General features: G+C 65.7%; 41 protein-coding genes (1 of these 41 running past the window's edge). 18 read left to right on the top strand and 23 right to left on the bottom strand.

The genetic code is table 11. The annotated features are described in order from the left end of the window. Positions 1-186, bottom strand: the 5' end (the start) of a protein-coding gene (locus ACODSP_RS20060; RefSeq protein ID WP_488967319.1) for a DUF969 domain-containing protein. Its footprint begins 486 nt before the window's first position; the window shows 186 of its 672 coding nt (coding positions 1-186); the start codon lies at positions 184-186; the stop codon falls past the left edge of the window. A gap of 392 nt (positions 187-578) precedes the next feature. Between ACODSP_RS20060 and ACODSP_RS20055 the strand changes: the two genes are divergently transcribed. The 3 genes from ACODSP_RS20055 to ACODSP_RS20045 all read left to right on the top strand — a co-directional run bounded on the left by ACODSP_RS20055 (position 579) and on the right by ACODSP_RS20045 (position 2331). Then, positions 579-1037, top strand: a complete 459-nt coding sequence (locus ACODSP_RS20055) for a DUF4112 domain-containing protein (protein ID WP_488967318.1) — start codon at positions 579-581, stop codon at positions 1035-1037. Between the two features lie 42 nt (positions 1038-1079). Beyond that, positions 1080-1592, top strand: coding sequence for a tellurite resistance TerB family protein (locus ACODSP_RS20050; protein ID WP_488967317.1), 513 nt, complete (start codon positions 1080-1082; stop codon positions 1590-1592). Positions 1593-1914: 322 nt separating this feature from the next. Continuing rightward, positions 1915-2331 (top strand): organic hydroperoxide resistance protein, encoded by a 417-nt coding sequence (locus tag ACODSP_RS20045; protein ID WP_488967316.1) that lies wholly within the window; start codon positions 1915-1917, stop codon positions 2329-2331. Between the two features lie 125 nt (positions 2332-2456). Here the strand turns inward: ACODSP_RS20045 and ACODSP_RS20040 are convergent, their stop codons facing one another. The 3 genes from ACODSP_RS20040 to ACODSP_RS20030 form a co-directional block, all read right to left on the bottom strand. Next, a complete protein-coding gene (locus ACODSP_RS20040; protein ID WP_488967315.1) occupies positions 2457-2942 on the bottom strand; it encodes a YkgB family protein in 486 nt (161 codons plus the stop codon). Between the two features lie 238 nt (positions 2943-3180). After that, positions 3181-4077, bottom strand: coding sequence for an aromatic amino acid exporter YddG (gene yddG / locus ACODSP_RS20035; RefSeq protein ID WP_488967314.1), 897 nt, complete (start codon positions 4075-4077; stop codon positions 3181-3183). Beyond that, a complete protein-coding gene (locus ACODSP_RS20030) occupies positions 4074-4544 on the bottom strand; it encodes an Lrp/AsnC family transcriptional regulator (RefSeq protein WP_054170449.1) in 471 nt (156 codons plus the stop codon). The genes yddG and ACODSP_RS20030 overlap by 4 nt, the downstream gene beginning before the upstream one ends. A gap of 65 nt (positions 4545-4609) precedes the next feature. On the opposite strand from ACODSP_RS20030, the gene ACODSP_RS20025 reads away from it, so the two are divergent. Next, a complete protein-coding gene (locus tag ACODSP_RS20025) occupies positions 4610-5227 on the top strand; it encodes a LysE/ArgO family amino acid transporter (protein ID WP_488967313.1) in 618 nt (205 codons plus the stop codon). 242 nt (positions 5228-5469) lie between these two features. Here ACODSP_RS20025 and ACODSP_RS20020 read toward each other — a convergent pair whose 3' ends face one another. The 3 genes from ACODSP_RS20020 to ACODSP_RS20010 form a co-directional block, all read right to left on the bottom strand. After that, positions 5470-8823, bottom strand: a complete 3354-nt coding sequence (locus tag ACODSP_RS20020) for a DEAD/DEAH box helicase (RefSeq protein ID WP_488967312.1) — start codon at positions 8821-8823, stop codon at positions 5470-5472. A 69-nt stretch (positions 8824-8892) separates the two neighbouring features. Then, positions 8893-10473 carry an MBL fold metallo-hydrolase gene (locus tag ACODSP_RS20015; RefSeq protein ID WP_488967311.1) on the bottom strand — a complete coding sequence of 527 codons (1581 nt, stop codon included), beginning with the start codon at positions 10471-10473 and terminating at the stop codon, positions 8893-8895. After that, entirely contained in the window at positions 10473-11981 is a 1509-nt protein-coding gene (locus ACODSP_RS20010; RefSeq protein WP_488967310.1) for a thymidine phosphorylase family protein, read from the bottom strand. Before ACODSP_RS20010 ends, ACODSP_RS20015 begins: the two co-directional genes overlap by 1 nt. Positions 11982-12311: 330 nt before the next feature. Here ACODSP_RS20010 and ACODSP_RS20005 point away from each other — a divergent pair, with 330 nt between their 5' ends. Beyond that, positions 12312-15404: a ligand-binding sensor domain-containing diguanylate cyclase gene (locus ACODSP_RS20005; protein ID WP_488967309.1), complete on the top strand. Its 3093-nt coding sequence runs from the start codon at positions 12312-12314 to the stop codon at positions 15402-15404. A gap of 163 nt (positions 15405-15567) precedes the next feature. On the opposite strand, the gene ACODSP_RS20000 is transcribed toward ACODSP_RS20005, so the two are convergent. Together ACODSP_RS20000 and ACODSP_RS19995 are read right to left on the bottom strand one after the other, a co-directional pair. Continuing rightward, positions 15568-17946 carry a YbcC family protein gene (locus ACODSP_RS20000; protein ID WP_488967308.1) on the bottom strand — a complete coding sequence of 793 codons (2379 nt, stop codon included), beginning with the start codon at positions 17944-17946 and terminating at the stop codon, positions 15568-15570. Positions 17947-18120: 174 nt separating this feature from the next. Continuing rightward, on the bottom strand, positions 18121-19638 hold the full coding sequence (locus ACODSP_RS19995; RefSeq protein ID WP_488967307.1) for a proton-conducting transporter transmembrane domain-containing protein: 1518 nt from the start codon (positions 19636-19638) through the stop codon (positions 18121-18123). A 108-nt stretch (positions 19639-19746) separates the two neighbouring features. Here ACODSP_RS19995 and ACODSP_RS19990 point away from each other — a divergent pair, with 108 nt between their 5' ends. Next, entirely contained in the window at positions 19747-20625 is an 879-nt protein-coding gene (locus ACODSP_RS19990) for a LysR family transcriptional regulator (protein WP_488967306.1), read from the top strand. Here ACODSP_RS19990 and ACODSP_RS19985 read toward each other — a convergent pair. Genes ACODSP_RS19985 through ACODSP_RS19970 form a run of 4 tightly spaced genes read right to left on the bottom strand, consistent with a single transcriptional unit; the run spans position 20622 to position 24353 of the window. Then, positions 20622-21770, bottom strand: coding sequence for an ABC transporter permease (locus tag ACODSP_RS19985; protein WP_488967305.1), 1149 nt, complete (start codon positions 21768-21770; stop codon positions 20622-20624). The two genes, ACODSP_RS19990 and ACODSP_RS19985, sit on opposite strands and share 4 nt — an antisense overlap. After that, a complete protein-coding gene (locus ACODSP_RS19980) occupies positions 21767-22735 on the bottom strand; it encodes an ABC transporter ATP-binding protein (RefSeq protein ID WP_488967304.1) in 969 nt (322 codons plus the stop codon). Before ACODSP_RS19980 ends, ACODSP_RS19985 begins: the two co-directional genes overlap by 4 nt. Continuing rightward, entirely contained in the window at positions 22732-23682 is a 951-nt protein-coding gene (locus tag ACODSP_RS19975; protein ID WP_488967303.1) for an HlyD family secretion protein, read from the bottom strand. Before ACODSP_RS19975 ends, ACODSP_RS19980 begins: the two co-directional genes overlap by 4 nt. Further along, positions 23679-24353, bottom strand: coding sequence for a TetR/AcrR family transcriptional regulator (locus tag ACODSP_RS19970; protein WP_488967302.1), 675 nt, complete (start codon positions 24351-24353; stop codon positions 23679-23681). The genes ACODSP_RS19975 and ACODSP_RS19970 overlap by 4 nt, the downstream gene beginning before the upstream one ends. A 279-nt stretch (positions 24354-24632) precedes the next feature. On the opposite strand from ACODSP_RS19970, the gene ACODSP_RS19965 reads away from it, so the two are divergent. The 3 genes from ACODSP_RS19965 (at position 24633) to ACODSP_RS19955 (ending at position 29527) form a co-directional block, all read left to right on the top strand. Beyond that, on the top strand, positions 24633-25988 hold the full coding sequence (locus ACODSP_RS19965; RefSeq protein WP_488967301.1) for a protoglobin domain-containing protein: 1356 nt from the start codon (positions 24633-24635) through the stop codon (positions 25986-25988). A 136-nt stretch (positions 25989-26124) separates the two neighbouring features. Continuing rightward, positions 26125-27087, top strand: a complete 963-nt coding sequence (locus ACODSP_RS19960; protein ID WP_488967300.1) for an ABC transporter substrate-binding protein — start codon at positions 26125-26127, stop codon at positions 27085-27087. Between the two features lie 10 nt (positions 27088-27097). Beyond that, positions 27098-29527, top strand: a complete 2430-nt coding sequence (locus tag ACODSP_RS19955) for a GGDEF domain-containing phosphodiesterase (protein ID WP_488967299.1) — start codon at positions 27098-27100, stop codon at positions 29525-29527. 7 nt (positions 29528-29534) lie between these two features. On the opposite strand, the gene ACODSP_RS19950 is transcribed toward ACODSP_RS19955, so the two are convergent. The 9 genes from ACODSP_RS19950 to ACODSP_RS19910 all read right to left on the bottom strand — a co-directional run bounded on the left by ACODSP_RS19950 (position 29535) and on the right by ACODSP_RS19910 (position 44202). Next, complete coding sequence (locus ACODSP_RS19950; protein ID WP_488967298.1) at positions 29535-30584, bottom strand: LacI family DNA-binding transcriptional regulator; 1050 nt, start codon at positions 30582-30584, stop codon at positions 29535-29537. Positions 30585-30810: 226 nt separating this feature from the next. After that, a complete protein-coding gene (locus ACODSP_RS19945; RefSeq protein WP_488967297.1) occupies positions 30811-32220 on the bottom strand; it encodes a sugar porter family MFS transporter in 1410 nt (469 codons plus the stop codon). Between the two features lie 251 nt (positions 32221-32471). Continuing rightward, complete coding sequence (locus ACODSP_RS19940) at positions 32472-34259, bottom strand: IlvD/Edd family dehydratase (protein WP_488967296.1); 1788 nt, start codon at positions 34257-34259, stop codon at positions 32472-32474. Beyond that, positions 34256-35137 (bottom strand): SMP-30/gluconolactonase/LRE family protein, encoded by an 882-nt coding sequence (locus tag ACODSP_RS19935; RefSeq protein ID WP_488967295.1) that lies wholly within the window; start codon positions 35135-35137, stop codon positions 34256-34258. Before ACODSP_RS19935 ends, ACODSP_RS19940 begins: the two co-directional genes overlap by 4 nt. Continuing rightward, complete coding sequence (xylB, locus tag ACODSP_RS19930; protein WP_488967294.1) at positions 35134-35895, bottom strand: D-xylose 1-dehydrogenase; 762 nt, start codon at positions 35893-35895, stop codon at positions 35134-35136. The genes ACODSP_RS19935 and xylB overlap by 4 nt, the downstream gene beginning before the upstream one ends. Positions 35896-35968: 73 nt before the next feature. Then, on the bottom strand, positions 35969-37147 hold the full coding sequence (locus ACODSP_RS19925; RefSeq protein WP_488967335.1) for a fumarylacetoacetate hydrolase family protein: 1179 nt from the start codon (positions 37145-37147) through the stop codon (positions 35969-35971). A gap of 167 nt (positions 37148-37314) precedes the next feature. Beyond that, the gene (locus ACODSP_RS19920; protein WP_488967293.1) at positions 37315-39717 is read right to left on the bottom strand and encodes a glycoside hydrolase family 3 N-terminal domain-containing protein; all 2403 of its coding nucleotides are present in this window, start codon (positions 39715-39717) and stop codon (positions 37315-37317) included. A 262-nt stretch (positions 39718-39979) separates the two neighbouring features. Further along, a complete protein-coding gene (locus ACODSP_RS19915) occupies positions 39980-41905 on the bottom strand; it encodes a sialate O-acetylesterase (RefSeq protein WP_488967292.1) in 1926 nt (641 codons plus the stop codon). A 173-nt stretch (positions 41906-42078) separates the two neighbouring features. Then, on the bottom strand, positions 42079-44202 hold the full coding sequence (locus ACODSP_RS19910; protein ID WP_488967291.1) for an alpha-glucuronidase family glycosyl hydrolase: 2124 nt from the start codon (positions 44200-44202) through the stop codon (positions 42079-42081). Positions 44203-44742: 540 nt separating this feature from the next. Between ACODSP_RS19910 and ACODSP_RS19905 the strand changes: the two genes are divergently transcribed. From ACODSP_RS19905 to ACODSP_RS19885, 5 genes are all read left to right on the top strand, one after another. Continuing rightward, positions 44743-45468 carry a GntR family transcriptional regulator gene (locus ACODSP_RS19905; protein WP_488967290.1) on the top strand — a complete coding sequence of 242 codons (726 nt, stop codon included), beginning with the start codon at positions 44743-44745 and terminating at the stop codon, positions 45466-45468. 25 nt (positions 45469-45493) lie between these two features. After that, the gene (gene manD / locus ACODSP_RS19900; protein ID WP_488967289.1) at positions 45494-46702 is read left to right on the top strand and encodes a D-mannonate dehydratase ManD; all 1209 of its coding nucleotides are present in this window, start codon (positions 45494-45496) and stop codon (positions 46700-46702) included. 251 nt (positions 46703-46953) lie between these two features. Beyond that, positions 46954-48225 carry an MFS transporter gene (locus tag ACODSP_RS19895; protein WP_488967288.1) on the top strand — a complete coding sequence of 424 codons (1272 nt, stop codon included), beginning with the start codon at positions 46954-46956 and terminating at the stop codon, positions 48223-48225. Positions 48226-48346: 121 nt separating this feature from the next. Further along, positions 48347-51433, top strand: coding sequence for a TonB-dependent receptor (locus ACODSP_RS19890; RefSeq protein ID WP_488967287.1), 3087 nt, complete (start codon positions 48347-48349; stop codon positions 51431-51433). A gap of 328 nt (positions 51434-51761) precedes the next feature. Continuing rightward, on the top strand, positions 51762-52895 hold the full coding sequence (locus ACODSP_RS19885; protein ID WP_488967286.1) for an endo-1,4-beta-xylanase: 1134 nt from the start codon (positions 51762-51764) through the stop codon (positions 52893-52895). 49 nt (positions 52896-52944) lie between these two features. On the opposite strand, the gene ACODSP_RS19880 is transcribed toward ACODSP_RS19885, so the two are convergent. Then, positions 52945-53880 (bottom strand): LysR substrate-binding domain-containing protein, encoded by a 936-nt coding sequence (locus ACODSP_RS19880; protein WP_488967285.1) that lies wholly within the window; start codon positions 53878-53880, stop codon positions 52945-52947. A 335-nt stretch (positions 53881-54215) separates the two neighbouring features. Between ACODSP_RS19880 and ACODSP_RS19875 the strand changes: the two genes are divergently transcribed. The 4 genes from ACODSP_RS19875 to ACODSP_RS19860 all read left to right on the top strand — a co-directional run bounded on the left by ACODSP_RS19875 (position 54216) and on the right by ACODSP_RS19860 (position 57537). Next, positions 54216-55403, top strand: a complete 1188-nt coding sequence (locus tag ACODSP_RS19875) for an acyl-CoA dehydrogenase (RefSeq protein ID WP_488967284.1) — start codon at positions 54216-54218, stop codon at positions 55401-55403. 187 nt (positions 55404-55590) lie between these two features. Next, positions 55591-56793, top strand: coding sequence for a CaiB/BaiF CoA transferase family protein (locus ACODSP_RS19870; protein WP_488967283.1), 1203 nt, complete (start codon positions 55591-55593; stop codon positions 56791-56793). Between the two features lie 287 nt (positions 56794-57080). After that, positions 57081-57320 carry a hypothetical protein gene (locus tag ACODSP_RS19865; protein WP_488967282.1) on the top strand — a complete coding sequence of 80 codons (240 nt, stop codon included), beginning with the start codon at positions 57081-57083 and terminating at the stop codon, positions 57318-57320. Beyond that, positions 57313-57537 (top strand): hypothetical protein, encoded by a 225-nt coding sequence (locus ACODSP_RS19860; RefSeq protein ID WP_488967281.1) that lies wholly within the window; start codon positions 57313-57315, stop codon positions 57535-57537. Before ACODSP_RS19865 ends, ACODSP_RS19860 begins: the two co-directional genes overlap by 8 nt. Positions 57538-57671: the final 134 nt, after the last annotated feature.

Genomic DNA, 57671 nt, shown 5'->3' with positions numbered 1-57671 from the left:
CACGATCCAGATCAGGCTGACATAGCGATTGTCGTTGAAGGCCTTGCCCAATGCGGCGACCAGGGCCAGCGGCTCCATCCCCGCCGCCAGCCCCGTGGTGATGGCCGCCGCCGCGATGACCAGCAAGGGGTTGATCCGGGCCACAAACCCGATGACCACAACCCCCACACCCAACAAAACCCACATGGCGCCCCCGGACCCGGCAATGAAGGCGACAGGGTGCATGGATGGGCGGCCATTTGCCAAGGGAAATGGCGGTTCCGGGTGCGTCGCTCCCTCACCCTCCCATTGGCTGGCGCCGACGGGCCCCTCCCTCTCCCACCTTCGTGGGCGAGGGACGAAATTTTAGCCCCTCGCCCGCTTGCGGGAGAGGGAGGGGCCCAAGCCGGAAGGCTTGGGAGGGTGAGGGAAATAAACCACCCACAAAAAATCACCACCCCCACCCTTGAACCGCCGGCCCTCCCCCCTTATCTCAGCGCTATCCTGGGTCCGGGCCCCTCTGGCGTGATGGTGACAGCCGCACGCGATGTCGGACTCCTTGGGCGAAGCTATGGCTTGGTCGTGAAGGAGCCTGTCTTATGTCGAACCTGGAACGTTATTCCCCCCGTTACGATTATGCCGGCACCGATGCGCATAGGGATAATCACTGGCGCATACGCCGGCGATTGGACCGTGCGGCACGCCTACTGGACAGTGCCATCAAGCTGCCCATCGTTGGGCGGGTGGGTCTGGACGCGCCGTTGAACCTGATCCCTGGCGCCGGTCTGGCGCTGTCCACGGGCGTTGCCGGCTGGTTGGTCTGGGAAAGTTCCCGGCTGGGTGCGCCCAAACGGCTGGTCACCAGGATGGCGGGCAATGTCGTCATCGACAGCCTGATCAGCGCCATCCCCGTCGTGGGCTGGTTCGGTGATCTGTTCTTCCGCGCCAATGACCGCAATGTTGAGCTTCTGCGCCGTCACCTTGACGGCCAGCATCCCTTCCGCCGACCCCAGAACGGGCGCGGCGGGGTTATCGACGGGAACTATACCCGTCTCTAAAACATCAAAATAAAACAACATCTTGGCAGATGAGGTCCTGATATGAGCCTGTTCAACATGTTCAAAAGCGACAAGGGCGAGGCGATGACGGCCCACAAGGCCTTCGCCATCGCCCTTCTCTACACCATGGCCGCCGATGGCGAGATGGATGCCGAGGAGGTGGGTCACCTTCTGGCTGTCATCGGCGGGGAGAAGTCGGGTGGCACCATCGGTGTCGGCGCCAACAACCAGGCGCTTTTGAACTCCGCCATGAAATATGTGCGCAGCCACAGCCATGAGCAGTTCCTGGCCGAGGCGACGCCCGTCCTGACCACGGCGCAGCGCCTGTGCGTCCTGATGAACCTCGTCGACAGCGCCCTGTCGGATGGCGAGGCGGAGCCGGAGGAGCGCGAATTCTTCGACAAGGCGCAGAAGGCCTTCGGCATCACCGATGCGCAGTTCAGCCCCTATTTCGAAGTCATCATGATGAAGAATGACCGGTCGGTGTTCGTGGACAAGAACCACCCCATGAACCAGCCCGGTTTCCAGGTCGGCATGCCGGGGCAAGCGGCATGACCGTTGCGGCCGCGGGCAACACGTCCCGCGGGCCGGCTCCCCTGTCCTGGTCCGCGCGCCCGCGGCTGCCTTTTTTTGCGGCCTGATGGCCTGATCCCAATCCCCCTTGGTCGTGATTGATCAAGGGGGATTTTGTATTTCCGGGCACCGCAGCTCCCGTTCGCGTCAAATGCTGAAAACGCATAGCATACGATATAATCGTACACGATAAATTAGATTGCACGCGATCTAATCGTGAGCGATATTGATTTCACGAGATCGACGGCGCCAACCGGCCCCGCCAACCGCCCGGCGAAAAAGCCGACAGACAGGAGTGATGATCATGAAGGTTCTCTACACCGCCAATGTGACGTCCACCGGTGGCCGCGATGGCCGCGCCACCTCCGACGATGGCATCCTGGATGTGAAGCTGGCCCCGCCGAAGGAACTGGGCGGTGCCGGTGGTGCCACCAACCCGGAACAGCTGTTTGCCGCCGGCTATACGGCCTGCTTCATCGGCGCCATGAAGTTCGTGGGTGGCCGCGACAAGATCGCTGTGCCGGCCAATGTCTCCGTGACCGCCAATGTCAGCATCGGCCCGCGTGAGGATGAAGGTTTCGGTCTGGCCGTGAAGCTGAATGTCAGCCTGCCGGGCCTGGATGCCGCCACGGCTCAGGATCTGGTGGCCCGTGCCCACAAGGTCTGCCCCTACAGCCACGCCACCAAGGGCAATATCAGCGTGGAGACGGTGATCGTTTGATTGGAACCGGGCTTTCCGCGGATTACGGCTGACGCCTAATCCGCGCTACGGATCAGGCCAATCCTTCGTAGCGCGGATTAGCGAAGCGTAATCCGCGGAAACCACGTCGCCGAACAGGGCGTCGCTTATGCGGCGCCCTTTTTCGTGTCTGCCAGACGGTGCCCGGCATCCAGGGCCAGGGCGAAACACGCGGCCAGCAGCACCACATCCTTGAACAGGAACTGCGCCAGCGATCCCATGAAGGGGAAGCCGTAATCCTTCTGCCAGAGATTGGCGCCGATGGAGAAGCTGAGCGTGACCAGGAAGGTGGCGATCCCCATCAGCCCACCCAGCAAGCCCGCGCGGTGCGACCAGGTCCCTAGCGCGATGAACGCGCCCGCCGATAATTCCAGAATGCCAATGGCATTGCTGGCCCCCTGCACGCCCCAGAGCGGGTACATCCAGGCGAACAGCCAGTAATGTTCGGCAATGCGGGCCACGCCCTCGGCCTCATAGGCCGCGAACTTGGCGATGCCGAACAGGGCGAAAATGAAAACCATGGACCAGCGCAGCGCCTGGATGGCGGCGGATGGTCGGGGCAGGCGGTTCAGTATGGCGTCGATGATGGTCATGCAGGCTCCCCCTGGCGTGCTTTGTCCACCATCATTCGCGACAAGGGGGCGGAGGTTACGGGGGGTGGGGATTATTGTTTGCGTGCTTGCCCTCACCCTCCCAAGCCTTCCGGCTTGGGCCCCTCCCTCTCCCACGTTTGTGGGCGAGGGGCTTGAATTTCGCCCACGAACGTGGGAGAGGGAGGGGCCCGAACGCGTCAGCGTTGGGGAGGGTGAGGGAACAACACCTCCCGGAAGCTCACTTCCCCAACCCCCGGCTGGCCACCACCGCTCCGCCCACGATCAGCAGGCAGGCCCCGATCACCGGCCAGGTGAAATCCGCCCGCCCCGCCGCGATCAACAGGCCCGTGGACAGAAGCGGCGTGGTGTAGGACAGCGCCCCCAGGGTCTGGATGTCGCCGCGCTTCACCCCATGATCCCAGACGAAAAAGGCCAGCCCCACGGGGCCGATGCCCATGGCGGCGATGATGGACCAGCCCCAGACCCCCTGCGGCCATACCGTCTGTTCGAACAGCAAATGGCAAGGGATGGCCAGCAGTGCCGTGGCCAGACAGAAGAAGGCCACGATCTCCGTCGGGACCGACCCGAACCGCCGCGACAGCACCGAATAACCGGCCCATGTCACCGACGCGGCCAGTGCCGCCAGATAACCCGGCAGATAATCCGCCTCAATCGCCACACCCTTGCCGCCCGTGACCAGCAACAGGGTTCCGGCCAAACCTGCTGCCGTTCCCGCCAGTTGCGCCCGGCCCAGCTTTTCCCCCGGCAGCAGACCGGCGAACAGCACGATCAGCAGCGGCCAGAGATAATTGATCAGGTTGGCTTCCGCCGCCGGCGCCGTCTGCAAGGCCAGGAAATAAAGGAAATGGTAGCCGAACAGCCCGCCGATCCCCAGCAGCCAGACGGGCAGCGGTTGCCGCATCACGGCCAGCAGGGGCCGGCCCGTGGCCACGATGATGCCAAGGCTGACCAGCCCGCCCAGCCCGAAGGACAGGGCCACCAGCAGGAAGGGCGGCACCGGCCCCGCCAGCGCGGTGAGCAGGGCGAGCGTCGACCACATCAGGATGGCGGTGCCACCCACCAGGGTGGCGCGGCGGACGGCGCCGGGCGTGGCGGCGGCGGCAACATTACTCATGCGAACGGCTCCAGCACGCGGGACGCTATCTTGGTGGTCAGGACCATGGTGGAATGGGTGGCACCAAACCCGGAAATGGTGGTCAGCAGCCGGTCCAGATGCTGCACATCGGTGGCCGCCACCTTCAGGAGGTAGCTTTCCTCCCCCGCCACCTCATGGCATTCCAGAACCTCGCGCTGTTCGGCGGCGAACCGTTCCAGGTCGCCGTCGCGGCCAGGGTGGGTGCGCAGACGGATGAAGGCCGTCAGTTTCAGGCCCAGGGCGGCGCGGTTGACCTCGGCCCGGTAGCCCTGTATCAGGCCCATGGCTTCCATCCGGCGCACGCGCTCGGCGACGGCGGGGGGTGTCAGCCCCACCTGCCGGGCCAGATCGGCGAAGGAAAGCCGCGCATCCCGCTGCAATTCACGCAGCAGATGCAGGCCGATATCGTCAAGCAGGTCGAGGGGGGAGGGGGCGCGGTCGGGCATGATGACGCCATCCTAAACGGATGTCGGCGCCCGCGCCAACGGGTTCACGCTGGAAGGTACTGGATTTGCTGGACGATATCGGGATTTTCTGGCGCGGTGTGGTGCTGGGTGTGATCATTGCCGCACCGGTTGGCCCCATCGGCCTGCTCTGTATCCGCCGCTCGCTGGAACGCGGGTTGGCCACGGGTCTGGCCACCGGTCTGGGCGCGGCACTGGCCGATGCCTTCTTCAGCGGTATCGCCGCCTTCGGCATCACCGCCGTTTTGAATGTGATCACCCAGAACATGCCCTTGCTGCAGGTGGTGGGCGGCCTGTTCCTGCTGGTCGTTGCGGGCCACAGCCTGACGCGCGAACCCAAGCCCCTGGCGGCAGAGCCGGTGGCCGGCAATCTGCCGGCGGCAGTCTTCTCCGGCCTGTTCCTGACCGCCACCAACCCCGTCACGATCCTGGGCATGAGCACGCTGGTCGTGGGCTTCGGCAATACCAGGGGACCGGTGGAGGATGGCACGCTGGTCGCGGGCATCTTCCTGGGTTCCCTGCTCTGGTGGATGTTCCTGTGCGGCGGCGTCACCCTGCTGCGCAGCCGCGTCACGGCCCGCACCGTCCATTGGATCAATATCGGCACCGGCCTGGTCCTGGGCGCACTGGGGCTTTATACCCTGGGCAGTGCGCTGGTCTGGTGAGGTGGGTGTAGCGCGGATTACGGCTCCGCTTATGGGCTGTTGAGATTCATCTGAAATCGAGAATACCCGCCTCCCCGGCGAAGGCCGAGGCCCAGGGGCCACGCGCCCGACGCTGGTGCTACCGACCGTGAGGCAGATGGAAAAGTTGGTGCCTCCGGCCCCTGGGCCCCGGCCTTCGCCGGGGAGGCAGATATCCTGGTAAGGCGATCTCCGCCACAGGCGTAATTAGCGGAAATCCTGACCTACCCCTTCGCCAGCTCCGTGATCGGCGCGAACAGCCGTTCGATATCATCCTCGGTCAGCGCCCCCGGACTGTCGCCGCCGCCATCGTGTAATGCCTCGGCCAACTGGCGTTTGCGGGCTTGCAGGTCCAGCATGCGGTCTTCGACGGTACCGTCGGCGACCAGACGATAGACGAAGACGGGCTTGTCCTGGCCGATGCGGTGGGCGCGGTCGGTGGCCTGATCCTCCACGGCGGGGTTCCACCAGGGGTCATAATGGATGACGGTGTCGGCTGCCGTCAGGGTCAGGCCCGTGCCGCCGGCCTTCAGGCTGATCAGGAAGACATCCGCCTCGCCCGCCTGGAACCGGTCCACGGGCGTGGTGCGGTCCTTGGTGTCGCCGGTCAGGCTGACATGGCGCAGGCCGAGTGTGTCCAGATCAGCGCGGATCAGGTCCAGCATGGAGGTGAATTGCGAGAAGAGCAGGATGCGCCGCCCCTCCTGCACCAGTTCGGGCAGCATCTGCATCAGATGCGCGCGCTTGGCGCTGGATACCGCCTTGGTCACCGCCGTGGCGGGCAGCAGGGCGGGATCGCAGCAGGCCTGCCGCAGGCGCAGCAGCGCCTCCAGGATCAGGATATGCGACCGGCCCAGGCCCATATCGGCAATGGCCTGGCGCACCTTGGCATCCATGGCCAGACGCAGCGTCTCATACAGGTCGCGCTGATCATCGGGCAGGGTGATGCGTTCCACGATCTCCGTCTTGGGTGGCAGGTCGGCGGCCACCTCCGCCTTGTTCCGGCGCAGGATGAAGGGGCGCAGGCGGCCCGTCAGAAGCTGCTGACGCTCCCCGTCCCCGCGCTTTTCGATGGGGCTGCGGAACAGGCGGGTGAAGCTGCGGCTGTCGGACAGCAGGCCCGGCATCGCGAAATCCATCTGCGTCCACAGCTCGCCCAGATGGTTTTCCAGCGGCGTGCCCGTCACGCACAGCCGGTGTTCGGCGGGCAGGTCGCGGACCAGCGCCGCCAGCTTGCCCGCCTGGTTCTTCACCATCTGCGCCTCGTCCAGGATCAGGACGGACCAGGGTTTCTGCTTCAGAAGATCATGGTCGCGGTGCAGCAGCGGGTAGGAGGTGACGACGATATCCGCCTTCTGCGCCGCCGCCCAGCCATCGGCCCGGTCCGGCCCGTGATGCAGATGCACCGTCAGGCCCGGCGCATGGCGCGCCGCCTCACGCGGCCAGTTGGGGGCCACACTGGTCGGCGCCACCACCAGGGCGGGGCGCAGCAGGCGGCCCTGCTGTTTCAGGGCCAGGATGAAGGCGATGACCTGCAAGGTCTTGCCCAGGCCCATATCGTCGGCCAGGATGCCGCCGGCCCCCGCCTCTGCCAGGGCCAGCAGCCAGCCCAGCCCCTGGCGCTGATAGGGGCGCATGGTCGTGGACAGGCCCGCTGGTTCCGCCACCTCCGCCGCTGGCTCCAGAAGCCGGCGCAGCTTGTCCCGCTGTCCGGGGCGCAGCAGGTCAGGCATGCCGCGCATCCCGTCCAGCAGGGCCGCGCGCCCCAGGTCGATCCGCACCCGCCCGGCCCCGTCCAGCACGCCCGCCCCCTCGAACAGGTCCAGCAGCACCTTGGTCAGCGGGGCGACCCGCGCCACCGGCAGGGCCACATGCCCGCCACCGGGCAGCGGGGCATAGAGCATGGCGTCCGGGTCGGCAGCCAGCAGCGCTTGCGGATCGCCATTCTTGCCCAGCCGTTTCAGCACGGCCAGCAGCAGCGGCAGCAACGGCACCCGCCGTCCATCGATGCGGATACCCAGGTCCAGGTCGAACCAGCCGCCGCCCGCCGCCTCCACCGCCCCTTCCCATTCCTCGATCCGGGTCAGGTGCCAGCGGAAATCCGGGCTGATCTCCACCTGCCAGCCATCGGCGCGCAGGCCCGGCACCACCCGGTCCAGGAAGGTCAGCCACGCCGCCTCGGGCGGGCCATGCAGGGTGAAGGCGGTACCCGGCGGCACGGGTGAGGCCTTCTTGCCCCCGAACGAACCGGACAGGGCATAGGCCGGCAGCAGGTTGGCATCGGCCAGCCGCTGCCGGGCCAGCCGTTCCACATCGCGGCGACGCTGGCGGATGGTAACCTTGGCCCCATGCACCTGCCGGAACTCGTCCAGCACGCTCTGGTCGGTCACGATGGTGCCGCCATAATCGAAGGTCAGATAGGCGCGGTCGGTCGGTTCCATCACGGGTTGCCAGCGGCTGGCCTGCACCGTGGGCTGATGGGTGGCCAGGACCAGACGGATCAGGGGCGGGCTGTCATCGCCCGCCACCGTGGCGGTCGATTGCGGCAGGGTAACCGCACCACCGGCCAGGGCGGTCGGCGGCAGCAGGGCCGGCAATTGCCGCGCCACCTTCGTGGCGGCCATGGGGTCCAGCGCCGGCGCGCGCAGCAATTGCAGCATGAGGGGCCGTGCGGCGGGAAGCTCCAGCGGACCCAGCAGCCCTTGATCGGTGTCCAGATACCAGAGCCCCGCCGCCGCCGGACCCAGCGCCTCACCCCCGCCCTTGGGCCTTGTCACGGGCACCTGCCGCCCGTGCGCATCCAGCGCCCAGTCGATGCTGCCGGCCCGCGCCGGGCCTAAGCGCAGGGCCGGGGTGTCGAACGACAGAAAATGTAGCCGCTCCGTGGCCAGGAAACGCGGCAGCAGCTCGGCCAGCATACCATCATCATCGGGCAGGTTATTATGCAACCCCAGGACGGAGCCGAACATCTGTGCCAGCCGCCGGTCCTCCTCCGTCGAACCGACCGCCGTGTGTGATTGCAGCGCGAAGAAGGCGAGCGTGCGGCCCTTGCCCGGCACGCCCTTCTGCGTCATGCGCGATATATGTGGCGTCAGGGTGGGCGGTTGCTGCCCATCCTTGGACGGGGCCAGCAGATAGCGCACATGTTCAGAGGTTGGCTGCTTCGGCCCGTCGCGCAGCCCGATCAGGCTGGATATCCAGGCATCCAGATTGCGTTGGTCGGTCGGCGGGATGGCGGGCTTTCGCGACAGTGGCGGCTGTCCCGCCGCTGCCTTGTGCCCCTGCTGGTCGCGCACGGCGTAAAGGACGGCGGCGACATGCTTGCAGTCATTGCCGACGGGACAGGTGCAATCGCTTTCCAGCCTGTACCCAAAACGATTCCGGCTGAAGGTGATACAGACATCGTAGGGGTCCGGCTCCGATCCCTGCACCTGCCCATAGATGGACTCCAGCTCGGGTTCCAGCTCCACCCCGCTCACGCGGCCATTGCGGAAATAGGCCGCCCCCCGCTGTACGTACAGGTCGTCGAGTTGTTCGATACCGACCGCCGCCAGCTCGATCAGGTCCTTTTCCCGCATGCTGCCCCGTGGTCCCCGCGCTTTATCCTTGGCGCACCATGGACCAGCCGGGGCAGGGGATGCAACCCGTTACCCCACGCCCAGGGCCGCGCGCACCTTGGCCAGAAGGGCGGCGCGGGCGGCGTCATCCTTCTCGTCGCGCACCTTTTCCGACAGGGCCAGCATGGTGGCGGCATAATCATTGTGCCAATCCTTGGCCACCGTGACGGCGCGCGGGGCCGTTATGGCCTCCACCTCCCGCGCGCCCCGGCCCGTCAGGGTCCATTGGCTGTCCAGGGCGGGGATATGGATTTTGTCCCCGTCGATCCCCGCCTCCGTCAGCCCGCCTTTCATTGTCTGGCGCTCCTGCTCCTCTCCATGCACCACGAAAATGCCGCCCGATACCGGCAGCCGGTCCAGCGTCCAGCGCAGCAGGTGGGAACGGTCGGCATGGCCGGAATAGGTGTCCAGCGTACGGATCTGCGCGCGGACCTCCACCTCTTCCCCATGGATACGCACGCGTTTGATCCCTTCCTGCAACAGCCGGCCCAGGGTGGCGGGCGCCTGATATCCGACCAGCAGCACCGTGGCCGATTGCCGCCAGAGATTATTCTTCAGATGATGGCGGATGCGCCCGGCCTCGCACATGCCGCTGGCGGCGATGATGATGGCATCGCCATTGACGCGGTTCAGGCGTTTGCTGGCCTCCGCATCCTCTGTCAGGTGCAGGTTGCGGCGGGTGAAGGGCGGGGGTGTGCCGGCCTGGTTGATGCCGGGCAGATGACGGTCGAAGACCTGGGTGACATGGATGGCCAGCGGACTGTCCAGGAAGACATTGACGGGCGGCAGCGCCCCTTCATCGAACAGCCGGTCCAGATCATAGAGCAGTTCCTGCGTGCGCTCCACGGCGAAGGCCGGGATCAGGACCGGCCCGCCCCGCGCCAACGCCGCCTTCAACTCGGTCCCCAGCATCGCGCGCCGTTCATCCGCCGTCACCAGGGGCCGGTCGCGCCCGCCATAGGTGCTTTCCACCACCAGCCAGTCTGGCCGTTGCGGCCCGTGCGGATCGGGGTGGAACGGCTTGTCACCGGGACCCAGATCACCGGAGAACAGAATGCGCAGGGGGCCATCCTCTCCGGGCAGTTCCAGCTCGATCGAGGATGATCCCAGGATATGGCCCGCATCCCAGAACCGGGCGCGCACGCCCGGTTCGACATCCACCCAGACATCGCGGTCGACGGGATGGACGCGGGACAGCACGCGTTGCGCGTCGGCCTGGGTATAGATCGGCTCCACCTCCTTGCCCCCGCGCTGCCGGTTGCGGCGGTTCAGGCGGCGGACCTCGCTTTCCTGGATGAAACCGCTGTCGGGCAGCATGAAGGTCAGAAGATCGGCGGTGCCATGGGTGGTGATGATCCGTCCGCCAAACCCATGCCGGTACAGTTTGGGGATCAGGCCGCTATGGTCGATATGGGCATGGGTCAGCAGCAGGACCGACGGTTCCGTCACATCAAACGGAAAGTCGCGGTAATTCAGTTCCTGGACACTCTTGGACCCTTGGAACATGCCGCAATCAACCAGAAGCGCCCCGCCGGCATGGCGGACCAGGAAGCAGGAGCCGGTGACACTGCCGGCGGCCCCGTGAAAGGTGATGGTGGGGTTCACGCTCATCAGATGCAGTCCTTCCCGTTACCGTTGATGGCGTATCCCGCCGCTTCCGCCGCCAGACCGCAGGCAAAGCGGAACTCTACTTCGCGTTCGGCATGGATACGGTAGAGCGGTTCGCCCGCCTGCACCCCATCGCCCACCTTCTTCAGAAGGTCGATGCCGGCACCGGGATCAAAGGGCGCGCCGGCCAGCCGCGCGATGCGGGCGATGCGGTAGCAATCGATGCTGATCACCCGCCCGTCATGATCGGCCACGACCTCCCGCGACAGGGTGCCCAGCCGGGCGATACGCGGCGGCTTGCCTTGCAGTTCCATGATCTTGTGCATCTGGCGCAGGGCCGCCCCACTATCCAGCAACTCGCGCGCCCTTGCCGTCCCGGCCCCGCCGCGCAAGGCCGGGTCGAATTCCAGAATGCGGCCCGCCAGCGCCAGGGAACGTTCGCGCAGGTCGGGCGGCGCGTCCGGCTGGTTTTCCAGCACGGCCATGACGTCACGCGCCTCCAGCACGGGGCCGATGCCCCGGCCCACGGGCTGCGACCCGTCACTGATGGTGACGCGCAGGGTCAGGCCGATGGCGTCACCCACATATTCGAACAGCTTGCGCAGACGCGCCGCATCCTCCGCACTACGCACCTTGGCGCTGGGTCCGACGGGCATGTCGATAACCAGATGCGTGGACCCCGCCGCCTTCTTCTTGGACAGGATGGAGGCGACCATCTGTTCGCGCGTGTCGATGTTCAGCGGTCGTTCGACGGAGATCAGGACATCGTCGGCGGGCGACAATTTCACATGCCCGCCCCAGACCAGACAGCCCTTGGCCTCGGCCACGATCTCCCGCATGCGGTCCAGATCGACCTCGACATTGGCCAGCACCTCCATCGTGTCGGCGGTGCCGGCGGGCGACGTGATGGCACGCGACGATGTCTTGGGCATGGGCAGGCCGTGGGCCGCCACGATGGGCACCACGATCATGGAGGTGCGGTTGCCCGGAATGCCGCCGATACAATGCTTGTCCACCACCAACGGCGCATCCGGCCAATGCAGCCCCTCGCCCGCATCGGCCATGGCGCGGGTCAGGGCCAGCGTCTCTGCCGTCGTCATGAAGGACCCGCAGGCCACCAGGAAGGCCGCGACCTCCACCTTGGCATAGCGATGATGGGCGATATCGTCGATGATGGCGCGAAAACAGGCCTCGTCCAGTTCGCGCCCCGCGATCTTGGCATGCAGCCCCTCCCGGCTTTTCGGCGGGTGGGGATGGTCCAGGCGGGTTTCGCTGCCCTCAACCTGTCCGAAACGGTCGAACGTCTCCTCCGACAGGCCCAGACAATCGGGCGGCAGGATGGCCGGGTCATCGACAATATCCAGCGTCGCCACCAGCCGTTTGGCCCCGGCCAGCACCTCCACCTTGCCCTGCCCCTCGAACGCGGCGGCGCGATAGGTGGGGCAGGCCCGCGACAGGAAGGCCACATTCTCACGGCCCGTCGAAATGCCGATCCGTTTCAACCGCAGCATGGGTTTCCTCGATACCGGGCCCGTTTGCCGGGTCCGCGTTGTTTGCCTGGAAAACCATGATAGGGCCGCACCAAACCAGCACCATGACATGGATCAAGAAACAGGCCCCTGCCGGGGACAACCGTTAGGAGGCGGCGGCGGGTGTGGCGATTGATTGTTATTCTGCATCCGAAACATTTGCGCCGCCCAGAATGACGGCGCGAACCATTATTGCAGATATGGCCTTCAACCTGTCCTTGAGGACTACCCCAGCAGTTGTGATACGATCATATGTCATGTGATCTCGGGGGGCATGGACGCGTGCGGAACAGCCGTCGCGGCAGGGGGCCAATGGCCGGTTTGACTTCCCTTTTCCTGGTGGCGGGCCACCGGGCGGGGTCGCTTTTGCTTGCGCTGATCTTCGCGGTGACTGCCGTTCCTGCCGGGGCCGGTGGTCCATCCGTCACCCTGATGGACCGGGCGGAGGTGGGGTTCGAGTCGCTGTCCAACATCAACGGCCTCTCGAACAACACGGTTATGACCCTGGCCCAGGATGCCACGGGCTTCATCTGGATCGGCACGCTTGGCGGGTTGAACCGGTTCGACGGCTATACGGTTCGCACCTTCGAACATGATCCCCACGATCCCGGTTCCCTGCCCAACGGCTTTGTGCGCGCCCTGCATCCGGCGCGTGATGGCGGCATGTGGCTGGGCACGCACACGGCTGGTGTCGCCTATTATGACCCGCGCTTTGACCGGTTCACGACCCTGGGGGCCGGTCCCGACGGGTTGGGCCATGTGCAGGTCTATGGTCTGGCCGATGATGGCGGTGACGGCATCTGGGTGGCGACATTGGCGGGCCTGGACCATGTCAGCCGCGATCTGAAGGTGGTGGAGCGGGTGCGGGCCGGGCCGGGCGGGTTCCCCCATGGCCATGTCTTTGCCGTCTTTCGTGACAGCACGGGCACCCTGTGGGCCGGTACGGAAACTGCCGTGGCCCGCCGGGCGGCGGGGGCATCGGAATGGCAGACCCTGACAGGCGCCGATGCCGACAGCGCCTATGCCCTGTCCGCGGGCACCTGGAGCTTTTTTGAAGATGCGCAGGGCCGCGTCTGGATCGGCAGCAATGGTGGCGGCATCGTCTCCGTCGGCAAGGGGGAGGCGACGGCCGTGTCGCATCCACGCCTGACGGGCCGCGACACCTCCCTGGGTCGCGCCACCGTCCGTGGCATTGTGGAGGAACGACCCGGCGTGCTGTGGATCGCGCTGTTTGGCGGTGGGGTTGCCGAATATGACATCGGCCAGGACCGGCTGCGCCTGTTCCGGGCCGACCCCAATGTGCCGGGCGCCCTGAAGGGCAATTTCACGCGCGGTATCCTGAAGGATCGCGGCGGTGTCGTCTGGGTCGCGACCAATATGGGTCTGGCCTGGCATGACAGCGTGCCGTCGGGTGTCGCCAGCATCGCCCTGGGTCAGTCGCGCGGCTTTTCGGGCCGCGACGCGTGGAGCCTGTGGACCGATCCGCAGGAAGGGTTATGGATCGGGCTGGATGATGGCGGTCTGGACCGGCTGGACCTGTCCAACGGCCATATCGCCCCCTTCGGACGCAGCATTGGCGGTGGCGCGTTGGAAGGCACACCCGTCTATGCCATCCGGGGCGATACGAAAGGCAGCATCTGGGTCGGTTCCGCCGGCCTGTCCCGCCTGCGTCCCGGCATGGGGGAGCGTACACCCCTGGCCGCCCCCATTCAGACGACCCAGGGCCGTGACGTCACCACCTTGTGCGTGACCGATAGTGATCTGTGGATCGCTTCTTATTATGGTCTGGTGCGGCAATCGCTGGCCGATGGCACCTCCACCCTCCATGTGGCTGATCCGGGACAGCCGGGCAGCCTGTCCAATAATGAGGTCTGGGCCGTCCTGCCGCGCCCCGACGGGCTGGTCTGGGTGGGTACGGCCAATGGTCTGAACCTGCTGGGTCCCGATGGGCGCTTCCGGCGTTTCCACCGCGATGCCGACCGGCCCGACACCCTGCCGCATGATTACATTTCCGCCCTGGTCTATGATCGGCAGGGGCGGTTATGGCTGGGCACGGTTGGTGGCGGGGTTGCCATGATGCGCGACGGGGCCGACCCTGACGGACAGCCCACCTTCCGCACGGTGTCGCGTCAGCATGGCATGCCGTCCAACACCATCGCCAGCCTGACACTGGGGTCGGACGGGCGTATCTGGGCCTCCACCGATAATGGGCTGGCGGCCATCGATCCCGCTGATTTCAGCGTGTCACGGGTCGAACGCGCGGTGGCAGGCAGCGTTTCCTCCTATCTGCCGGGGGCGGTGACGACATTGCCCGATGGCGGGCTGGTGTTTGGCGGTACCAATGGCATGACCCTGGTACAGCCCTCGCAGATCCGGCCCCATGCCTATCTGGACGCGCTGGCGGTGACGCGGGTTCTGGCGGGCGGGCAGGATGGGATTGCCAGTGCCTTGAACCTGCCGGACGGTACCCGCACCATCCGGCTGCCGCCCGGCAACCGCCGTCTGACCGTGGAATTCGCCTTGCTGGATTATGCGGTCACGGCGGGCGTGCATTATGCCTATCGCCTGGACGGATTCGATACGGATTGGGTGGAGGCGGGGAATGGCCGCCGCGCCGCCGCCTATACCAACCTGCCGCCGGGTCAATATACGCTGGGTCTGCGTGCCCTTGATCCCAATGGCACGGTGGTGGCCGAACGCGGCCTGATCGTGGCGGTTCCCCATCTCTGGTACGAATGGGCCTGGGTGCGCTTCCTGGCCGTCGTCCTGGCCCTGTCGGCAGGCGCCGGCATCGTCATGACGATGGAACGCGCGCGCATCGATAAGCTGAGCATGGCCAAGCGGGAGCTGGAGGCCAAGGTGGCGGAACGTACCGCCAGCCTGCGCGAGGCCAATGACCGGCTGGCCGAATTGGCGACCCGCGACCCGCTGACCGGCATCCATAACCGCCGCGCCTTCATGGACCGGCTGGATCAGGAATGGACGGCGGCCCTTCGCCATGGCCATCCATTCTGCGTCCTGATGATGGATCTGGATCATTTCAAGGAAGTGAACGACACCTACGGCCATCTGGTCGGCGACACCGTCCTGCGGGAGGTGGCGCGCCGTGCCGCCGACGCGCTGCGCGAGGTGGATTTCCTGGCCCGCTATGGCGGGGAGGAATTCGTGGTCCTGACCTCCCACACCGAGGCGCCGCAGGCCCTGATCGCCGCCGACCGTATCCGTCAGGCCGTGGGTGGCTCACCCATCGCCCTGGAAGGCGTGTCGATCCGCGTGACCCTGTCCATCGGTCTGGCCCAGGCCGAGCCGCAGCGCGAAACCCAGACCAGCCTGTTCAACCGCACCGACGCCGCGCTCTATGCCGCCAAGGCCGGCGGGCGCAACAAGGTGGTGGTGGCGGGGTAGCACAGTTGGGTAATCCGCTGTTCCTTTTCCCTGCCACGATCTGGGGACTGTTGAGAAACATCTCAGCTTGGAAATACCGCCTCCCCGGCGAAGGCCGGGGAGGCGGTATAGGAATGAATTTCAAGGGGATAGCAAGATCCCCCTGAAGCCCAGCAAGCCGTAACTATGCCGCCTTTGACACCGCCACCGCATCCCACCCCACACCGGGACGCCAGCGGGCCTTGACCCGGCCCTGGTCCAGCGCGAACAGCGACAGCCAGCCATTGTCGAACAAAGCCTTCACCCCCGGATGCCGGTTCAGGATATCGGCAATGGCCTGCTCCGGCGCTTCCACCATCACCGACAGGCGCAGCGGGGCATGGGCCAGCCCCTCGCCATCATGCACCGCCTGCCAGGGCAGGCCGGCGCGCAGCCGCCCGCCATTACCCTCCACCACGCCGATCCCCGACGTGACATTGTGGATCAGCTTGTCGCCGCCGCCAAACAGGGTCGGTGCCACGGCGGACCCGTAGTACTGCAGGCTGATCCAGCTGGCGACCACGACCGGGGCCGTCAGGATCAGTTCCAGCGTCCCGAACCCCGCATCATCCTGCCAGTCATAGGAATGCAGGAAGGCCCGGCCGTTCAGGTCGCTCTGCGCCGTGACGGCGCGCGGGGCGGCGATGAAGGCGGCGCAACCGGCCAGACCCCATTCGGGCCGCACCTCGGCCCAGTTACGCGCACGGGCGGCCAGGTTGGCCCCCGTGGCACCGGGCAGGCGGGCTGCCCGCTCGATCCGGTTCTGGCGGGCGGCACGGTCCAGCATGTCGCGCGCCTTGGCGATGTCCGCCTCATGGCTGCGGCGGGGCGTGTCATTATACAGAGTGACATTGTCGGTGACGGTATCATGCAGGCCCGCCAGGAACAGCGTGTCGGCGGGCAGGTCAATGCCATGGTCGGCCAGCCCGGCCCGCGCCTCGGCATCGTTCAGCAAGGCCGCCAGCAGCCGGGCCGAGACATCGCCCTTATGCCCGCCGCAGGCCCCGCAATGATAGGCGCTTTCATGCGGGTTGTTGGTGACATGGGCCCCATGACCCAGCAGCAGCACCAGCCGCCCATGCCCCCTGGTCAGCGATATGGCCTTCAGCACGGTTGCTGCCGTCGCCACCTTGTCCGCCGCCGACAGGCCGGGTGTCAGGACGGGGGCGGCATCGGGACCATGGGTGTGGCCCAGACCCAGCGCATCGCGCAGCAGCTTGGCGCCATAGAAGGGACCGGCAGCCTCCACAAACGCGAAGGAGGAGACGGCGGCCTGCCGGAACCGGCCAAAGGCGCGCACAGCGCGGGCCGCAATCCGCTGCTTGGTGTCCTTATGCGGGGCGGTGCAGGCGTGGGAATGGACGCGCGGCGACAGCAGGACCGGCAACCGCGCTTCGATCAGGTCGGATGCGGTGCCCTGGTGCGCCACGGGCAGGCCGAAAAAGCCGGCAAAGCCCAGGGTGGCGATGCCGGGGTCCAGGCTTTCCAGGGCGCGGCGGAACGGTTCGGAGCGCACATCGATGCAGAAGGCCGCCTGCAGCCAGGGCCGCGCCGCCTCGTTCTTGGGCTGGATGCCGGGCAGCAGGGCTGCCAACCGCCGCTGATGCGCGCGTTCGGCGGCCTGCTGCAGGATGCTGTCGATCACCATGTCGGCGTCGGGTTCCACGGGCCGGGCATGGGCGGCGACCACCGCCTCCCATTCCGCCTTCACTTCCGGCACATGGGCCAGCAGCGCCTCTTCCCAGATCAGGCGGATGCAAAGAAGGTCGGTCACGGTGCCGTCGCTGACGCCCGACAGTTCGGCCTGCCACAGCAGCCAGCGCGCATGCTGGGCCCAGCCGCCCAGATCGATCAGCAGCCGGTGGAACGCCGTTTCCGCCGCCGCGCCATCCAGGCCCAGATTGCCGGCGGCCCGCAGCAGGGCGCGTTCGGGCGTGTCCGGGCTGGCCGCGACATGCCGGCAGAAACCGGACAGGCCCGCCAGTTCCGGCGTCAGGTCATGCGTCGCCCATTCCCGCCAGGCCGTGAAGGCCGTGGCACCGGGCGCCGGCGTCCACAGCGCCTGACCCCGGTCGAAAAAGCCGGCGGCCCACAGGCCGATACAGCGGGCGATGATGGCGGGCCAGTCGATGCCCGTGGCCTGCGCCGCCAGATCGGCCACCGTCGGGGCCGCAGACGGGACCGGCGCCTGCTGATAAAGGGCAACAGTCAGGGCCGCCAGACTGGCCGGCTTGGCCGGGTGGGCGCATTCATCCAGGGCGGCACACAGGTCGGCCTCGATGATCTCGCCCTTCTCCACCATGGCGGCATAGGTGGCGCGGGCCTGCGTCAGCCTCACCCCGCCGACCCGCGCCAGCCGGGCGCCGGCATGGGCCAGATCCTCGCCCGTCTGGCCCAGGAAGGGGTTGACGGCGACGGTGGCGTCCAGCGGGAAAGCCGGCGGGATGGCGCGCACGGCGGCATTGGCAGCGGCAAACAGCGCCTTGGCCGGAGCGGGGGAGATGTCGGGCAGGTTCTGGAACATGGCTCTTCTCCAGGTTAAACCGGCGGTCTTGAGGCAGCGATTGCGTAGCGCGGATTAGGCGTCAGCCGTAATCCGCGGGAACCCGGTCACCGGCGTCGCTCCCGCGGATTACGCTTCGCTAATCCGCGCTACGATCGGCTCTTCTCCGGTATCGCCGGCGAATGAAGGAATTGACTAAGCGCGGAACCCGCCGATCAGGCGGTCAAAGGCGGCGTTGAGGTAGAAGCCGTTGGCGACATGCACGCGCAGGCCGGCGGCGGCCGGATGGTGGGCCCAGTGCGGGAACAGGGCCTGCGCCACCGCCACCACGCCGAAGGACAGCACGGTCAGGGCGATCAACGCCCATTCCAGGGGGCCAGCCTCGGGCACGCCGGGTAGGGCGCCATTGACCACCAGGATGGCCAGCGACTGGAACCCGAAATAGGCCAGCGTGGCCGCGGCAGAGGCCGTCAGGGTGCGCCGGGTCAGGGCGCGCGGGGCCGCATCGGCCAGCCCCTGCGCCACCAGATAGGCCACACCGAACACCAGGATCGCCCCCAGCGCCAGGGCCTGCGGCGACTTCGGACCCCAGATCAGGGTGAAGCCGACCGCGACGACGGCATAGAGTGTCAGGGCCAGCAGGAAGGCCCGCGCCACGGCGGCAAGGCCCGGCGTGGCCACGGCACCGGGCCGGCGCACCTCCCTCACCGCCGCCACCGCCCCGCCCGACGACAGGAAGGCATGCGCCTTGTAAAGGGAGTGGGCCACGATATGCAGCAGGGCCAGCGGCCACAGGCCCAGCCCGCATTGCAGCAGCATGAACCCCATCTGCGCCACCGTGGACCAGGCCAGCGCCGTCTTCACCGCACTCTGCGTCAGCATGACCAGCGCACCGAACAGCGCAGTCAGGCCACCCAGCAGCACCAGGGCCGCCATCGACCCTGTGCTACCCTGTACCACCCAGGCAAAGGTGATCAGCAGGAACCCGCCGGAATTGATGATCCCGGCATGCAGCAGGGCCGACACCGGCGTCGGCGCCTCCATCACCTCTGTCAGCCAGCCATGCAGTGGGAACGCCGCTGTCTTCAGCAAGGCCGCCAGCACCAGGAAGCCGACGGCGGCCCCCGCCAGGGCCGGGGTGCTGCCGGCCTTCGCCGCGTCATTGATGGCGGTGATGCTGTCCGTGCCGAACGCGACCCAGAGCAGTCCCGCCGCCACGACCAGGGCCACATCACCCGCCGCCCAGACCCGTGTGAACTTCGCCGCCGCCCGCTGTGCCGGGGCGCGGTCGGGATAGAACAGAAGGAGCTGGCGCAACACCAGACCGATGGCAATCATGCAGGCGGCCAACAGCCACAGGCTGCCGGCCTGCACCAGCAGCAGCACCAGCGCCAGGACCAGCAGCATCAGCCCATGGAACCGCCCTTCACGCTCGGCCCCGTCCAGATAGGTGCGACTGTAGCGCAGCACGATCCAGCCGATGAACCCGACCAGCGGGGCCATCACGGCCCCGATCATCGACAGGCGCAGCAGCCCCTCGCTGACCGGGCCGTCCAGGGCAAACTGCACCGTGCCTGCAACGGTCAGCGCAAAGGCCAGCAAGGCCGATATCTCGGCCAGGGCGGGGATGGGTTTCGGGCGGCGGCCAGGGCGCAGCAAGGCAGCCGCCGCCACGACCGCCAAAGCAGCCGGGGCAAGGCTCGACAGGATCATCGACCTCTCCAGGGGAGTATGTGAATTTCCCGATGGTGATAGCCGCTTCGTGACTTCCAGAAAATTACATCTTTTGATCGTTAACGTTCTCTTTTATAGAAATGATCCATGGCTATCCTCAATCTTCACCATCTGCGCCTGTTCCGGGCGGTGGCGCGCGACGGCACCCTGACGGGTGCGGCGCGGCAACTGAACCTGTCGCCATCGGCCCTGTCGACACAGTTGCGCACGCTGGAGGAGCAGCTGGGTCATGACCTGTTCGAACGGCAGGGCCGGGGCCTGATCCTGACGGAGGCGGGGCGCATCGCGCTGGACCATGCCGAGGCGATTTTCAGGACGGCGGAGGATTTGAGCGCAACCCTGCGCAATGCCGCCGGCGGCCGCCGCGCCCTGCGTATCGGGGCGCTGGCCACCCTGTCCCGCAACTTCCAGATCGGGTTCCTGCGCCCGCTCCTGACCCGCCCGGATGTGGAGATTGTCCTGCGGTCGGGATCGCAGGGGGAATTGCTGCGCGGGCTGGACGCGCTGGCCCTGGATGTGGTGCTGACCAATCTGGCCCCGCCGCGCGATGCCGCCAGCCCCTATCTGATCCATCCGCTGGATGAACAGCCGGTCAGCCTGATCGGCACGCCGGCCCGGCTGGGGCCGGGACGTGCGCCGCTTCCGGTGCTGCTGACCACCCATCCGCTGATCCTGCCCACGCCGGAAACAGCGCTGCGGGCCGCCTTTGACGGGCTGGTGGCGCGACTGGGCGTGTCGGTGCGCATCGCGGCGGAGGTGGATGACATGGCCATGATCCGTCTGATGGTGCGCGAAGATGCCGGCATCGCCGTCATTCCCGCCATCGTCGTGCAGGATGAGCTGAGCACCGGCCTGCTGCGCGAGGCCGCGACCCTGTCCGGCATGGCCGAAAGCTTCCTGGCCGTCACCCTGGATCGCCGCTTCCCCAACCCGCTTCTGCGAGAACTGCTGGAGCAGCGGCGTTAATCCAGTGTCTGCCGATAGCGCTTAACGGCCAGGACGGACACGGCCAGCAGAAACACCAGCATGGGCCACAGGTCGGGCCAGACCTGGGGGAAGCCGCTGGCCTTCAGCATCACGCCGCGCACAACGCGCAGGAAATGGGTCAGGGGCAGACCTTCCCCGATCACCTGCGCCCAGGCGGGCATGCCCCGGAAGGGGAACATGAAGCCCGACATCAGGATGGAGGGCAGGAAGAAAAAGAAACTCATCTGCATGGCCTGCAGCTGATTGCGGGCGAGCGTGGAGAACAGGAAGCCGACGGCCAGATTGGCGGTGATGAAGATGATCATGCCGCAGATCAGGGCCAGCGGATTGCCCAGCATCGGCACCCCGAACAGCAGGCGCGCGGCCCCCATGATCACCATCACCTGCACCGCCCCCACCAGGATGAAGGGCGCCAGCTTGCCCAGCATCACCTCTGTCGGACGTACGGGCATGGCCAGCAGGTTTTCCATGGTCCCCCGCTCCCGCTCCCGCGTCACGGCCAGGGCGGTCATGATGATCATGGTCATGGTCAGGATGGTGCCCATCAGGCCCGGCACGATATTATGCTGCGTCAACCCCTCCGGGTTGTAACGGCGATGCACGCGCAGTTCTACCGGCCCCGGTGAAGGCGCCAGCGTCGCCAGCGGCCCCGTCAGGGTACCCGCCATCACGCTGTCCAGAATGCGCTGAAGCGCGCCGACGGCATTGCCCGTAGCGGCGGGATCGGTGGCGTCGGCCATGACCAGCAGGGCTGGGCGCTCGCCGCGCATCAGATCGGTGCCAAAGCCTGTGGGGATTTCCACCGCGAACTGCACCTTGCCCTGGTCCAGCAGCAGGTCCAGCTGTTCGGGGCTGTCGGCGGCCAGGGTCAGTTCGAAATAATTGCTGGTCTGCAGGGCGCTGATGATGGCGCGGCTGAACTCGCTATTGTCATGGCTCAACACGGCGGTGGGCAGATGCTTGGGATCGGCATTGATGGCAAAGCCGAACAGCATCAGCTGGATCAAGGGGATGCCGACCATCATGGCGAAGGTCAGGCGGTCGCGCTTCATCTGGATGAACTCCTTGATGATGATCGCGACCAGCCGGGCGGGGGAGAAGCGGGGGGACAGGCCGGTCATCATACGCGCCCTCCCGCGCCCGCCGGTTTCTGGAAATTGTCGGGCACCGATCCCATCAGGTGGATGAAGGCATCCTCCAGCGTCGGGTCGCCGCGCCGCCAGTCCAGCCCCGCCTGGCCCTGGAACCCGGCGACGCTGGCATCCAGGGTGGCGGCATCCGGCCCGCTGACATGCAGGGTGTTGCCGAAGGGGGCGATCATGCTGACGCCCTTCTGTCCGCGCAGCGCCCGGTCCAGGGCGGCGATATGGTCGGGCGGGCCGGAGACGTGCCAGGTGGACAGGCCCGATCCCGCAACCACCTCCTCCACGGTCCCATCGGCAAGCAGGCGGCCATAGGCGAGGTAGGCGATGCGGTGGCAGCGCTCCGCCTCGTCCATGTAATGGGTGCTGACCAGGACGGTCATGCCATCGGCGGCCAGGGCATGGATCTCGTCCCAGAATTCGCGCCGCGCCTTGGGGTCCACGCCCGCCGTCGGTTCATCCAGCAGCAGCAACGACGGTTCGTGCAGGATGCAGGCGGCGAGCGCCAGCCGCTGTTTCCACCCGCCCGACAGGGTGCCCGCCAACTGATCCCTGCGGTGTGACAGGCCCAGCCGGTCCAATGCGGCCCCCACCCGCCGGGGACGGTCGGCAAGGGCGTAGAGGCGGGCCACGAATTCCAGGTTCTCCTTGATGGTCAGGTCCTCATAGAGGCTGAATTTCTGGGTCATGTAGCCGACCCGCTGCTTGATGGCCCAGGCATCGCGGCGGATATCGAAGCCTAAGCAGGTGCCTTCCCCGGCATCGGGCACCAGCAGGCCGCAGAGCATGCGGATGGTGGTGGTCTTGCCGCTGCCATTGGGACCCAGGAAGCCATGGATGCGGCCCTTGCCCACGCGCAGATCGACATTGTCGACCACCGCCCGGTCGCCAAACCGCTTGGTCAGGCCGCGCACATCGATGGCAATGGCGGGATCGCTGCCGGTCATGGCGCCGGCTCCGCCGAAACTGGCTGTCCGGGCGACAGGGCGGCGGGATCGGGGGTCAGCGCCGCCTCCACCCGATAGACCAGCTTGGCGCGGGTTTCACGGCTATAGATGACGGGCGGGGTATATTCCGCCTCCGTGGCGATGCGGGTGATGCGGGCCGACAGGCCGGGCTTGCAGCCATCGCAGCGAACGGAGAGGGTTCCGCCCGGCGTCAGGGCCGCCCGCCGCCCCTCCGGCACGAACAGCACCAGTTTCACATGGCCCGGCGGCAGCAGGCTGACCACGACACCGCCGGCGGGCGCCCATTCGCCGGGCCGGCGCACGATATCATCGACCAGGGCGTCGGCGGGGCTGTCGACATGGCGCTGCGACAGGCGCCATTCGGCCTGCGTCAGGGCGGCGCGGGCGGCGGCCACAGCGGCCTCTGCCGCTGCCACCTGATCGGGCCGTGCGGGCAGGCGGGCCGTGGCAAGGGCGGCACTGGCCTGTTCCAGGCGGGCGGCGGCCTGGGTCGCCGTCGATTGCGCCTGTTCCAGCCGGGCCTTCGCCGCGACATTGTCGGCGGCCAGGGATTTCTGCCGTTCCAGATCCTGACGCGCCAGTTTCAGGGCGGCATCGGCCTGCCGTCGCTGTGCCTCCAGGCCCGCAATCTCCTCCGCCCGCGCGCCCAGGCGCCGGTCGGCCAGGGCTGCTTCGGCCTGGGCCAGCCCGGCCTTCGCCTCGGCCAACGCGGCCTGTGCGGCGGTGTCGTCCAGGGTGAACAGGGGCTGGCCCTTTCTGACCATCGTCCCCTCCGTCACCGGTACCGCGCCGATCCATGCGGCCTCCGGTGCGGCGATGCGCAGATAGTCACCCTCGACATAGCCCTGGAAATTTCCGGTATCACCGGAAGGGCCGCAGGCGGTGAGGGGAAGCAGGACGGCGAGGGCAAGCAGGCGGCGGATCATGGGGCACCTCCGGTGCGCAGTCCCGTGGCACCTCCGGTGCCGGTTGGGGCCTTGATGGCGTTCAAAAACAGGTCGGCATGGGTGGAAAGCAGCCTGTCGATGGGCATCGGTGTCTCTTCCACCGGCGCAAAAGTGGTCTGCCACAGGGCGGTCAGCACCACCGGACCCAGGAACAGGCGGGCCAGAATTTCCAGGTCGGGCTGGGGTTGGAATTCTCCCTTCTCCACCCCTTCGCGGAACAGGGCGGTCAGCAGCGCCTGACCCCGACCGATCACTTCGCGCCGGTAGAAACGGGCCATGTCGGGGAAATTCCCGGCCTCCGCCAGCACCAGTTTCGGGATGGCCGCCAGCTTTGGGTCGGCCAGCACCTGCCCCAGCATGGACAGGATGGCGCGCAGCTTCGCCTCGGCACCCAACCCCGCCATGCCATTGGACAATTCCACTGCCGCAATACGGGGCAGCAGCGTTTCGCGAACCAGCGCCTCGAACACCGCCTCCTTGGAGGGGAAATACAGATAGAAAGTCCCCTTCGCCACGCCGGCCCGGCGCGCGATATCCTCCATTCGCGTGGCGGCGAAGCCCTTTTCGACGAAGCAATCCAGGGCGGCGGACAGCAGTTCGGCGGGCCGGGCCTGTTTGCGGCGGGTACGGGGGCGGTGTTCATCGTTCATCGACAAACCTAATTACTGAACGGTCAGTCATTATTATGGCGACTTTCCAGCCGGAGTCAATTCGTCCGCAGGCTGGATAGGGATTCCGGCCCTGCGGCATGCGGGCGCACAGATGTGATTGAATGCTATCGATAACGCTGAAAAATCACGCTTGAATGTTCCAACATGGCCCGTGTATGCCACAATTCGTTGACGCAATGATTTGCATTTAAAGTATTTGCAGCGTCTTCTTAAATTTTGCCAAGTGAACCGATAACTCACCAACCAATGGGGCGCCCGATGCAGAACACGACCGCAGAACGTGAGGAACGGCTGGCCTTTGTGGGTATCGATGCCGATGTGCGTGCTGCCCTGGCTGCTGCCCGGCCCCAGATCGCGGCGGCGTTGCCCGGTATCATCGACGCTTTCTATGCCGATCTGCGGCGCTGGCCGGAGATGATGAAGATGTTCCGCAATGACGGGATCATGCGTCATGCGCGCGACCGGCAGCTGGAACATTGGCTGAACCTGTTCACGGGCCGCTTCGACGAGGGCTATTTCAACAGCGTGAAGGCCATTGGCCGCGTGCATTCCGTGTTGGGGCTGGAACCGCGCTGGTATCTGGGCGCCTATGCCACCACCCTGTCGCGCCTGTACAAGGCGCTGGTCACGGGGTCCAGCAGCCGCTGGCAGCCGGCACGGGCGGAGGCCAAGCTGGCGGATACCATGCGCTCCATCAATCTGGCCGTCATGCTGGACATGGATCTGGTCATCTCCGTCTATCTGGACGAGAATGCGGCCCGCCATGCCCGGCATCTGGATGAAATCTCGGGCCGCCTGGACGCCCATGTCCGCCACATGGTGGACGGGGTGGCGCAGGCGGCAACGCAGCTGGATGGCAGCGCCCGGCAGATGCGCCAATCGGTGGCGGAAACCACCGATCTTGCCCGGTCCGCCCAGACGGCCGCCGACCGCGCCACCGACAATGTCAGCACGGTCGCCTCGGCCTCCGAAGAACTGTCCGCCTCCATCGGGGAGATCGTCACCCAGGTTTCGCGGTCCACCAATGTGGCGCGTGAGGCGGTGGTGGAGGTCGGCAATGCCGATACCACCATCAGCGCCCTGGCCGAGGCGGCAGGCCGCATCAACCAGGTCGTGGACCTGATCGCCGACATTGCCGAACAGACCAACCTTCTGGCCCTCAACGCCACGATCGAGGCCGCAAGGGCCGGGGAGGCCGGCAAGGGCTTTGCCGTTGTCGCGGGCGAGGTCAAGCAGCTTGCCAGTCAGACGGCCCGTGCCACGGAAGATATCGCGCGGCAGGTGGCGGAGATGCAGGGCCGCATGGGCAAGGCGGTGGATGCCATCGCCACCATCGACCGCACCATCCGCGAAATGGACCAGATTTCCGGTGCCATCGCCGCCGCCATGGAACAGCAGGGTGCGGCCACCAAGGAGATCGCCCGCAACGTGCAGATGGCCGCCATGGCCACCGCCGAGGTGGGGGAGAACGTGTCCGGCGTATCGGGTGCGGCCGATGCCGTGGGTACCACGGCGGGTGAGGTGGGCCACGCGTCTGCCGCCCTGTCGCGGGAGGCTCAGGGCCTGCGTCACGGGTTCGACAGTTTCATCGCGGAGCTGCGGGCCGCCAAATAAGCGATAACTGATATTCTAACCCTCTGTCAGGAACCGATAATTTCCCATACACTGCGCGATGCCGCTTCTGGTTTCTCACGCCCGGTTGTATAGTCGGGCCGGGAGCGGTTGCCGGGTATGGCAGCAGGAGGACGCGATGGAGCGGCAGGCCCGTACCGGCTATGGCGTGGCAGCGTTACTGCTGCTATCCGGCTGCGCGTTGCTGGCCAGCGGCATCTTCAAGGTTATTCCGGAACCGGAACGACCTCTTCTGGTCGGCACCAACCTCTGGCTGGGCTATGAGCCGTTCCATCTGTCCCGCGCCGCCGGCCATCTGCCGGAGGATGTGACGCTGGTGGAGGCGCGGTCGTCGCCTGCCCTGATGGAGGCCGTGTCCGCCGGCAGCCTGGATGGCGCCGCCCTGACCATGGATGAGGTGATGCGGCTGGAGGCGGCGGGGCGTCCCATGGCGGTGCTGGCCGTCCTGGATATTTCGCACGGTGCCGATGCCGTGCTGGCCCGCACCCCGGACGTGGCGCAGGCCCCGCTGATCGGAAAGCGCATCGGGGTGGAAACCGAAGGTGTTGGTGCCTTTGTTCTGCACCGTTTTCTGGAACGCCGGAATGTACTGCCGTCCCAGGTGCAGGTGGTGCATGTCGCCGCCGGCGACCATCAGGATGCCTTTTCCAAGCATAACCTGGATTACCTGATCAGTTACGAACCGCTGGTCGGTCGGTTGGAAGGGCAGGGGGCCGTGCGCGTGTTCGACAGCGCCGCCATGGCGCGCGAGGTTGTCGATGTGCTGGCCGTGCGTCGTGACCGTTTGTCGGGGCGCGATGATACGCTGCGCCGCCTGTTGTCCGCCTGGTACCATGGTGTGGGATTGTTGAAGGATGGCCGCCCGGATATGCGGGATCGGGTCACCCGGCGTCAGGGAATGACACCGGAACAGCTTGCCCGTGTCCTGTCCGGCCTTGAATTCCCCAACAGTGCCGGCAGCCGGGATCTGCTGGTTCCCGGCACCCCGGCCCTGGAACCGGTGCGGCGCTGGCTGCGCGCGACGGGGGAGGTGGCGGGCTCCGTCGATCCCCTGCTCGACCCCTCCTATCTGCCGCAATAAGGGGGAGAGAATGATACAGCCCACCTTGTTGCGCCTGATGCTGTTCCCGCCGCTGCTGGGCGTGGTGATGATCGGCTTCGCCGTCTGGCTGCTGGCCTATCCCGCCATGATCCATGATGTGGTGGAGCGGGAATGGCAGGCCTTTGCCCAGACGGGGGCCGCCACGGCGTCGGAAATGTCCCATCATATCGCGGGGCCGGACGGGTTTGATGTCGATGCCATTGACCGCATTGCCCTGCGCACCCATGCGGACCATGTCTTCCTGGCCGGCAGGTCGGACCGGCTGGACTTTGCCAACGACATCCTGTTTCAGGGTGCTGAGCTGTCCGCGCTGGAAATGGTACCGGCCCCGCTGCGCAAGGCCGTGGCCGAACGGGCCTGCGGGCGCGGGCTGGTGGTGGGTGATGGGGAGAAATGGGTGGCCGGCTGCTGGCCCGTCACGGACGGGATACGCCTGTCCAGCGCGTCCAGCCCGCTGGAAGGGCATCTGGTGCTGGTACGGCGCATCGACTGGGTCATGGCGCAGGCCCGTTCCGACCTGTTGAATCAGAGCCTGCGGCTGGGCGGTGTGCTGCTGGTGCTGGTCGGGCTGCTGCTGTTCTTGTCGGTGCGGCTGATCATTGTGCCGGTGGCCAGCATGGCGACCCGTCTGGCGCGCGTGGGGGACGTGGATGAGCCTGTCCGCCTCACCTCGCGCACCGGCATTCGCGAGCTGCGTGATTTTACGCTGGTGCTGAACCATGCCCTTTCCGCCCTGCGCCGGCGGGAGCGGGAATTGCAGTCGATCCTGGATACGGCGGTCGATGGGATCATCACCATCGATGCATCGGGCACCATCCTGCAGGCCAACCGCGCCGTGGCGCAGCTGTTCGGCCATCCCGTGGAAACGCTGGTGGGCCGCAACATCACCGTGCTGATGACGGACAGTGATTCTGACCGGCATGACAATTACATCCGTTCCTACATGACAACCGGTCATGCCCGGGTCATCGGCAAGGGGCGGGAGGTGGTGGCGAAACGGGCCGATGGCTCCACCTTCCTGGCCTGGCTGTCGGTCGGGCGTCTGGAGCTGAGCAGCGGTCTGCATTTCACTGCCGTGATGCGTGACGTGACGGCGGAGCGGGAGGCGGAGATCGCCATGCACCGGCTGGCGCATCGCGACCTGGATCTGGATATCCTGAACCGCCGCTCCTGGACCAACGAACTGTCGGGCCTGCTGGCACAGGGGGCGGATGGCGAAGGGTTCTGGGTGCTGCTGGCCCATGTCCGCAATCTGGACGATCTAGTGGTGACCTTCGGTCCGCAGGTGGAAACACCCGTGATGGGTGCCATCAACCGCCGCATCCGTGAACTGCTCAGCCATTGCGAATTGTCGGCGCGCCTGACCCGAACGCAGCTGGCCTATGCCGTAGCAGCACCGGGTGGGGAGGCCGATCCCTATCTGACGGCGGCCCTGTCGGTGGCGTTCCGCGACGGGGTGGATCTGGGTGGCCTTTCGATGCTGCCCGACGTGCATTTCGTCGTGCTGCCCCGCGCCCAGGCCTATGAAAACCGCGAAGCGCTGCTGCTGGCCCAGGATGCGGGCGCCAGCTGGGCCGCGCAGACGGCGGATCAGCGTGCCAGCCCTATCGTCACCTATGATGATCAGGTGGCGGGCGCCATCCGCGAACGCACCGCCGTGGCCGCCGAACTACCCGCCGCCATGGCCGCCGGCCTGCTCTATCCCGTGTTCCAGCCGCAGGTGCGCCTTCGGGATGGCAGCGTGCGCGGGGTGGAGACGCTGGTGCGCTGGCGCCGCGCCAATGGTGAGCCTGGACCCGGCCCCGCCTTGTTCATTCCGGTTGCCGAACGGATCGGGCTGGTGGGGGATATCGACCGGTTGGTGGCCAGACGGACCCTGGAGCATCTGTCGTCGGGCCGGCTGGGCCTGCCGCGCGATGCCGTCATCTCCATCAACGCATCGGTCAAGGAACTGGCCGATCCGGTCTGGCTGGACGGGTTGTTGGACATCGTGCATCAGGCCGGGGTTGCCACAGGCCGGCTGGAGATTGAGGTGACGGAAACGGCGGTGATGGAGAATCTGGACCGTACGGCGGGCGTGCTGGCCCGGCTGCGCGCGGCGGGGGTGAAGGTGGCGATCGATGATTTCGGCGCCGGCTACGCCTCGCTCTCCTACCTGAAACACCTGCCCGCCGACCTGATCAAGATCGATCAGGGCTTCATCCGCGATCTAGCCGACAGCCGCCGGTCGCGCCACATCGTCGGCTCCGTCATCACGCTGGCCCATGATCTGGGCATGGAGGTGGTGGCCGAAGGCGTGGAGAATGCGGAGACGGCGGCGATATTGACCGAACTTGGCTGCGACATCGGCCAGGGCTGGCATTTCGGTCGCCCGATGGAGGCAGAGGCGCTGTCGGGGTTTGTGGAGGGACGGGTGTGATCCGGTTCTATTCGACCGGGATCGTGCTTTCCCGCTTCACCAGCTTATAAGCCAGCAGCTTCTGTTCCGGCCCGTCGCCGCTGCGGCCCGGCTGCCATTTGTTGCGCATGGCATTGGCCAGGGCGGCCACAGCGGCCTTGCCCATGGCGGCGATGGGCTGGCGGATGGTGGTCAGCGGCGGCCAGACGGTGGTGGCGATCAGCGTATCGTCGAAACCGGCCACCGACAGATCGTTCGGCACATCCAGATGCAGCCGGTGCGCGACGGAGATGGTGGCGGCGGCCATGTCGTCGTTGGCCGCGAAGATGGCGGTCGGGCGCGGATCGGCGGCCAGCAGCTTTTCCGCCGCCTCCAGGCCCGATGCGTAATCATACTGGCCCTGTTCGACCAGGATGTCGGCAGGCTTCAGCCCCGCCTCGGTGCAGGCATCCATGAAACCATGGTAGCGCATGTCCGATGCCGACTGGTTCTTGTTGCCCTTGATATAACCGATGCGGGCATGGCCCAGTCCGATTAGATGCTCCGTCATCTGCTTGGAGGCCGCGTAATTGTCAATGCGGATGGTGGGCAGATGCGGGTTGGGCCGGCCCGTGGCCACGGCCACCGCCAGCACATTGGCCTCTTCCAGCATGGTCAGGATCGGCCTGGACTCGCACAGCGGCGGCGGCAGGATGAAGGCATTGACGCCACCGGCCAGCAGCTTGGTCACCGACGCCGTTGCCTTGGCTGTGCCCGCGCATTTTTCCACCACCAGCTGATGGCCTTCCCGGCTGCTTTCATCCAGCGCGCCGACCAGGAATTCCGACAGATAGGCACTGGACGGGTTGGAATAAAGCAGGCCGATGCGCAGCACCTCCGACCCTGCCAGACGACGGGCGGCAGGGTTGGGGGTGTAGTTCAGTTCCTTGATCGCCACTTCGACCAGGGCGCGGGTATTCTCGTTGACCTTGTCATCCTTGTTGATGACACGGGATACCGTCATGGATGAAACACCGGCACGGGCCGCCACCTCACGGATGGTCACCGCCTGGGTACCGCGCCGCCGTTGTCTTTCCATGATCCCCCCTGGATTTGAAACCGCCCCTTTATTGGCCTTGTCGGCCTTGCACGCAACCGTTTCCGGTGTGCGTCGCTCCCTCACCCTCCCAAGCCTTACGGCTTGGGCCCCTCCCTCTCCCACCTTCGTGGGCGAGGGGCATCAATTTCGCCTCTCGCCCGCTTGGCGGGAGAGGGAGGGGCCCGCCCGCCTCAGCGGGTGGGAGGGTGAGGGAGCAACCGAAAAATCAACCTTCCATCTTCTCCAGCTCACGGCCCTTCGTCTCATGCACCATGGCGCGCACGAAGAAGAAGGAGATGAGCGCGAAGAAGGCGTAGAAGCCGTAGGCACCCGTCAAGCCGATGGTGGTCAGCATGATGGGGAAGGTCATGGTGATGCCGAAATTGGCCGTCCACTGGGCAAAGCCCGACACGGCCAGACCGGAACCACGGATCTGGTTGGGGAACATCTCGCCCAGCATGACCCACATGACGGGGCCCCAGGAGAAGTTGAACAGCACCGCATAGGCATTGGCACTGATCAGCGCGATCAGGCCGACATTGTCGGACAGATGCAGCTTGCCATCGACGATGGAGCCCGACGCGAAGCAGATGACCAGGATACCCAGCGTGATGGCCATGCCCGCCGACCCGATCGCCAGCAGCGGCTTGCGCCCCAGCTTGTCCACCAGCGCCATGGAGGCAAGGCAGCCCAGGATGGACAGCGTGCCCGACAGGATATTGATGCGCAGTGCGTCGGCCTCGGAGAAGCCCACGGCCTGCCACAGGACGGCGCCGTAATAGAACACGACATTGATGCCGACCAGCTGCTGGAACACGGCCAGACCGATACCGACCCAGACGATGGGACGGACCTTGCCGGTAGCCTTGTCCAGAAGGTCGGACAGCTTGGGCTTGTGCTGATCCTGGGCCAGGCTTTCGCGGATTTCGATCACCTTGGCGGCACCGGCGGCGGGGCCGAACAGGCGGGTCAGGACGGCGCGTGCTTCATCCTCGCGGCCCTTCACCACCAGATAGCGCGGGCTTTCCGGGATGATCAGCAGGGCCAGGAAGAACAGGCTGGCCGGGATGATCTGCGCCCAGAACATCCAGCGCCAGGCCTCATAGCCCAGCCAGAACGGCGCGGTGGACCCGCCGGCATGGTGGGCGATCAGATAATTGCCCAGGAAGGCCCCGGTCAGGCCGGAGATGATCATGATCTGCTGCACCGAGGACAGGCGGCCACGGATGGAGGCGGGCGTCACTTCGGAGATGTAGGCAGGCGACAGGACCGAGGCCGCACCCACCGCCAGACCACCGATCAGGCGGGCAATGACGAAGACGGTGGAGCTGTGGGCCGCACCCGTGCCGATGGCGGACAGGATGAACAGCAGGGCCGCGATCATCATCACATTGCGGCGGCCCATGATATCGGCCAGCCGCGCCGCGCTGAACGCGCCGGCGGCACAGCCCAGCAGAATCGACGCGACATTGAAGCCGGTATCGATACTGTTGGAATTGAAGGCCTGCTTCAGACCTTCCACGGTGCCGTTGATGACGCCGCTGTCATAGCCGAACATGAAGCCGCCGATGGTCGCCACCGCCACGATGGCGGCGACATAGCCCATATTGACCTGTTCCTCCTGGGAACCGCTCATCACTGTCTCCTTGTTGTTGTTCGGCCGCGGTTGACCCCGGCCATCCCCCCGAAACGCACTCTCTGGCTGTTGTTCCCTCATCGGGATGCTGTTCCCTCACCCTCCCATCGGTTGGCACCGATGGGCCCCTCCCTCTCCCACGTTCGTGGGCGAGGGGTTTTAATTTCGCCCCTCGCCCGCTTGGGCGGGAGAGGGAGGGGCCCGCCCGCGTCAGCGGGTGGGAGGGTGAGGGAGCAACATAAACACCAGCCTCAATGATTGTGACGCGGCGTTTCATCCGCCACGCCACGGTACTTCAACGCCATTTCCAGACAGCCGCCGCTGTCCAGCTGGCCCACATGATCGCGGTAAAGCTCCTGCCACGGCGTCTTGGAGGCCGGGATGGGCGGGGCGGGGTCTTCGGCCCGGCGGCGCGCCAGTTCCCCATCCTCCACCAGCATGTCGCAGGTGCCTTTGTTGATATCCAGGCGGATGATGTCGCCCGTGCGGAGCCACGCCAGACCGCCGCCCGCCGCCGATTCCGGGCTGGCATTCAGGATGGACGGGCTGTCGGAGGTGCCCGACTGCCGCCCGTCGCCGATGGTGGGCAGGCTCTTGATGCCACGCTTCAGCAGGGCATCAGGCGGCTGCATGTTCACCACCTCCGCCGATCCGGGGAAGCCCAGGGGGCCGGCCCCGCGCACCACCAGGATGCAGTTCTCATCAATCGCCAGCGCCTCGTCATTGATGCGCTCATGATAATCGTCCGGCCCGTCAAAGACGATGGCCCGGCCTTCATACACACCCTCATGACCGGGGCGCGACAGGTAGCGCTGACGGAAATCGTCAGAGATCACGCTGGTCTTCATGATGGCGAAATCGAACAGATTGCCCTTCAGCACCAGGAAGCCCGCCCGCGTCATCAGCGGCTTGTCATAGGCGAAGATGACCTCGCGGTCGTTCGTCTCCCGGCCCTGGATATTGTCTGCCAGGGGCTTGCCCGTGACTGTCAGGCACGACGTATCGATCTTGCCCGCCCCGGCCAGTTCGCACAGAACGGCAGGCACGCCGCCGGCGCGGTGGAACCGTTCGCCCAGATATTTGCCGGCAGGCTGCAAATTCACCAGCAGCGGCACGTCATACCCGTACTGGCGCCAATCATCATGGCTGATCTCGATGCCGGCATGGCGCGCCATGGCCACGATATGCGGCTGGGCATTGGTCGATCCGCCGATGGCGGCATTGGCGACGATGGCGTTGATGAAGGATTGGCGCGTCAGGATCTTCGACGGGCGCAGATCCTCATAGGCCATTTCCACGATGCGCACGCCGGTCTCATACGCCATCTGCCCGCGTTCGCGGTAGGGGGCGGGGATGGCGGCACAGCCGGGCAGGGACAGGCCCAGCACCTCGGCAATCGCATTCATGGTGCTGGCCGTGCCCATGGTGTTGCAGTGCCCGGCGGACGGGGCGCTGGCGGCGGCCAGTTCCAGGAATTCCTCTTCCGTGATCTCACCGGCGGCCAGACGGCGGCGACCGCGCCAGATGACGGTGCCGGACCCCACCAGATCGCCTTCGAACCAGCCATCCAGCATCGGCCCGCCCGACAGTACGATGGCCGGGATATCCACCGTGCTGGCCGCCATCACGCCCGACGGCGTGGTCTTGTCACAGCCCGTGGTCAGGACCACGGCATCGATGGGATAGCCGTGCAGAACCTCCACCAGACCCAGATAGGCCAGGTTGCGGTCCAGCGCCGCCGTGGGCCGGCGGCAATTCTCAAAGATCGGATGGACGGGGAATTCGAACGGGATGCCACCGGCATCGCGGATGCCGTCGCGCGTGCGCTTGGCCAGCTCCACATGGATGCGGTTGCAAGGCGACAGGTCGCTGCCCGTCTGCGCAATACCGATGATCGGCTTGCCTGACCGCAATTCCTTGGGCGTCAGGCCGTAATTCATGAAGCGTTCGAGATACAGCGCTGTCATGTCGGCGCGGCCCGGCGCGTCGAACCATTCGCGCGACCGGAAACGGCGGGGGGCGTTGTTATCGCTGCTCATGCGCGCACCTTTGCGGGCGGAAGTCCGGCCACGGGGCTTTTGAAGGTGAACAGGCCGCCAGCCAGGGGCTGTGCCGCGCGCTGTTCATCATTGAGGTTCAAGGTGGCGGTGGTGGCATAGACCGTTTTCAGGTCCGGGCCGCCAAATGCCAGCTTGGTGATGTTGGAAACAGGGAAACGCACAAAGCCCAGCAAGGTGCCATCGGGCGCATAGCGGCGGATGCCCCAGCCGAAGAACAGCCCGACCCAGACGCAGCCCTCGCTGTCCACCGCCATCCCGTCGGGATAGCCTTCATCCTTGCCGATCTTCGCAAAGACACGGCGGTTGGCCAGCGAGCCGTCGGCCTGGATATCGGCGGCATAGATGGTCTGACCCAGCGTGTCGGTATGATACAGAACTTTGCCATCCGGGCTGGTCGCGGGGCCGTTGGTGATGCAGATACCGTCAAGCACCCGCACCGGCTCCCCACCGGTCCAGTGATAGAAGGCGCCGCTGTCGGCGCATTCACCATCGCTCATGCTGCCGAACCAGACGCGGCCCGTGGCGTCGGTGAAACCGTCATTCAGGCGGTTGCCCACACGGTCGGCCTCAACACTGGTCAGCTTGGCAAAGCTGCCCGCCGCCGGATCGAAATGATACAGGCCGAAGGGCATGCCCACCACCAGCCCGCCGGACGCGCGGGGCAGGACAAAGCCCGGCTGGTCCGGGGCGGTCCAGCTGTCGCGCTTGCCCGTGGCCGGGTCCAGGCGGTGGATCAGCCGCTTCTTGATATCGACGAACCAGAGCACGGATTTCTCCGCGTCCCAGCAGGCGCCTTCCAGAAGAATACCGCCCAGCTCCCACAGAAGGTCGGGCTTGATGAATGAGAGATCGGTCATCGCCACCCCGCATCGACGAAATAGTTGTGCGCCGTGCACAGCCGCGCATCGTCGGACGCCAGGAATAGCACCATTGCCGCGATATCGCGCGGTTCAACACGCTGTTTCAGGCACTGCAGACCCAGCATGCGGGCCTCTTCCTCCGGATTGTGCCAGAGGCGCATCTGGCGCGGGGTCTTCACCCCGCCCGGTACGACACAGGTGACGCGGATATTATCCTCGCCCAGATCGCGGGCCAGCGCGCGGGTCATGCCCTCGATCGCGGCCTTGGCCGTCTGGTACAGGGCGATTTCCGGCAGGGCCAGATGCCAGGAGATGGAGCCCAGATTGACTATGGCCCCGCCGCCATTGGCCTTCATCGACGGGGCGACCGCCTGGGCCGCGAAGAACAGGTGGCGCAGGTTCACCGCCATGCGGTTGTCCCAGTATTCGGGCGTCACCTCTTCGACCTTGTGGCGGTCATCATTGGCGGCATTGTTCACCAGGACATCGATACCACCCTCAGCCGCGATAATGCCGTTGATGGTGGATTTCACTGCGTCCAGGTCGGTCAGGTCACAGCGCTGGAAGTGCGGCGGCGCCTCGGCGCCTGACAGGCTGGCCAGCAATTCCTCGCTGTCCTGGACCGCCACATCGACGAAATGGACGCGGGCCCCCTGTCGGACAAAGGCCTCCACCAGGCCGGCGCCGATGCCGGACCCGCCGCCGGTGATCAGCACCCGCTTTCCGCGCAGGCTGGGGTAAATCGCATGGGTCATGATGGGTAATCCAGGGTGGGGCGTTGCATTGACAGATCGGGGAAGGGGACAGATCAGGAAAGGGCGAAGGCGATCAGGCGCGCAGCAGGCCGCGGCGGGCCAGATTGCGCATCAGATCACCGATGCCGAAGTTCCATTCCGGCGCCTCATGGCAGCCGACGACCTTGTTGGACAAACTGCCAAGACGGGGGCTGGCGATCGTGACGATGTCGCCTCTCTTATGGGTGAAACCCTTGCCGGGCGCGTCGCGGTCATCGATGGGCGCAAACAGGGTGCCCATGAACAGCACGAAACCGTCCGGGTACTGATGGTTCTTGGAAATGGTCTGGCCCACCAGATCCAACGGATCGCGGCTGATGAAGGCCATGTTCGACTTGCCGTTTAGGGTAAAGCCATCCTCACCCGTCACGCTCACCGTCACCTCGGCATTGCGGACATCATTGATGGTGAAGTTACCGTCGAACAGGCGGATGAAGGGGCCCAGCGCGCAGGAAGCGTTATTGTCCTTGGCCTTGGACAGAAGCAGGGCCGACCGCCCCTCAAAGTCACGCAGATTGACGTCATTGCCCAGCGTGGCGCCATGGACGCGGCCCTTGCCATCAACGGCCAGCGCCAGTTCCGGCTCCGGATTGTTCCAGTCGCTGTCCGACCGCACGCCGATATGGGCACCCCAGCCGACCGAGGACAGGGTCGGGCCCTTGGTGAAAATCTCTGCATCCGGGCCGATGGCGACTTCCAGATATTGCGACCACAGGCCATCGGCGATCAGCGCCTGTTTCAGCGAGGCGGCTTCGGGCGAACCCGGCTTGACCGCGCGCAGGTCGGTGCCGATGCGGGCCGACAGGTCGGCGCGGATTTCATTGGCCTTGGCATAATCACCCCGCGCCCGCTCCTCGATCACGCGTTCCAGGGCCGACACGGCAAAGGTGACGCCGGCGGCCTTGATGCAGTGCAGGTCGATGGGGGGCAGCAGGGCCGGGGCGCCGGGCAGCGGTTCCCCCCAGGCGAGCGCTACCTTGATACCGCCGGCATCGCCCAAATCCATGCCACCATCGGGTAGGGCGCCGTCGGGCAGGTTGTTCAGCAGGTCCGCCACGGTCGGCGCCTGTTCGGACAGATCATAAAGCCGTCCGCCCTTGATCAGCACTGGCGATGGCCCCTGTCCGAAATCCATGCGGCCCAGCAATTGCGCATCGCGCCAATCGGCGGGCAGGAAATCGGTCAGCAGGGCGGGGGCGGGGCAGGCGGACATCGTCAATTAAACTCCCTGGATGGGGCGGCAAGTTTAGCGGTTACGCAACGGAATTGATAGCGGTAACAGGTGAATTCGTAGCGCGGATTAGCGAAGCGTAATCCGCGGATGGCCAGTTGCCGGGTTTCCGCGGATTACGGCTGACGCCTAATCCGCGCTACGAATTCTCAAACCACTTTCAACTGCACCGACTTCAACTCAACGGAGTCGAATCCGGCGCTGATGGTGAAGACACCCGGTTCCACCACCCGCTTCATGTCGATATTCCAGATCGACAGATCGTCGGGCGTCAGGGTGAAGCGCACCGTCGTACTGGCCCCGGCGGCGAGCGTCACACGCTGGAACCGCTTCAGCTCCTTGATGGGCCTGGTGACCGACGCCTCTTCATCGCGCAGATAGATCTGCACCACCTGATCGGCGGTGCGCGACCCGGTATTGCGGATCGTGACGGAGATATCGACGCTGTCACCCGTGCCGATCTGGCCGCGCGACAGGGTCGGTGCGTCCATCGCAAAGGTGGAATAGGTGAGGCCGAACCCGAACGGGAACAAAGGCGTCACATCATCGAACAGGTAACCACGCCGCGCCGACGGCTTGGCATTGTAATAGACCGGAAGCTGCCCGACAGAACGCGGGATGGTGATGGGCAGCTTGCCGCCCGGCGAGACCTTGCCGAACACGACATCGGCCACGCCATTGCCCGTCTCCTGGCCCAGATACCAGCCTTCGATCAGGGCATCAGCCTTTTCCACCAGCCGGTTGACGGCCAGCGGGCGGCCATTCAGCAGCAGGATGATGACCTTCTTGCCCGTCTTGAACATGGCCTCGGCCAGATCGGACTGACGGCCATAAAGGTCCAGGCTGGCGCGGTCACCCAGATGGGTCTTGGCCCAGGCCTCGCGGCTCAGCTGCTCATTCTCGCCCAGCACCATCAGGATGGTGTCGGCCTTGGCCGCCTTGGCCACCGCCTCGGCGATCAGGGCGTCATTCTCGGCATCGGGGATTGGCTCGACCTTGTCCTCTTCCCAGACGCGTTGACGCGTCAGGCGCACGCCTTCGGCATACTCGACCTTCAGGCCCTTGCCGGCGGCGGCGGTCAGACCTTCGACCACCGACACGACCTTGCGCGGCACTTCGGAATAGCCGCCGATGGGCGTGTCCTTGGCGTGGGTGCCGACGACCAGCAAGGTGCCCGTGGCGCCGGGGTTCAGCGGCAGGGCGTTGTTGGCATTCTTCAGCAGCACCATGGACCGGGCCGCAGCCTCCCGCGCCAGGGCAATGGCGTCGGGCGTTGCTGTCAGCTTGTCCGCCACCTTGGCATCGACATAGGGGTTTTCGAACAGGCCCGCCTCGAACTTCATGCGCAGGACGCGGCGCACGGCGTCATTGATCTTGGCTTCCGAGGCCTTGCCCTCGCGCACCAGACCGGGCAGCAGCGGATAGGCCTCGCCATCCGGCAGTTCCACGTCGACCCCTGCTTCCAGCGCGCGAAGGGCGCCATCGGCCAGACCGCTGGTCATCTGGTGCACGGCATTCATTTCGCGGATCGCGAAATAATCGCTGACCAGTGCCCCCTGGAAACCCCACTCCTTGCGCAGGACCGTATCCAGCATCCACTTGTTGGCATGGCCCGGCACGCCATCAACCTCGTTATAGGAGGGCATGATGGAGCGGATGGGCAGGTTTTTGACGGCGCGTTCGAACGGCACCAGGAAGTTTTCACGCAAGGTGCGCTCGGCAATGGGGGCCGGGCCGACATTGGTGCCGCTTTCCGGCTGGCCATGGCCCGTCATGTGCTTCAGCGTGACCAGGACCTTATCCTTGGCCAGGGGCAGGGTTGTGCCCTGAAAACCCTTCATGGCGGCCAGGCCCATTTCGGAGACCAGCCACGGGTCTTCGCCATAGGTTTCCTCTGTCCGGCCCCAGCGCGGGTCGCGGACGATATCGACCACGGGGGCCAGCGCCAGATGCACGCCGCGCAGGCGCATTTCGCGCGCGGCCACGCCGAAGATACGCTCCACGAGGCCCGTATCCCAGGAACTGGCCAGCGCCATGGATTGCGGGAAGCTGGTGGCCCCGCGCGCCACGAAGCCATGCAGCGCTTCTTCGTGGAAAATCAGTGGGATGCCAAGGCGCGTCTGTTCAACGGCCCATTTCTGGGCATCGTTGACATAGGTGGCGGCCTCCAGCCCCTCACGGTTGATGATATTGGCCTTGGCGCCAGCGGCGATGGGCGCGCCATCCTTGTCCACGGCACCGACCCGGTCACCGGGACGGGAGATTTGGCCCAGCCCGTTGGGGAAGGCCTTGGCGGCGCGCTTGGCGTCGAAACCGCCCTTGTCATTATTGACCAGCTTCTTGTCCTGCCAGATGCCGATCATCTGGGCCACCTTCTCTTCCAGCGTCATGCGCGAAAGAAGGTCCTCGATCCGCTGATCGATGGGCAGGGCGGGGTTGCGGTACGGCTCCTTGCCGGCGGCAAAGGCAATGGTGGCGGGTACGGCCGCGGCGGAGGTAAGCGCCAGCAGGCTGGCGCCGAACAGTCGGCGTGACAGCTTGGGTGTCGTCACTGAATTTTCCTCCCGGTATTTTGCTCTATCGTCGCCCTCTGTCGGGGCGATGGTAGCGCTATCATTGGGTACATTGGTCAGGTTGTCAATGCGGGTGTTGGGGTGGCGTCGCTCCCTCACCCTCCCAAGCCTTGGCAGGCTTGGGCCCCTCCCTCTCCCGCAGGCGGGCGAGGGAAGAGCTTTTGGCCCCTCGCCCACGAAAGTGGGAGAGGGAGGGGCCCGTTGGCGTCAGCCAATGGGAGGGTGAGGGAGCCACGCCCCCTCATTTCACCACCGCCTCGAACGGCCCCGGCGGCTGCCGGGCGCTGTCCTGAAGGTTGCAGATGGGGCTGTCGGCCCAGCAATAGCGCACGCGAACCGCCGGCCCATTGCCCACAGGCAGCACAACAGTGTCACCCTTCAGGTCGGCATCGACGAAGCGGCAGGTGCCCGGCCCCTCGCCACACAGCTCAAACCCCAGCGGGCGGTGATAGGACAGGGCCTTCAGGCTGCCATCGATATCCGTGAAGCGCACCGACACGCTGTCGCCCGTCCGGGTAACGGCGGCGGGCAGCGGGCCGGAGGGGGCGATATTCTCCCCCAGCACCACCTTGCGCGCCGCACGGACCAGGCGCTTGGCCACGATCTGCTTGTTGGCGGGGTGGATGTCGTACCAGTCGCCCACGCCCAACGCCACGGCCAGCCCGGCCTTGGCATCGGCGGCCACCGCCGCCCGCTGGCTTTCACGCAAACTGGCCCAGCCGCTGTCCATGGGCTTTTCCTGCGGATAGCCCCATTCCGGCAGTTGCACCACCAGGAACGGCAGGTCGGCGCCCAATTGCCGGCGCCAGCCCGCCATCAGGCCGGCCAGCAGGGATTTATACTGCGTCGGCTTGGCCGTGTTGCTTTCCCCCTGGTACCAGAGGGCGGCGCGCACGCCATAGGGGCCGATGGGGGCCAGCATGGCATTGTGGATGGTGGACAGGCCGTCCACCGTGCCCCAGGGCGCATGCGGCGTGTTGCTGGTCTCCACGGGCGCTGGCCGGTACTGCCAGGGTGTGGGCAGGGTCAGCAGGCTGCCATCGGCCAGTTCGATGGCCTGCGCCTCTGCCGAACCGTACAGCCCGCCATCGCCATAGCCATCCAGGATGGCCACCGTGATGGTGTTGACGCCGGGTTTCAGCGTACCGGGCTGAAGCGGGTAGCGGCGGGGATCGCCGGGGCCGTACAGGCTGCCGACCGGGGTGCCGTTCACCCAGGTGACATCCAGATCATCGACGGGACCCAGATGCAGTGCCACGCCGGCCTTCGCCTGTTCCGCCGTCAGGGTGATGCTGGCGCGCATCCAGACAAGGCCGTTATAGGCGGCCAGTTCCGGCACGCCCCAGGTCTCCCAGGCGCGGAAGCTGGCGGGCGCGTCGCGCCAGCCCTCTCCCTGGCCCGCCGCTTCCGTCCAGGGCGTGCCCTTGCCCACCCCTTTCCACCAGTTCTGCCAGCTATCGGTGAAGCCGCGCACGCCCTCTGTCCGGTTGCTGTCATATTTGGCCAGGAAGGTCAGGTCGTCCTGATATTCCGTCTGCCGGCGCAGGTCCTCTGCCGGCATCCAGGCCTCGATGGTGGAGCCACCCCAGGCGGTGTTGATCAGGCCGACGGGCACATCCTCCAGCTTGCGCATCTCGCGCCCGAAGAAATAGCAGACGGCCGACATGTCACCCACGCTTTGCGGGGAGATCACCTGCCAGCGCACGGGCTTGGCGAAGTCGCGCTTGGGTGCCGTGGCGGTGTCGCGCTCCACATTCAGATAGCGCATCAGCGGCTGGTTGGCGCGCTGCCCCGTCTCGTTATAGGCGTCGAGCGAGCGGCGGACCTGCAACTCCATGTTCGACTGGCCGGAACAGAGATAGACATCACCGACCAGCACATCATTTGCCGCCTGTTCAGCGCTTGGGCTCTTGGCCTTCAAGGTGAAAGGCCCGCCTGCCTTCTGTGCCGGCAGGGTCGCCTGCCAGCGCCCATCCTTGCCGGCCTTGGCGGTGACCTGCGCATTGTCCAGGGTGACCGTCACCGGCTCCCCCGGCTTGGCCGTGCCCCAGACGGCAATCGGCTTGTCCCGCTGCAGCACACCATGATCCTGAAACATCGGGTGCAGCAGGGGCGCGTCGGCGGCCAGCGCGGGCAGGGGGCAGAGAAGGGTTAGGGCCAGGGCCATTGATGCCGCCCGGCCCGGCCCCCTCTCGTCATCCCGGCGAAAGCCGGGACCTAGGAGCCAAACGCCCGACCGGGACGCAGCCTTGATCGACGCCGTGTCGAGGTTTGACCCTGTGGCCCCTGGGTCCCGGCTTTCGCCGGGATGACGAAGAGAGCGGGGGGAACGAGTAGCACTCATTTGCCATCTCCCGGCGCGAAGGGGAAGGACAGGGACTGGTAGGTGGACAGGCTTTCCGGCGGTGCCTTCTCGCCCGGCGGCAGGGGCAGGCCGTTGATCGATTGCCAATAGGCAACGCTGGCATCGCGCCACCACTGGGCCTCCTTCTGCTGGATGGACAGGAAGGCGGCGGTCTGCTGCCAGCGGTCCTCATCGACCTTGCCGTGCAAGCCCTCCCAGGTGCGGCGCATGGTGGCGACGCTGTCGATACCCTTTCCATAGCGGTACAGAAGCTCGGCCCAGAGCGTGCGGCCCGTGGACAGCTTTTCCTGCCAGCCGACATGATGGAACCAGAGCAGGAATTCCGGCGGCGTGGTCTTCACCTTGTCGAACCGGTCGGCCCAGACTTTTGCATACTGGTCCACGGCCCCCGTACCCCGGCGCGTGCGGTCGAAACCGATCCCGTCCTTGGTGGCGCGGTGGTAATAGACCGATGTCCAGTCGGCGCGCGGCCCACCCGCGACCCAGGGTGCCGGACCATAGTGATGCCCGCGTCCCATCAAATGGTGCAGGCCGATGGGCGTCATGTAATCCACCACGGCCTGATGCGACGGCATCATCATGGACAGGATCGGATCGACCACCGCCGGATCGGGGCCAAAGGTGGCGGCGGTCCATTCGCGCGCAATCGCGTCCGATGTTAGCTCATGGTTCCAGGCCAGACGGCCATAGGCGTACCAGTTGGCCTGATCAAAGGTGGAGCCGGACCAGTTGCGGTCGCTGCCGATATTGGCGACGCCGGCCATGGCCGACAGCTTATGTCCGTCCAGGCTGCCATCCACCACCTTGGCGACCGTCGAACCCTTTTTCGGGCGGAAGGTGTCGGCGTCCAGCACCTCCTTCCACATCGGCGCCAGATAGGCCAGATGGGTGGCAAAGCCCAGATATTCCTTGGTGATCTGGAATTCCATCATCAGCGGCGTCTTCGGCATGGCGCCGAACAGCGGATGGAACGGCTCACGCGGCTGGAAATCGATGGCGCCGTTCTTCACCTGCACCAGGACATTGTCGCGGAACTTGCCATCCAGGGGCACGAACTCCGTATAGGCCTGTTTGGCGCGGTCGTCGGGGGTTTCGTGGCTGTAAACGAAGGCCCGCCACATGACGATGCCGCCATGCGGGGCCACGGCATCGGCCAGCATGTTTGCGCCGTCGGCATGGGTGCGGCCATAATCCTGCGGACCGGGCTGGCCTTCCGAATTGGCCTTCACCAGGAAGCCGCCGAAATCGGGGATGATGGCATAGATCTCATCCGCCTTGGCCTTCCACCACGCCGCCACGGCGGGGTCTGCCGGGTCAGCCTGGGCCAGACCGCCGATTTCCTTGGGCGCGGAAAAACGCGCCGTCAGATATATTTTGATGCCATAGGGCCGGAAAACCGCCGCCAGCGCCGCGACCTTTTCCAGATAGGGCCGGGTCAGGATGGTGGCGTTGGCATTCACATTGTTCAGGACGGTGCCATTGATGCCGACCGATGCATTGGCGCGGGCATAGTCGGTATAGCGCGGGTCCTTCCAGTCCGGCAGCTTGTGCCAGTCCCAGATCGATTCTCCCGCATAACCCCGCTCCACATACCGGTCCATATTGTCCCAGTGGTTCAGGATGCGGCGGTCAATCTTCGGCACTTCCCGCACATTCAGCGCGGCCAGTGGGGCCGTTTCCTGCGCCAGGCGCAGCAGATGGAAAACGCCATACAGCAGGCCCGTGCGCGACCCGCCAGCAATCACCGTGCGGTCGCCGACACTGCGGATGACATAGCCGTCGGGACCAAGACCGCGCAGGTCCAGGCCCAGGGCCGCGATGGCGGGATCATTGGGGGTGCCCAGCAGCACCTTGCCGCCCATGGCGACCGGCACCGGCTTGCCCAGCAGGCCCGACAGGCCGCGCGACAGCTCCACCACGGCGGTGTCATTGACATCCGCCGCCTCGATGCTGCCCAGGCGCGTTTGGGTCTGGGACAGGGGCGTGCCGGTCAGCGGTCGGAAGCGCAGCCACAGATCATAGCCGTCTTCCGCATGGGCGGAGCCCAGCAGGCCGGCGGCCAGCAGCAGTCCTGCCAGCAGGCGTGCAATCACTCGCATTTTTCCTCCCTGCCGCCGGCTCCGTTTGATGGGTGGGGCCGGTCGTTTTCTCTGTTCTGCGGGGTGGTTCCCTCACCCTCCCGAGCCTTTGCAGGCTTGGCCCCTCTCACGCCCAGTAGGCGAGGGGCTGAATTTCCACCCCTCGCCCACGAATGTGGGAGAGGGAGGGGCCCGTCGGCGCCAGCCGATGGGAGGGTGAGGGAACCACGCCGTCTTTCATGAGACTATGGTAGCGCTATCAAAATTCCGCAAGAGAGCGCCCCGATCAACTGGTATGGTAGTATGGATGTCGAAAAACGGCAACGGCCTTGTCGGCCATGGATCGCGATATTCGACGGATCATTGTCTCCCATGGTCCGGGGCGGACGCGAACTACCGGCGCAGCGGCGGAATCATTTTACCGCTAACATTCGCGCTTGACCCTTTCTGGTATGGTAGTATACATGAATGGTAACGGCAACGAGATCACTATGATTGCCGCCGACGCTCCACCCGGTGACGGGTGCGGGGTTCGGGAATGAATGACAGGGAGTGGAACGGGTGGAACGGGACCAGGAAAGGCCCGGCCTGTGGCCGATCGACATGGACAGCAATGAGCCGGTGGCGCGCCGCGTCTTCCGGGAGTTGCGCCGTGCCATTGTCCGCATGGTGTTCCTGCCGGGGCAGGCCCTTTCGGAACAGGAAATCGCCGACCAGCTGGGCGTCAGCCGTCAGCCGGTGCGGGAGGCCTTCATCAAGCTGGCGGATGCCGGCCTGTTGCAGATCAAGCCGCAGCGCGGGTCCTTCATCGTGAAGATCTCCGTCAAACAGGTCTTCGATGCCCGTTTCGTGCGTGAGGCGGTGGAAGTGGCGGTTGCGGCCCGTGCCGCGGCAGAGGCCAGCCCCCGCCATATCGAGGAATTCCGCGCCAACCTGAAACAGCAGGCGATTGCCATCGAGGATCGCGACAATGGCCGCTTCATGGAACTGGACGAGGCATTGCACCGGTCCATCGCCATGTCCGTCGGCTGTGACTATGCCTGGCGCGTGGTGGAGGAAACCAAGGCACAGATGGACCGCGTGCGGTACCTGTCCATGCCTGATGCGACACCGCTGCCGCGCCTGATCGCGCAGCATACATCCATCGTGGATGCCATTGCCGCCCATGACGCCGACGCGGCGCAGGCGGCCATGCGTCTGCACCTGCGGGAAATCCTGGCCTCTCTGCCGGAGCTGGAGAAGCGGTTCCCCGCCCTGTTCAACCATGACATTCCGGACGCGCCATAGGGCGTTTTGTCCGCCGGAGCCGCTGATGCGCATTACCAACGCCTATTGCATCGTCACCTCGCCGGGACGCAATTTCGTGACGCTGAAGATCGTCACGGATGAGGGCGTGTACGGTATCGGTGACGCGACCCTGAACGGGCGCGAGCTGGCGGTGGAATCCTATCTGACCAATCATGTCATCCCCTGCCTGATCGGTCGCGACCCGCATCAGATCGAGGATATCTGGCAGTATCTCTATAAGGGCGCCTATTGGCGGCGCGGGCCGGTCACCATGTCGGCCATCGCGGCTATTGATACCGCGCTGTGGGATATCAAGGCCAAGGCGGCCAACATGCCGCTCTATCAGCTGCTGGGCGGGAAAAGCCGCGACGGCGTCATGGTCTATAGCCATGCCAATGGCCGTGACATCGAAGAGGCAATGGACCGTGTGGCCCAGTACAAGGAGAAGGGCTTCAAGGCCATCCGCGTGCAGGCCGGCGTGCCGGGCCTGGACAAGGTCTATGGCGTGCCCAAGGGCGGTTCGTACGAACCCGCTATCCGCGCCACCGTGCCGGATGAAAGCCTGTGGGCCACCGAGCCCTATCTGGATTTCGCGCCCAAGCTGTTCGCGGCGGCGCGCGACCGGTTCGGCTGGGATCTGCATCTGCTGCATGATGTGCATCACCGCCTGACGCCGATCGAGGCGGCGCGGCTGGGCAAGTCGCTGGAACCCTATCGCCTGTTCTGGATGGAGGACCCGACGCCGGCGGAAAACCAGGAGGCGTTCCGCCTGATTCGCCAGCATACGGTCACACCGGTGGCGGTGGGGGAGGTGTTCAACTCCATCCATGATTGCCGCGAGCTGATCCAGAACCAGCTGATCGACTATATCCGCGCCACCATCGTGCATGCCGGCGGCATCACGCATCTGCGCCGCATCGCGGCGCTGGCCGAACTGTATCAGGTGCGCACCGGCTTCCATGGCGCCACCGACCTGTCGCCCGTCTGCATGGGGGCGGCCCTGCATTTTGATACCTGGGTCCCGAATTTCGGCATCCAGGAATACATGATCCACGCGCCGGAAACCGACGCGGTCTTCCCCCACGCCTACAGCTTCAAGGATGGCTACCTGCATCCCGGCGAAGCCCCCGGCCATGGGGTGGATATCGATGAGGAACTGGCAAAGAAGTACCCCTACACGCAAGCCTACCTGCCGGTCGCCAGACTGCGGGATGGCAGCATGTGGGATTGGTGAGTTTGCATTGCCCCGTCCGTTTTTTCCGTCATCCCGGCGAAAGCCGGGACCCAGGAGCCACAGGAAAGACCTCTCAGCTGCGTTGATCGACACAGCCACGAGGTTGGGTTTGGGACCCCTGGGTCCCGGCTTTCGCCGGGATGACGAAAGTTAAGGAGAGGCGAGGATTTTTGGCTGTTGCACCCGTTTCCCCACCGTCGCACCCCCGCGCCGGTGAACGCCTTTGCTTTACCCGAAGGAACCGCCTGCTGATGCCCACCACCCCCCGCCTTGGCCGACGTTGGATCGTTGTGGCGCTGCTGTTCGCGGCCACGGTGATCAATTATGTCGACCGGCAGATGCTGGGCCTGCTGAAGCCGACCTTGTCGGTGGAGTTCGGGTGGACGGAGACGGATTACGCCGACATCGTCTTCGTGTTCCAGGCCGCCTACGCCGTCTGTTACCTGCTGTTCGGGCGGTTCATCGATGTGATCGGTGCCCGCTGGGGCTATGCCATGGCCTTCACGGTCTGGAACCTGGCCCATATCGCCCATGCCGCAGCATCGACCCTGGCGCAGTTCATGGCGGCGCGCCTGTTTCTGGGTGCCGGTGAGGCGGGGAATTTCCCCGCCGGCCTGAAGGCCGTGGCCGACTGGTTCCCCAAGCAGGAACGGGCGCTGGCGGTTGGCGTGTTCAATGCCGGGGCCAATATCGGCGCCATCATCACGCCGCTGATCGTGCCTGTCATCACCATCACCTGGGGCTGGCAGGCGGCGTTTGTGGTGACGGGTCTCTTGTCCTTCGTCTGGCTGGCCGCTTGGCTCGCCTTCTACCGCACGCCCGATCAGCATAAGGGTGTGACGGCGGAAGAACTGGCGCATATCCGCTCCGACCCCGCCGATCCGTCGGGCAAGGTCGGCTGGGGCGTGCTGGTCACGCGGCGAGAGACCTGGGCCTATGCGCTGGCCAAGTTCCTGACCGATCCCGTCTGGTGGCTGTTCCTGTTCTGGCTGCCCGACTTCCTGCACCGCACCTATGGGCTGGACCTGAAAGGGTTCGGGCCGCCGCTGGTCGCCATCTACATCCTGTCGGATGTGGGGTCGGTGGCGGGCGGCTGGCTGTCCTCGCGCATGATGCGGGGCGGGGTGCCGCTGAACCGGGCGCGCAAAACGGCCATGCTGGTCTGTGCCGCCTGCGTCCTGCCGGTCGTCTTTGCCACATCGGCTGCCGAACTGTGGGTGGCGGTGCTGATCCTGGGGCTGGCGACCGCCGGGCACCAGGGTTTTTCCGCCAATCTGCTGACCCTGCCCTCCGACCTGTTTCCCCGTGCTGCCGTCGCGTCGGTGGTGGGGATCGGCGGCATGGCCGGGGCCGTGGGCGGCATGCTGATGTCCAAGTTTACGGGATGGGTGCTGGATAGCACAGGCAGCTACACGCCCATCCTGCTGGTGGCCGCCGGTGCCTATCCGCTGGCCTTGTTGTTCCTGCATCTGCTGTCGCCGCGCCTGACACCGGCGGCGATCGGCGACGGCGGCGGGCCGTAACCCGTCCGGTTTTACCGGATGCATGCCCACCCGAACGGGGGGCTGCATCCAAAAATGGTAGCGGTATCAGTATCAAACCAAGGCCGCCCTGGAGCGGCCAACCCTGAGGGAGGGAGTTATCATGAGTTTGAAGGAAACGCGTCTCACTAAACTGTCCCACAAGGCCGTCCTGCTGATGGCCACCTGCCTGACGGCGGGTGCCTTCCTGCCGGCCCAGGCACAGACCGTGACGGGCGGCAACAGCGGCGATACGCTGGAAGAGATCGTGGTGACCGGCTTCCGGTCCAGCCTTGCCAATTCCACCAATGACAAGCGCAACGCCACCGGCTTCCAGGACAGCATCTTTGCCGAGGATATCGGCAAGTTCCCGGACACCAACATCGCCGAAAGCTTTAACCGCGTCCCCGGCATCACCATCAACCGCGAAGTGTCGGGCGAAGGCATCTCCATCGCCATTCGCGGCCTGGGCACCAATTTCACCAAGGTGCTGCTGAATGGCGCCCCCGTTGCCGTGGCCTCCACGGGCCGCACCGACGCACAGAGCACCAACCGCGAGGTCGATCTGGACATGTTCCCCACGGAACTGTTCACGCAGCTGACCGTGTCGAAAAGCCCGAACGCCGGCATGGTTGAGGGCGGTGCCGCCGGTACCGTCAACATGCGCAGCGCCCGTCCCTTTGACAGCGACGGCCCGCGCGTCAGCTATTCCCTGCAGACCACCAAGAACAGCGAGGCCGACAAGTGGGGTGGCCGCGCCTCTGCCCTGGCCAGCAATACCTGGGGCAATTTCGGCGCCCTGATCGGTGTCGCCGGGGTCCGCAATCAGGTCAGCACGCCGGGCTTTGAGACCATCGGCTGGACCAATGCCAACCTGTCGGCGGCCCAGTGCGGTGCCACGACCGGCTGTAACAGCACGGGTGGCGGCAACTGGACCATTCCGGCCACCGTTCCGGCCAATGCCGGCAATGGCCTGGTCGCCGGCTCCACGCTGGACCGTGCCGCCCTGCTGGCACTCAACCCCGGCCTGACCATCCAGCAGCTGGATAATGCCATCATCCCGCGCCTGGGCCGCCCGGCGGAGATTTTCGGTACCCGTGACCGCGTCAGCGCCGTTGCGGCGTTCGAGCTGCACGCCACCGAGGATCTGCATTTCTATGTCGACAGCCTGTACGGCAAGAAGAAGAACGACCTGGAACGCGTGGACATGAACTGGGTCGGCCGCAACGGTGCGGCGATCCCGATCAACATGAAGGTGGACCGTACCGACTGCTCCGCCGGCTGCGTGGTGACCGAGGGCACCTTCGCCAATTCCCAGTTCTTCCTGGAATACCGTCCCTTCTTTGAGGACACGGAATTCTATGGCGTCAATCCCGGCTTCGATTATCAGATCACCGATAATCTGAAGTTCGACATGCAGGCGAACTACACCAAGTCCACCTTCCACCGTGAATCGCCCACTGTCGGCCCGCTGACGCCCGCCAGCTCCGGCGTGACCGTCACCTACAAGAACAATGGCGGTGTCCCCGACATCTCCAGCAATGTCGACCTGAACGATCCCAAGCAGTTCGGCTGGCCCGGTGGCCGCGTCAACATGCAGGACGAACGCCGCACGACCGAAACCAAGGGCGCGCGCGCCAATGTCACCTGGGGTGATGAAAGCCTTAACCTGAAGGTCGGCGGCGCCTGGGACGACGTGTCCCGCCGCATCCGCGCCTATGACAACAGCCAGGCCTGGCAGAATGCCGTCTGCGGCAACAACCCGTCGGTCTTCCTGCCCAGCCCCAACACCCAGCCGCCCTGCAACGGCCTGAACCAGCCGGGTGCGGCGCCTGCCGGCTATCCCACTTATCCGGGCTATGGCACGGGCTATACGGCGGGCAAGACGGGTGGCGTCACCTATGCCGGCTCGCTGATCCCCAACGCGTCCTTCGCCAACTATCTGAAGCCGGGCAAGTTCGGCTTCCTGACGGTCGATTGGGACAAGTTCAAGACCGACAGCAAGTATGACCAGTTCCACGATGCAACGCCGGAGGCCGGTTCGTCGAACACCGGTGCCTCGGGCGGCTTCATCGGTGAAGAGACGCTTGGCGCCTATGGCGAGGTGAACGGCATCCGTCAGATCGACGGCCAGGATCTGCGCTTCAATGTCGGCATGCGCTGGGTCCAGACCGACCAGAAGGTGGGGGGCCGCGTCAGCCTGCCCGACCCGCGCAACACCAATGCGGCGGGTGTCCAGATCGCCGATGGCTCGCGTTATCCCAACGTGACGAACTTCGTCTATATCAAGAACAAGTACGACAACTGGCTGCCCTCGGCGTCCGCCGCCTATAACGTGGCTGACAATGCCGTGGTCCGTGCCGCCCTGTCGCGCACCATGACCCGTCCGGACCCGAATGCACAGCTGCCGGGCCTGAACTTCTCCGGCCCGTCCGCCGATGTCGGCTCGGTCGGCAACTCTGCCCTGGCCCCGTACATCTCGGAAAATATCGATCTGGGCTTTGAATATTACACGGGCCGTGAGGGTTATGTCGGTATCGCCGCCTTCCGCAAGGCCATCACCGGCTTCACCGTGAACGGGTCCAATACCGTGCCGTTCGCGGCCCTGGCCGCCTATGGCGTCACCTATGACACCCTGTCGCCGACGCAGCAGGCCGCCATCAATTCCCGTGGCGGTCCCGGCACGGCCACGGTCGTGTTGCAGCAGCAGGTGAATGCCGAAGGCCGCCTGACCGTCAATGGTCTGGAATTCAACTGGGTGCAGCCGCTGGACTTCCTGCTGGAAGATGTGGTGCCCGGCCTTGGCTTCATCGCCAATGCCACCATCATCGACCAGAAGGGCAAGGGTGCCGCCCCGGCGGTCGCCATCGGTGTGGCCGAATACACCTACAACGTCACCGGCTATTATGAGCATGGCGGCGTTTCGGCCCGCATCTCGCAGACCTTCACCAAGGGTTCGCAGACCAGCGGTCTGAACCAGAACGGCATCCCCGCCGCCGCCTTGTTCAGCGACGATTACCGGCAGTGGGATTTCTCCTCCAGCCTGGATCTGAACGAGATCACGGGCTCGACGGGCCTGCCGCAGCTGACCTTTGACGTGACCAACCTCTCGAACGCGAAGCAGCGCAGCTACTTCCAGTTCGACAATGCCACCTTCACCTCCTACACGCCGGGCCGGACCTTCATGATCGGCCTGCGTGGTCGCCTGTAAGTTTCCTCCCTTGAGTACAAGGTCGGAAATCTCCCCGATGCCGACCTAACTGGCGGCCCGCTCCGGCGGGCCGCTATCTTTTTGGGCGTGTGTCGGTCCCTCACCCTCCCAAACGCTGGCGCGTTCGGGCCCCTCCCTCTCCCGCCAGCGGGCGAGGGGCGAAAATTTCTTCCCTCGCCCACGAACGTGGGAGAGGGAGGGGCCCAAGCCTGCAAAGGCTCGGGAGGGTGAGGGAACCACGCAGAAAAGCCCCAACAACCCCGTTTCCCCCCGCATCTCAGCCTGCTATGATACCGCTAACAATAATCAAAGCCCTGGGAGATGCCCTATGAACCCCTACCTGTCCCGGCGTCAGGTCCTGACGACCGCCCTGGCCGCGTCCGCCGCTGCCGCATTGCCCGCCTTCGCCGCCGCCGCCGGCCCCTCTCTGAACGATCTGGCCGTGGCGACGGGCCGGCGGTTCGGGTCCTGTGTGGGGACGGGGCGGCCCGGCACCCTGACCGGGTCCTTCGCCGATCCCGCCTATCGCGACCTGCTGGTGGCCGAATGCGGGCTGCTGGTGCCGGAGAATGAGCTGAAATGGGGCGCGCTGCGCCCGGCGGCGGATGTCTTCACCTTTGACCGGGCGGAAAAGCTGCTGGCCTTTGCCAAGGAGAAGAACCTGGCTTTCCGGGGTCACACCCTGCTCTGGCACCATGTGAAATGGCTGCCCGACTGGCTGAACAGCCATAATTTCGGGTCCGACCCTGTGAAGGGGGTGGAAAAGATGCTGACCGACCATGTCGCCATGGTGGCGGGGTCCTACAAGGATCGCATCACCTCCTGGGATGTAGTGAATGAGGCGGTGGATGCCGATACCGGCCTGATGCGCGAAACCGCCTTCACCCGCCATGTGCCGGCGGAAAAGGTGCTGGACATCACCTTCCACAAGGCGCGCGAAGTCCTGCCCCAGGGGCAGCTTGTCTATAATGATTACATGAGCTGGGAACCCGGCCATGCCAAGCATCGCGACGGGGTGCTGCGCCTGCTGGAGGGGTTCCGCAAGCGTGGCACGCCGGTCGATGCGTTGGGTGTGCAGTCGCATATCATGGTGGTCGATGGCGGCCCCAAATATGAGGAAGCGGCCTGGAAGCGCTTCATCGATGAGGTGGTGGGCATGGGCTATGACCTGCTGATCACCGAGTTCGACGTGAATGACAAGGGCCTGCCCGCCGACATCGCGGCCCGCGACAAGGGGGTGGCCGACTATGCCCGCGCCTATCTGGACATGATGCTGTCCTATAAACAGACGGGCGATGTCCTGGCCTGGGGCATGGTCAATAAATATTCCTGGCTGCAGGGCTTCACCCCGCGTGCCGACAAGCAGAAGCAGCGCTGCTGCCCCTATGACGACGCGTTCCAGCCCACGCCGTTGCGCGAAGCGATTGCGGCCTCCCTGCGCGGTGCGGTGAAATACAAATGAACGTAGGTCAGGTCGAGGGGCGGCAGCCCCGAGCCCTGACAGATATGGATCAAAAGCCGTTTCTGTCAGGGCGCGCCTTCGGCTCGACCTGACCTACGGCTGCTGCCGCCAGCAACCATTCACGAAAGGCGACCAAGGGGCCATAGGCTTCCCGGTCGGCGGGGTAGACGAGGTGGTAACCGCCATCGGTTGCCATCTCCCCGCCCGGCAGACGCAGCAGTTCCCCCGCCGCCAGTTCATCGCGCACCAAGAAATCCGGTACCAGGGCCGCCCCCAGTCCCGCCACGGCGGCGCGGATGACCAGCAGGAACTGTTCAAACACCAGCACAGGCTGATCGCCCATGTGGCGCACCCCGTGCGAGGCGAACCAGCGGTCCCAGCCATCGGGCCGCGTTTCCTGCTGCAACAGCGGCAGGGTGGCGACATCCGCCGGACCCGCCATGGCCCGCCCGCGCAGCAGGGCAGGGGACGCCACGGCCAGCAGCACCTCCCCCATGAACCGATGGCCGATCAGGCCGGGCGCCATGGGCGGGCTGGCCATGATGGCCGCATCAATCCCCTCCGCCCGTGGATCAAACGGGCGGACGCGGGTGGAGAAATTGATGGTCACATCGCGGTGCCGGGCGAAAAAATCACCCATGCGCGGGATCAGCCAGCGCGCGCCGAAGGTGGGCAGGATGGCCAAATCCAGGGTGCCGCCATCCCCGTCAAAGGCGATGGTGCGCGCCGCCGCATGGCCCAGCCGGCCCAGGATATCCCGCGCCTGATCCGCGAAATAACGTCCCGCCGGCGTCAGCACCACCCGCTGCCGCACCCGCGTGAACAGCGTCACGCCCAGCATGCCCTCCAACTGCGCCACCTGCCGGCTGACGGCACCCTGGGTCTGGTTCAGCTCCTGTGCCGCCGCCGTGAATCCGCCAAGTCGGGCAGCGGCCTCAAAGGCGATCAGGGCGGCGGTGCTGGGGATCAGGCGACGGGCATACATGGGGGGCCTTGCGGGGTATTCTGGGGCGTCGCTCCCTCACCCACCCATCGGCTGGCGCCGACGGGCCCCTCCCTCTCCCACCTCCGTGGGCGAGGGGCAGAAATTTAGCCCCTCGCCCGCATCGCGGGAGAGGGAGGGGCCCGAACGCGTCAGCGTTTGGGAGGGTGAGGGAACCACATTCATGCGTCTTCCTCACTCAATACCGCCAAACTACACATTTTTCACCATACTTAATGATAATATCTCATCAACTTGGTGACGAAACATGGTTTGCGCTCCGTCCCCTTCCCGCGTATCGCTGTTCTTCTCCGACCTTTCGACAATGGGGTTCCGCTATGGCTGGCACGGCCGCGTTCCACTGGGATGACGCTTTCCTTCTGAATGAGCAGCTGACGGAAGAGGAGCGGATGATCCGGGACAGCGCCTATGCCTATGCCCAGGAAAAGCTGCAACCCCGCGTGCGTCAGGCGTTTGAGAAGGAGCAGACCGACCCCGCCATCTTCAAGGAGATGGGCGATATGGGCCTTCTGGGCGTGACCGTTTCGCCCGAATATGGCGGGGCCGGTGTCGGCTATGTCGCCTATGGGCTGGTCGCGCGCGAGGTGGAGCGGGTGGATAGCGGCTATCGCTCCATGATGAGCGTGCAATCCTCGCTGGTCATGTACCCGATCGAGGCCTATGGCAGCGAGGCGCAGAAGCGCAAATATCTGCCCAAGCTGGCGTCGGGCGAATGGATCGGCTGTTTCGGCCTGACCGAACCCGATGCCGGGTCCGACCCTGCCGGCATGCGCACCCGTGCGGAAAAGGTGGCCGATGGCTACCGTCTGACCGGGTCCAAGATGTGGATCACCAATTCGCCCTTCGCCGATGTCTTCGTGGTCTGGGCCAAGTCCGACGCCCATGACGGCGCCATCCGGGGCTTCATCCTGGAAAAGGGCATGAAGGGCCTGTCCGCGCCGAAGATCGAGGGCAAGCTGTCTCTGCGTGCCTCCCTGACGGGCGAGATCGTGATGGATGGCGTGGTGGTGCCGGAAGATGCCATCCTGCCCAATGTGTCGGGCCTGAAGGGTCCCTTCGGCTGCCTGAACCGCGCGCGTTACGGCATCTCCTGGGGCGCGATGGGTGCCGCGGAGGCCTGCTTCCATGCCGCCCGCACCTACACGCTGGACCGCAAGCAGTTCGGCAAGCCGCTGGCCGCCACGCAGTTGGTGCAGAAGAAGCTGGCCGACATGCTGACCGACATCACGCTGGGCCTGCAGGGGTCCTTGCGTCTGGGCCGTCTTTTCGAAGCCGGACAGATGGCGCCGGAAATGATTTCGCTTATGAAACGAAACAATTGCGGCAAGGCCCTGGACATTGCCCGTCAGGCCCGCGACATGCATGGCGGCAACGGCATCTCCGGCGAGTTTGACGTGATCCGCCACATGGTGAACCTGGAAACCGTCAACACCTATGAAGGCACGCATGACGTCCACGCCCTGATCTTGGGCCGGGCGATCACCGGCATTCAGGCGTTTTTCTAAGGATCTGGTGCTCCCTCACCCTCCCAAACGCGGACGCGTTCGGGCCCCTCCCTCTCCCGCGACGCGGGCGAGGGGCTTAAATTCCAACCCTCGCCCACGAAGGTGGGAGAGGGAGGGGCCCATCGCTGCCAAGCGATGGGAGGGTGAGGGCAACACGCCTACCACTGCACACCCCCGGAGCCTCTCCATGCAAGCCGCCCTTGACGGTATCCGCGTCCTTGATCTGTCCCGCATCCTGGCTGGTCCCTGGGCCACACAGATGCTGGGTGATTTCGGGGCCGAAATCATCAAGGTGGAACGACCGGGGGAGGGGGATGACACCCGCCGCTGGGGGCCCCCCTTCGTGGACGGCCCCGACAGCCCGTCCGCCTATTTCCTGACCGCCAACCGCAACAAGCGCTCCATCGCGGTGGATTTCACCACGCCCGACGGGCAGGCCATCATCCGCGATCTGGCCCGCAGCGCCGATGTGGTGGTGGAGAATTACAAGGTCGGGGGTCTTGCCAAGTATGGGCTGGATTATGACAGCCTGTCGGTCCTCAACCCCCGCCTGATCTATTGCTCCATCACCGGCTTCGGTCAGGACGGCCCCTATGCGCAACGCCTGGGCTATGATTTCCTGATCCAGGGGATGAGCGGGCTCATGAGTGTCACCGGCAGCCCCGATGGCGGACCCGCCAAGGCTGGCGTGGCGCTGGCCGATATCATCACCGGTCTTTATGCCGGCAACGCCATTCTGGCCGCCCTGCATCATCGTGACCGCACGGGCCAGGGGCAGCGGATCGATGTGGCCCTGCTGGATTGCATGCTGGCCGCCATGGCCAATCAGGCGCTGAACGTGCTGGTATCGGGCCGCGACCCAAGGCGGATGGGCAATGGCCACCCCTCCATCGTGCCCTATGACATGTTCGCCGTGGCCGATGGCCATATCAATCTGGCCGTCGGCAATGACCGGCAGTTCCAGCGCCTGTGCGAGGTGCTGGACGTGGCGGACCTGGGCACGGATGACCGGTTCGCCACCAACCGCGCCCGTGTCGCCAACCGTGTGGAACTGACGGCGCTGCTCACCGCCCGCCTGACGACGCGACCCGGGGCGGAATGGCTGGACGCGCTGGAGGCGGCGGATGTACCCGCCGGCCCCATCAACAGCCTGTCCGCCGCCTTCGCCGACCCGCAGGTGCGCCATCGCGGCATGGCGCTGACCATGCAGCATCCCACCGCTGGCCCCGTGCCGGGCGTTGCCAGCCCCGTGAAGTTCGGCACCTCCCCCGTGGTGGAAAGCCAGGCGCCGCCAGACCTGGGCGCCGATACCGACCGGGTTCTGTCGGACCTGCTGGGCCTGGATGCCGGTCGCATCACCCTGCTGCGGGCGGCGGGGGTTGTCGGTTAGGTCATATGACCCCTCGCCAGTCTGATCCGGAAATGCTACCCGTAATGGGTGCCGACATCCGGTAGACGACAACAGCAGGGTGCAAATGACTGACCAGTCCGCCTTTGCCAACCCGTTCCAGGGCATGGCCTCCTATCAGACTGACCTGTTCATTCCACGCTATACCTTGTCGTCCCAGGGGCGCTGGAATTTGCGGACGGCGCCGTTCAGCATCAGCTCCGGCTACTGGACCCCAGCCATGCCGGTGCTCGACAATGGTGGCCCTTATCCGCGATGGCGAGACCTGGATGTCGACGGCGCCTATGGAGCTGGAAAGTCAGGAGATCGGCATCCGCCATGCCGGCGGCCATGTGCTGATCTATGGCATGGGCATGGGCTGGTGTGCCGTCAATTGTGCCCTGCTACCGGCTGTCACGCGGGTGACGGTGGTGGAACTGGACCCCGACATTCTCGGACTGCATCGGGAACTGGATCTGGCCTCCCAGTTGCCGGCGGATGCCGGATATCTGGCTGCCGCTGATGAATGACACGCGGGTGGAAGAGGTGCAGCGGATGCAGGAAAAGGTGAAGGCCGCCCGCGTCTATTTCTGGGGGCAGGAACTGGAACTGGCCCGTCATGCGGTCGCGGCGGGGCGGGCGCTGGATGATGCCGGCATTGCCACCACGGCGGCCGATTTCGGCCTACGCCTGCTGGGACCGGAACTGCCGGATTACACGGCCCGGCTGCGTGCCGCCGCGCGTTAGCACATGCGGGGCCGCTGGCTGCCCGGCCCGCCACCGCCCGCCGATCTTTAAGGGCGGCTTTACACCAGCGGCATAAATGGCTGACCGTTGATGTCACTACCGAGACTTCATCGTAGCGGGGGGGGGGGGGGCGG

Source organism: Niveispirillum sp. FG156, assembly GCF_057809555.1.
This window is presented reverse-complemented; position numbering and strand designations above follow the sequence as displayed.

Coding starts and splice junctions, on each gene's coding strand:
- ACODSP_RS19935 (WP_488967295.1), bottom strand. CDS start 35,137: ATGACCGATCTCTCATTCATCAAGCCCGACCTTCTGTGGGAGCTGGGC.
- ACODSP_RS20055 (WP_488967318.1), top strand. CDS start 579: ATGTCGAACCTGGAACGTTATTCCCCCCGTTACGATTATGCCGGCACC.
- ACODSP_RS19860 (WP_488967281.1), top strand. CDS start 57,313: ATGAATGACACGCGGGTGGAAGAGGTGCAGCGGATGCAGGAAAAGGTG.
- ACODSP_RS19865 (WP_488967282.1), top strand. CDS start 57,081: ATGTCGACGGCGCCTATGGAGCTGGAAAGTCAGGAGATCGGCATCCGC.
- ACODSP_RS19895 (WP_488967288.1), top strand. CDS start 46,954: ATGCCCACCACCCCCCGCCTTGGCCGACGTTGGATCGTTGTGGCGCTG.
- ACODSP_RS19985 (WP_488967305.1), bottom strand. CDS start 21,770: ATGATGACCGGCCTGTCCCCCCGCTTCTCCCCCGCCCGGCTGGTCGCG.
- ACODSP_RS19955 (WP_488967299.1), top strand. CDS start 27,098: ATGATACAGCCCACCTTGTTGCGCCTGATGCTGTTCCCGCCGCTGCTG.
- ACODSP_RS19870 (WP_488967283.1), top strand. CDS start 55,591: ATGCAAGCCGCCCTTGACGGTATCCGCGTCCTTGATCTGTCCCGCATC.
- ACODSP_RS20040 (WP_488967315.1), bottom strand. CDS start 2,942: ATGACCATCATCGACGCCATACTGAACCGCCTGCCCCGACCATCCGCC.
- ACODSP_RS19925 (WP_488967335.1), bottom strand. CDS start 37,147: ATGTCCGCCTGCCCCGCCCCCGCCCTGCTGACCGATTTCCTGCCCGCC.
- ACODSP_RS19990 (WP_488967306.1), top strand. CDS start 19,747: ATGGCTATCCTCAATCTTCACCATCTGCGCCTGTTCCGGGCGGTGGCG.
- yddG (WP_488967314.1), bottom strand. CDS start 4,077: ATGAGTAATGTTGCCGCCGCCGCCACGCCCGGCGCCGTCCGCCGCGCC.
- ACODSP_RS19880 (WP_488967285.1), bottom strand. CDS start 53,880: ATGTATGCCCGTCGCCTGATCCCCAGCACCGCCGCCCTGATCGCCTTT.
- manD (WP_488967289.1), top strand. CDS start 45,494: ATGCGCATTACCAACGCCTATTGCATCGTCACCTCGCCGGGACGCAAT.
- ACODSP_RS19975 (WP_488967303.1), bottom strand. CDS start 23,682: ATGATCCGCCGCCTGCTTGCCCTCGCCGTCCTGCTTCCCCTCACCGCC.
- xylB (WP_488967294.1), bottom strand. CDS start 35,895: ATGACCCATGCGATTTACCCCAGCCTGCGCGGAAAGCGGGTGCTGATC.
- ACODSP_RS19970 (WP_488967302.1), bottom strand. CDS start 24,353: ATGAACGATGAACACCGCCCCCGTACCCGCCGCAAACAGGCCCGGCCC.
- ACODSP_RS20045 (WP_488967316.1), top strand. CDS start 1,915: ATGAAGGTTCTCTACACCGCCAATGTGACGTCCACCGGTGGCCGCGAT.
- ACODSP_RS20020 (WP_488967312.1), bottom strand. CDS start 8,823: ATGCGGGAAAAGGACCTGATCGAGCTGGCGGCGGTCGGTATCGAACAA.
- ACODSP_RS19940 (WP_488967296.1), bottom strand. CDS start 34,259: ATGAGCAGCGATAACAACGCCCCCCGCCGTTTCCGGTCGCGCGAATGG.
- ACODSP_RS19960 (WP_488967300.1), top strand. CDS start 26,125: ATGGAGCGGCAGGCCCGTACCGGCTATGGCGTGGCAGCGTTACTGCTG.
- ACODSP_RS19950 (WP_488967298.1), bottom strand. CDS start 30,584: ATGGAAAGACAACGGCGGCGCGGTACCCAGGCGGTGACCATCCGTGAG.
- ACODSP_RS19965 (WP_488967301.1), top strand. CDS start 24,633: ATGCAGAACACGACCGCAGAACGTGAGGAACGGCTGGCCTTTGTGGGT.
- ACODSP_RS20050 (WP_488967317.1), top strand. CDS start 1,080: ATGAGCCTGTTCAACATGTTCAAAAGCGACAAGGGCGAGGCGATGACG.
- ACODSP_RS19890 (WP_488967287.1), top strand. CDS start 48,347: ATGAGTTTGAAGGAAACGCGTCTCACTAAACTGTCCCACAAGGCCGTC.
- ACODSP_RS19875 (WP_488967284.1), top strand. CDS start 54,216: ATGGCTGGCACGGCCGCGTTCCACTGGGATGACGCTTTCCTTCTGAAT.
- ACODSP_RS19980 (WP_488967304.1), bottom strand. CDS start 22,735: ATGACCGGCAGCGATCCCGCCATTGCCATCGATGTGCGCGGCCTGACC.
- ACODSP_RS19915 (WP_488967292.1), bottom strand. CDS start 41,905: ATGGCCCTGGCCCTAACCCTTCTCTGCCCCCTGCCCGCGCTGGCCGCC.
- ACODSP_RS19885 (WP_488967286.1), top strand. CDS start 51,762: ATGAACCCCTACCTGTCCCGGCGTCAGGTCCTGACGACCGCCCTGGCC.
- ACODSP_RS19945 (WP_488967297.1), bottom strand. CDS start 32,220: ATGAGCGGTTCCCAGGAGGAACAGGTCAATATGGGCTATGTCGCCGCC.
- ACODSP_RS20000 (WP_488967308.1), bottom strand. CDS start 17,946: ATGTTCCAGAACCTGCCCGACATCTCCCCCGCTCCGGCCAAGGCGCTG.
- ACODSP_RS19995 (WP_488967307.1), bottom strand. CDS start 19,638: ATGATCCTGTCGAGCCTTGCCCCGGCTGCTTTGGCGGTCGTGGCGGCG.
- ACODSP_RS20030 (WP_054170449.1), bottom strand. CDS start 4,544: ATGCCCGACCGCGCCCCCTCCCCCCTCGACCTGCTTGACGATATCGGC.
- ACODSP_RS19910 (WP_488967291.1), bottom strand. CDS start 44,202: ATGCGAGTGATTGCACGCCTGCTGGCAGGACTGCTGCTGGCCGCCGGC.
- ACODSP_RS20010 (WP_488967310.1), bottom strand. CDS start 11,981: ATGCTGCGGTTGAAACGGATCGGCATTTCGACGGGCCGTGAGAATGTG.
- ACODSP_RS20005 (WP_488967309.1), top strand. CDS start 12,312: ATGGCCGGTTTGACTTCCCTTTTCCTGGTGGCGGGCCACCGGGCGGGG.
- ACODSP_RS20015 (WP_488967311.1), bottom strand. CDS start 10,473: ATGAGCGTGAACCCCACCATCACCTTTCACGGGGCCGCCGGCAGTGTC.